Genomic DNA, 57,671 nt, shown 5'->3' with positions numbered 1-57,671 from the left:
CCTTCGGCCTGCTGTTCTTCACCGCCAACGGCCACCTCGCGCTGGTGTCGCTGCTGGTGGACAGCTACCGCTCGCTGCCGATCGGCACGGCGCTGCCCGACGTGCAGCAGGTGCTGGAGATCGCACCGATGCTGTTCACCCACATCCTGCGGGCCGCCGTCGGCCTGGCGCTGCCCGTCATGGTGGCGATGCTGGCGGTGAACCTCGCGTTCGGCGTGCTGGGCCGCGCCGCGCCAGCGCTGAATCCGATCCAGCTCGGCTTGCCCACGGCCCTGCTGCTGGGCCTGTTCCTGCTGGCGCTGCTGGCCGGCGAACTGGGGCCACCGGTGCAGCGCGTCTTCGACCTGTCGTTTGACGCAGCGCGGCAGATCACCGGCTGACGGAACGCGCGTCATCGACGTGAAAAGGTGTCGGAACGCACGTTTGACGGCGGGCCGATGGCTGGTTTCACATCTCATTTGCGTCGGCTGTTCCACAAAATGCACGAAGTTGTGCAGAATGGGGACGAGGGAGCTGCAACGTACGCAAGCGCATGGACTGGAAAGGATCCAGCCCCAGACAGCAGCGCTCCCCCGCGAAACGGAGATTGCCTGTGAGCCACAGCCCTACCCACAAGCGACGCACCAGCCAGGAAACGCGGGAGGCCGTGCTCGCCGCCGCACGCCGGCTCTTCTTCACCAAGGGATTCGACCAGACCACGCTGATGGACCTGGGCGAGGAAACCGGGCTCAGCGCGCGCGGCGTCATCCTGCATTTCGAGACCAAGGCCGACATCATCGCCACGCTGCTGATCCGCGACTACACGGCGCGCAAGGCGCCGATGGTCGAGCGTCCGCAGGGATCGACGCATGCGCAGCGCATCCTCGACTTCTACTTCTGGATGGCCCGCGAAGACGCGGCCAACTTCATCGCCTTCCCCGCGCTCTGGAGCGTGTCGGCGCGCTGGTCGCCGGCGGTGGAAACCGAAATGAACACCGCACTGCGCCGCATGCGCGAACCGGTCCGCCTGGAGCTGAGCCGCGGCATGGGTGCGGGCGAGTTCCGCGGCCTGGACATCCAGCATGCCGACGAGATGATCTGGCAGAGCTACCAGCATGGCCTGCGTGCCGTGTCGGTGAACGGCGGCACGCCGGCGATGGCGGTGCCGCAGGTGTTCAAGACGCTGGAAGCGCTGTCGGCCTGAGGCGGCGCCCACCGGGCGCGCATGCACCCCCTGCGGACGGCCTCCTTCGGGAGGCCGTTTGCGTTGTCGACCACCGCCTTCGATGTCCTCGCACGATGAGGTCTTCCGACAAAGCGGACGAGGGGTCTGCGTCCACCGCGAACGCGCGACGGCATCGCGCGGAACGTGCACGCCGCACGCGCCGTGCTCGCGCCAAGCGTGATCTCCATCACCCCGGAGATCACGCGACGCCCTACACTGCGCGGGCCTTCGCGGCGCTGTTCCGTCCGTTTACCCGATTCCCTTGAACACGCCACCCTCCGACCCCGAGCGTCCGCAACCGGCCCTCTCGATGAAGCCGAAACGCCGCGACTTCCGCCTGGACATCATCGTCCTGCTGGGCACCATCACGGCGGTGACGATCGCGTCGTTCGGCCTCTACCGCGGCTGGCAAGGTCAATGGGCGATGGCGGTGTTCGACCTGGGCGTCGTGCTCGCGGTGGCCTCGCCGGTCGCCTACGCCTGGCGGACCGGCGATGCCCGCGCCGGCAACGTGCTGGCGGTGCTCAATACCGCTGCTTCGTTCGGCGCCTGCGTGATGCTGGGCCACACCGCACTCGGTTGGACCTATCTGGTGCTGCTCACCAACTTCTTCATCGCCCATCGCTGGACGGCAGTGATCTGCAACCTGCTGCTGATCGTCGCCATGCAATTGCTGCCGGGGTTCTTCCACGACGGCGTGCATGCGCTGTCGATGGCGGTCAGCGCGGTGCTGGTGACGGTGTTCTCGCTGATCTTCGCCGCCCGCACGCAGGACGACCGTGTACAACTGGAGCGGTTGGCGGCCATCGATGCGCTGACCGGTGTACCCAACCGGCGCAGCATGGAGCGCGCACTGAGCGAAGCCGTGGACCGGTTCCAGCGCGGCGAGTGCTGTTTCGGGCTGGTCGTGCTGGACCTGGACCACTTCAAGGACGTCAACGACCAGTACGGCCATGCGGCGGGCGATGCCGCCATCGCCGACCTGGCCTCGATCCTGCGGTTCGAGATGCGCCGCAACGACCAGGTGTTCCGCTTCGGCGGCGAAGAGTTCGTGGCGCTGCTGGAACTGGACAGCCGCGACGCACTCGAGTCCGCCACCGAACGCATCCGCAAGTCGGTAAGGGGCTCCCTGCGCGGACCGGGCGGCCGCATCACCATCTCGCTGGGCGCGGCGCTGCTGCGCGAACAGGAAAAGACCTGGCACGACTGGTTCTCGCGCGCGGACGCCGCGCTGTACCGCGCGAAGATGGCCGGCCGCGACAGCTACGTCATCGCGGACGACCTGTTCTAGGCCCACGGGGCGTCGCCTCCATCTCCCGCCGTAGCGCCTCCGTCGTCCCGGCGAAAGCCGGGGCCCTTTTGCTCCTGATCCGGACACCTCGGCAGTCAGGGGCAATGGATTCCAGCGTTCGCTGGAATGACGGGACCAGGCGCTGTCGATCTCGGCCGTCGTCCCAGCGAAAGCTGGGACCCATTTGCTTCTGATCCGGACGTACCGGCAGTCACGGGCAATGGATTCCAGCCTTCGCTGGAATGACGGGACCCAGGCGATGTCGATCTCCGCTGTCGTCCCAGCGAAAGCTGGGACCCATCTGCTTCTGATCCGGACGTACCGGCAGTCACGGGCAATGGATTCCAGCGTTCGCTGGAATGACGGTATCGGGATCATCTGCCGGTAGAACGGACGTCCGTCGAAGACCCGCTTCTTGCCCACCACCACCGGTACAGCACCGGCAGCACCACCAGCGTCAGCAACGTCGACGAGACGATGCCGCCTATCACCACCGTCGCCAGCGGACGCTGCACCTCCGAGCCCGCACCGACGTTGAACGCCATCGGCAGGAAGCCGAGCGAGGCGACCAGTGCGGTCATCAGTACCGGGCGCAACCTACCGAGTGCTCCCTCGACGACCGCGTCGTCCAGGCGCATGCCCTGTTCGCGCAGTTTGCGGATGAAGGCGATCATCACCAGGCCATTGAGTACCGCCACGCCCGACAGCGCGATGAAGCCGACGCCGGCGGAGATCGACAGCGGAATGCCGCGCAGCGCCAAGGCGACCACGCCACCGGTCAACGCCAGCGGCACGCCGGTGAAGACGATGGTTGCGTCCTTCGCCGATCCGAATGCCCAGAACAGCAGTGCGAAGATCAGCACCAGCGTCGCCGGTACGACGACGGCGAGACGTTGGCTGGCGGAGATCAGCTGCTCGAAGGTGCCGCCGTAGTCGATCCAGTAACCGGCAGGAAGCTTGACTCCGCCTGCGACGCGATCCCGCAGATCGTCGACGAAGCCACCCAGGTCGCGGCCCCGCACGTTGGCCGTCACCACCACGCGGCGCTTGCCGTTCTCGCGGTTGACCTGGTTGGGGCCGAGCGCGGTCTCGATCTTCGCGACCTCGCGCAACGGCACCGTGCCCGGCGTTCCGGAACGCCAGCTGGCCGAGCGCGTCGACTCGTCCTCGTTGCCGGCGCCGCCCAATGGAATGGGGAGGTCGTGCAGCGCGGCGGGATCCTGCCGCATCGCTTCCGGCAGGCGCACGACGATGTCGAAACGGCGATCACCTTCGAACAGCTGCCCCGCCACCTCGCCACCGACCGCCGTCGCCACGGTGTCCTGCACGTCGCCCGGATTCAGGCCGTAACGGATCAGCGCCTGGCGATCCGGCGTGATGGTCAGCAACGGCAATCCGGTGGCCTGCTCCATGCGCACGTCCGCCGCACCGTCGACGGACTTGGCCACGGCTTCGATGCGTTCGCCCACCTCCACCAGCGTGTCGAGATCGTCCCCGTAGAGTTTGATCGCCACGTCCGCACGCACGCCGGAAATCAGCTCGTTCATGCGCATCTGGATGGGCTGGGTGAACTCGTAGTTGTTGCCGGGGATCTCGGCGACCGCCTGCTCGATCTCGGCCACCAGCATCGCCTTCGGCTTGCGCGGGTCAGCCCATTCGCTGCGTGGTTTCAGCATGACGAAGGTGTCGGCCACCGACGGCGGCATCGGATCGGTCGCCACTTCCGCCGTACCGAGTTTGCCGAATACGCGGTGCACTTCCGGGAACTGTTTGATCCGCGCCTCCAGCGTGGACTGCATGCGCACGGCCTGATCCAGGCTGGTGCCGGGAATGCGCATGGCGTGCATGGCGATATCGCCTTCATCCAGGCTGGGGACGAATTCCGTACCCAGCCGCGTGGCCAGCAGACCACACAGCACGACCAGCGCGAACGCGCCGCCGGCCACGACGAGCCGCGCACGCAACGCCCATGCCAGCACCGGCGCATAGGCGCGACGGGCCCAGACCATCACGCGCGTTTCCTTCTCCTGCACGCGGCCTCGCAGGAACAGCGCGATGGCGGCCGGCACGAAGGTGAGCGACAGCAGCATCGCGCCGGTCAGCGCCAGCACCACGGTGATCGCCATGGGATGGAACATCTTTCCCTCCACGCCGGTGAGCGCGAAGATCGGCAGGTACACGGCGGTGATGATGCCCAGGCCGAACAGGCTGGGCCGGATGACCTCCGCCGTCGCGGACGCCGTCGCATCCAGCCGTTCCTCGTCCGTCAGCAAGCGTCCGAGCCGATGCTGCAGTTCGCCGAAGCGGCGCAGGCAGTTCTCGATGATGATCACCGCACCGTCGACGATCAGGCCGAAGTCCAGTGCACCCAGGCTCATCAGGTTGCCCGACACGCCGCCGCGGACCATGCCGGTGAGCGTGAACAGCATCGACAACGGAATCACCGCGGCCGTGATCAGTGCCGCACGGATGTTGCCCAGCAGCAGGAACAGCACCACGATCACCAGGATCGCGCCTTCGACCAGGTTCTTGGCCACGGTGCGGATGGTGCGGTCGACCAGCGACGTGCGGTCGTACATCGGCTCGGCGCGCACACCGGATGGCAGGCTGCGGTTGGCCTCGGCGAGTCTTGCGGCGACCGCCTGCGATACCTCGCGGCTGTTGGCGCCGATCAGCATGAAGGTGGTGCCCAGCACGACTTCCTTGCCGTCCAGCGTCGCCGCGCCGGTGCGCAGTTCCGGTCCTTCGCCGACCTGCGCGACATCGCGCACGCGGATCGGCACGCCGTCGCGGCGGTCCAGCACGATGTCGCGGATGCCGTCGAGATCGGCGACCTGCCCGGGTGCACGCACGAGGAACTGCTGGCCATTGCGCTCGATGTAGCCCGCGCCGACGTTCTGGTTGTTGCGCGACACCGCCTGCACCACGTCGTGCAGGGTGAAGCCGAGCGCCACCAGCCGTGCCGGATCGGGCGTGATGTGGATCTGCCGTGCGAACCCACCGATGGTATTGACCTCGGTCACACCCGGCACGTTGCGCAGCTGCGGTCGTACCACCCAGTCCTGCAGCGTGCGCAGGTCGGTGGCGGTGTACGGCGTGCCGTCCTCCTTGCGCGCCTTCTCCTCCGCTTCCACCGTGTACATGAAGATCTCGCCCATGCCGGTGGCGATGGGACCCATCTCCGGCTCCAGGCCGGCGGGCAGTTGCGACTTCACCTGCTGGATGCGTTCGCCGACCTGCTGGCGGGCGAAGTAGACGTCGGTGCCGTCCTTGAACACCACCGTCACCTGCGACAGGCCGTAGCGCGAGATCGAACGCGTGTAGTCGAGGCCCGGCAGGCCGGCGAGCGCGGTCTCCAGGGTGAAGGTCACGCGCTGTTCTGCTTCCAGCGGCGAGTAGCCGGGCGCCTCGGTGTTGACCTGCACCTGCACGTTGGTGATGTCGGGGGTGACGTCGATCGGCAGCTTGCCGAAGCTCCACACGCCCACCGCGACCAGTAGCAGCGTCAAGGCCAGCATCAGCCAGCGGTGCGTGATGGCGAACCGCAGGATGCGCTCGAGCAGGCCGTTCGGTTGCAGGGTGCCTTGCTCAATGATCATGCGAAGCCCCCGATTTCTCGATGTCCGCCTTCACCAGATAGCTCTGCTCCACCACGACCTGGTCGCCCGCCTTCAGCCCGGACAGCACTTCGACCTGCTGCGCATCGCGCTTGCCCAGTTCGACCGGACGGATCTCGTAGGTATCGCCGACGCGCACGAACACCACGTCCCAATCGCGGAACGTCTGCAACGAGGCGAGTGGCACGACCATTGCCGCCGGCTGCTGTTCGACGGTGATGCGCGCCTTCACCGCGGAACCGGGGCGCCACAGACCATCTGCGTTCTCCAGCGTCGCCCGCGCCACCGTGCTCTGGCTGGCAGTGGCGGTGCCCGGCAGCACGCGCTCCAGCGTGGTCTGCGCGGTCGCGCCATCGCTCAGGCGCGTCACCGTCACCGGTACGCCCGGCACGATGTGCTGCGCGTCGGAGCCGAAGATGTGCAGATCGACCCACAGCGAGGACAGGTCGGCGACTTCGAACAGCGTGGCGCCCTCGCCCGCCACGCTGCCGACGCTGGCGTTGCGCGCGAGCACCACGCCGCTGATCGGCGAGGTGACGGAGTACGTGGTCAGGCTGAGGTTGCTTTCGACCGTCGCCAGCGTCTGGCCAGCCTGTACGCGGTCTCCGACGTTGACGGCGAGACGGCGGATCGGGCCCGGGAAGCGCGCGGCGACATTGGCCACGCGCCCTTCGACCGGCGTCAGCAGGCCCTGCACCTCGTGCTCGTCGGCGATCGTGCCGGCCCGCACCGGCGCGACGCGGATGCCTGAGTCTTCCGCGATTTTCGCGCCGATGGTGGTGCGGCCTTCATAGCTGTCGTAGGCCCAGCGCAGCGATTTTCCTTCCACCTTCGCAAGCACTTCGACATCGAAGGAATGCGGCTCGCCGACCACGCTTTTCGCCAGCAAGCTGCCATCGGGCTGTGGCTGCAGTACGTGGTTCTCGCGCACGTTGCCGAGGCGGACCACGCGGACCTCCACGCTGCCCGCCGTCGCCGGCAGCGGTTTGCCGTCGCGGTACAGCCAGGCCTGGTACGCGGGCGGCGTGCCGGACTCGGCGATGGCCAGTTCGACGCGATAGCCGTCCTGTTCCAGCAGGCGGCCGCCGTGTTCGCCGCGTACCGCTTCTTCTTCGCCGTGGCCGGCTTCGCTGCCGTGGTCGTCGGCGTGGTCGTCCTTGCCACCGCAGGCGGCCAGCATCAGCGAAAGCGCCAGCGCGCTCATCAGGGGACGCAATGTCATGGAATCATTCCTTCTTCTTGGGCGGCAGGCGCAGCGACGAACGCCTGCCCCGTGAGCCGCTGGAGTTCGATCAGGGCCGCCTGCGCATCGAGCGCGGCGTCCAGTTGCTGGCGACGCGTCGCCGTGGTCTCGGATTGCAGCTGGGCCCATTCCAGGTAGCTGATGGCGCCGCCGCGGTAGGCGCGCTCGGCGGCCTGCTCCGCGCGCAACAGGCGCGGCAGCACATCGTCGCGCGTGCGCTGGACCTCGAGCTGGGCGACGCGGTAGCGGCCGTGCGCATCGGTCAGCGTGGAGTACAGCGCGATATCGCGGGATTCGCGCTCGATCTCCAAAGCTGCCAGGTCCGCTTCGGCCGCGCGGATGTCGGGTGCGGCGCGACGGGCACCGCCCAGTGCCAGCGACACGCCGCCGACCAGGGCGGTGTCGCCGCTGTCCTGCATCCGACGGACGCCGACCTGCCAGTCGAGATCGGGCGTGGACGCGCTCCGTGCCAGCCGGACCCGCGCTTCCCGGATCCGGCGCTCGTCGGCGAACTGGGCCAGTTCGGGCGTGCCTTCGAGCAACGATGCCAGCACCTCCACGTCGTCGATCGCCGGCAATCCCAGCGGATCGCCGACGACCACCTCGAAACGCGGAGCACGCTCGCCCCACAGCGCGGCGAGATGCTGGCGCGCGGCGGCGTGCTGCTGGTCGGCACGCGCCAGGGCCAGTTCGGCGCGTGCCAGCGCCGCCTGCGCAGTCAGCACGACCGACTCGGGCGAAGCACCGGCCTGCAGACGCTGACGGGCGCCGGCAACGGTGCGCCTGCGCTGCGCGATGTCCTGCTCGGCGATGCGCTGCTGCGCCCGTGCGCCGGCGACGGCGACGTAGCGGCGGGCGACATCGGCCAGCAGGTCCAGGCGCTGCGTCTCGCGCTGCATGGCCAGGGCATCGATGCGCGATTGCGCCAGCGCGCGGCGCGCATCGAGCTTGCCGCCACGTTCGAGCACACCGGCGAGCGTCAGCGTGACTTCGGCCTGGCGGACGCCGCTGGCGTCGCCGGTGCCCAGCACGTTCTCGATGTCCAGACCGGCGCGCAGCGCGGGACGCAGCATCGCGACGTCCCGCTCGGCCAGCAGGATTCCGGTGCGCGCGCCGAACAGGCGCAGATCGGGATGGACGCGGGCGACGCGCGCGATGGCATCGTCCAGCGTCAGGGTTTCAGGGGGAACAGCAGGCGATGGCGCCTGTGCGTGCACGCACGGCGCGATCGCGAAGGCGGCCACTGCCGCCAGTCGCAACCACATGGGAAGTCTCCGGAATCGGTGATGGAACGCCGGCGCGACGCGAAGTCAGGCCGGCCGCGGCATCACGCGGAGATCGGAGGACGCAGCAGCGAAGCGCGGGGGGCGTAGGCCACCGGCACCGTCGCCATGACGGGGGCCGCGATGGGCAGGATCAACGCCGGCACGCGCATGGGCGCCGGCATGATGGCCGTCAGGTGGCCGCAGCAATGGCTGGCATGCATCAAGGCATGCAGCAGGTCGCCCGGATCCGCCTCGTCGTGATCGTGCTCATGACCGGCCGCATTGCCTTCGTGCTCGCCCACCACATGCAGATGGGCGGCGCCGCTGCCCAGCTCGTGCAGGTCTCCCAGCGAGGCGAACACCGGATTGGCCAGCACCGCCAGCAACAGCACCGCCAGCGCAGGCAGGCGCAGCAGCAAGCAACGGCGGTGGCGAAGCAGACGGAACATCGGGCGACATCGTAGCCGCGCCTCGCTGCGTTAGACAATTCCACGCCGTTTTCCCGTCCCGGACTGGAACGGGTCTTGCAGCGAGGCAACCGACCCCGTCGGAACCACGCCATGTCTGAGCAGGACGAAAGCGGCGAACGCACTGAATTACCCACCGAGAAACGACTTCGCGAAGCACGTGAACAGGGCAACATCCCGCGTTCGCGCGAGCTGGCGACGGCGGCGGTGTTCGGTGCGGGCGTGCTGGCGATCATCGCCATGGGGCCGGGGCTGGCGCGCAACGCGCTGGGCTGGATGAAGGTCGCCCTCACCCCGGACCCGCTGCTGATGCGCCAGCCCGACCAGCTGTTCGGCTACGTCGGCCTGATGATGCTGAAGCTGCTGGCCGCCATCGCCCCGGTCGCCGCGATCTGCGTGGTCGCCGGCCTGGCCGCGCCGGTGGCGATGAGCGGCCTGCGGTTCTCGCAGAAATCGCTGATGCCCGATTTCAAGCGGCTCAATCCCGCCTCCGGCCTCAAGCGCCTGTACGGCCCCGAGGGCCTGGCCGAACTGCTGAAATCCCTGCTACGCGTGGCCCTGATCGGCGGCGCGGCGACCATCTGCCTGAAGCTGGGCCTGAACCCCCTGCGTGAGCTGCTGACCATGCCGCTGGAACAGGCGGTGCGCAGCGGCCTGTCGTTCACCAGCACCCTGCTGCTGGCGACCACCGGTGGGCTGATCCTGCTGGCCGCCATCGACGCGCCGTACCAGAAGTGGAACTGGCTGCGGAAGCTGAAGATGACCCGCGAAGAGCTGCGCAAGGAGATGAAGGAGAGCGAGGGCAGCCCCGAGGTGAAGGGCCGCATCCGCCAGATGCAGCACCAGATGTCGCAGCGCCGGATGATGGAGGACGTGCCCACCGCCGACGTGATCGTGGTCAACCCGACCCACTACGCGGTGGCGCTGAAGTACCAGGCCGGCCAGATGGGCGCCCCCACGGTGGTGGCCAAGGGCGTGGACGAACTGGCCATGCGCATCCGCGAGGTCGCCGACGCCCACCGCATCGCCATCGTGTCGGCGCCGCCTTTGGCACGCGCCTTGTATCGCGAAGGTCAGCTTGGCCGGGAAATCCCCGTGAGAATGTACGCCGCCGTCGCCCAGATCCTCTCCTACGTCTATCAACTGCGTGCCTGGCGCGTGGGCGAAGCCCCCCTGCCCGACCTGCCCGCCGTCGACATCGACGAGCACGGAGGCAAGGCATGAGCGCACAACCGGCCGGCGGCCTGCGCTGGATGGAGATGTTGAAGAACGGCCTCGGCGCGCCGCTGGTCGTGCTGGCGCTGCTGGCCATGATCGTGGTGCCGCTGGCGGCGCCGGTGCTCGACGCGCTCTTCAGCTTCAACATCGCCATTTCGCTGGTGGTGCTGCTGGCGGTGATCTACGTGAAGCGGCCGCTGGACTTCACCATCTTCCCGATCATCCTGCTGATGACCACGATGCTGCGCCTGGCGCTGAACGTGGCGTCCACGCGCGTGATCCTGCTCAACGGCCAGAACGGCCACGACGCCGCCGGCAAGGTCATCGCCGCGTTCGGCGAGTTCGTGGTGGGCGGCAACTACGCGGTCGGCATCGTGGTGTTCGCCATCCTGACCATCATCAACTTCGTGGTCATCACCAAGGGCGCGGGCCGCATCGCCGAAGTGTCGGCGCGTTTCATCCTGGACGCGATGCCCGGCAAGCAGATGGCCATCGACGCCGACCTCAACGCCGGCATCCTGACCCGCGAGGAAGCCAAGGCCCGCCGCGAGGAAGTCCGCGCGGAAGCCGACTTCTACGGTTCCATGGACGGCGCCAACAAGTTCATCCGCGGCGACGCCATCGCCGGCATCCTGATCCTGTTCATCAACCTGCTGGGCGGGTTCGCCGTGGGCATGTTCCAGCACGGCATGCCGGCGGCAGAAGCCGCCTCGACCTATACGCTGCTGTCGATCGGCGACGGCCTGGTCGCCCAGCTGCCGGCGCTGCTGGTGTCGTCGGCCGTGGCCATGCTGGTTACCCGCGCCTCGCGCTCGGAAGACATGGGCCAGGCCGTGATGGGCCAGGCCTTCGGCCAGCACAAGGCGCTGGCGGTGGCCGCCGGCGTGCTGGGCCTGGTCGGGCTGGTGCCTGGCATGCCCAACGTCGCCTTTTTGACGCTGGCCGCCGGCATCGGCTACCTGGCCTGGAAAATGTGGAAGCGCACCCAGGAAGGACCCGAGGCCGCAACCGGCGACGTGCCCGCGCTGGCCGGACCGGGCGCCGCGCCCGACCGCAATGCCGAACTGACCTGGGACGAGCTGCGTCCGGTCGATCCGCTGGGCCTGGAGGTCGGCTACCGACTGATTCCGCTGGTCGACAAGAACCAGGGCGGCGAGCTGATGTCGCGCATCAAGGCGGTGCGCCGCAAGCTGACCCAGGACCTGGGCTTCCTGGTGCCGCCGGTGCATATCCGCGACAACCTGGAACTGCCGTCGAATGGCTACCGCCTGCTGGTGCACGGCGTGCCGGTGGCCTCGGCGGAAATCCATCCCGACCGCGAGCTGGCGCTCGACCCGGGTGGCGCCTTCGGCACCATCGACGGCATCCCCGGCAAGGATCCCGCCTTCGGGCTGGATGCGGTGTGGATCCAGTCGCACCAGAAGGCCACCGCCGAGTCACTGGGCTACACCGTGGTCGATCCGGCCACGGTGATGGCCACCCACCTCTCTCACCTGGTGCGCGAACACGCACCGGAACTGCTCGGCCACGAGGAAGTGCAGCAGTTGCTGGCCCAGCTGGGCCGCAGCGCGCCGAAGCTGGTCGAGGACCTCACTCCGAAGGCGCTGCCGCTGGCCACCGTGGTGCGCGTGCTGCAGAACCTGCTGATCGAGCGCGTGCCGATCCGCCAGCTGCGCCGCATCGCCGAGTCGCTGGTGGAGTTCGCCCCGCAGAACACTGACCCCGCCGCGCTCACCGCCGCCGTGCGCACCTCGCTGGGCCGTTTCATCGTGCAGGAGATCTCCGGGATGGCGCCGGAACTGCCCGTCTATACCTTGGCGCCGAATCTGGAACGCGTCTTGCAGGACAGCACCCAGGGAACCGGCGCGGCGCTGGAACCGGGACTGGCGGAACGCCTGCACCAGAGCCTCGCCGATGTGGTGACCAAGCAGGAAGCCCGCAGCGAGCCTGCGGTGGTGCTGGTACCGGGAACGGTCCGCGCCGCCCTCGCCCGCCTGGTCCGCCACAGCGTCCCCTCGCTGTCGGTGCTGGCCTACAGCGAGGTTCCCGAGGACAAGCGGTTGAAGCTGGTCGGGACGATCAGCTGAGGCCGGGAATGGGGAATAGGGAGTGGGGAATCGAAGGCGATGACCTACCCGGAGGAGGACCGATGAGAACGAACAAATCTGGCGAAGCGCACCGACGAAAGCTCTGCTCCACCCCTATTCCCCATTCCCTATTCCCTACTCCCGGCAGCCAGCCATGAAAATCAAACGCTTCGTCGCCCCCGACATGCGCACCGCCTTCGCGATGGTGCGGCAGGAACATGGCCCGGACGCGGTGATCCTGTCCAACCGGGTCACCGAGGACGGTGTCGAGATCGTCGCCGCCAGCAACTACGACGAAGCGCTGGTGCAGCGCACGCTGGACGCGATGCGCCCGGCCGCGCCCGCTGCGCCGCTGCATCCGCTGCTCGATCCGACGCCGCAGGCACCGGCCGCCAACGCGCCGACCCTGTCGCCGGCCGAAGCCGCGGCAAGCTATTTCTCCCGTCGCCAGCCCGCCGCATCGACCGCGCCGCGCGCCGAGGCGACGAAGCCCGCCCCCATCGCCCCTATCGCCGCGGCGCCTGCCCCGATTGCGCCGCCGCGCGCACCGGTGATCGCCGCGCCTGCGCAGGCCGCCGAGATTCCGGCACCGGTCGTGCGCGACATCGCGCCGCTGCTGATCGAACCCGAATCCTTCGCGGCCAAGCTTGCCGCCTGCCTGCCGGCCGCGCCCGCCATCGAACCCGCCGCGACCCCGCGCCGCCCTGCTGCCCCGCGCGGCGAGATCGACGACACGCTCGACCTCGATGCGCTGCTGCCGTCGATCGCACCGCCGCTGTCGCTGCCCGAACCGGAGCCGGCCCCGGTCGCGGCGCTGCACGCCACGCGCGTCACGGCCGCCGCCCCCACGCCGGCGCCCGCCGCCGTCACCGTGCCGACGCTGACGGTCGTCACCGACAACGCCGCCGATGCGCGCGAGAGCGACGAGCAGCTGGTGCAGATGCGCGGCGAGCTGTCCGCCATGCGCGAGATGATCGAGCGCGAAATGCACCGCCTCACCGACGAGCGCCTGCGCGGCTCGCCGGTGCGCATGCAGGCGATGGAACTGATGGAGGATTACGGCTTCGACGCCGGCATCACCCGCGACATCGCCCTGCAGATCCCCGCCGACACCGAACTGCACCGCGGCCGCGGCCTGATGCTGGGCCTGCTGTCGAAGAAGCTGCCGGTGCTCGACACCGACCTGCTGGAGACCGGCGGCGTCATCGCCCTGGTCGGCCCGACCGGCGCCGGCAAGACCACCACCATCGCCAAGCTGGCAGCGTGCTTCGCGCAGCGCCACAACGCCCGCGACGTGGCGCTGGTCACCACCGACACCGTGCGCGTCGGTGGCCGCGAACAGCTGCACGGCTACGGCCGCCAGCTCGGCATCGCCGTGCACGAGGCCGACAGCGCGCAGACCCTGGCGCTGGTGCTGGAACGCCTGCGCGACTACAAGCTGGTGCTGATCGACACCGCCGGCCTGGGCCAGCGCGACCGCAACCTGGTCGGCCAGCTCAACTGGCTGCGCGCGTCGGGCCAGGTCAAGACGCTGCTGTGCCTGCCGGCGAATTCGCACTTCTCCGACCTGGACGAAGTGGTCCGCCGCTTCAGCACCGTGCAGCCGCAAGGCGTGGTGCTGACCAAGCTGGACGAGACCGGTCGCCTGGGCAGCGCACTGAGCGTGGTCGTCGACCACCAGCTGCCGATGACCTGGGTGACCGACGGCCAGCGCGTCCCCGACGACCTCCACCGCGCCAACAGCGCCCACCTCGTGCTGCGGCTGGACCAGCTGCGCCGCGAAGCCGACGAACCCTGCTCCACCGAGGCCACCCATGTCGCCTGATCACCCGCTGCAGACCAACCCCCGCAGCACCCCGCCGTTGCCCGGCGCCTTCCATCCCGTGCGCGTCGTCGCCGTCACCGGCGGCAAGGGCGGCGTGGGCAAGACCAATGTGTCGGTCAACCTCGCCGTGTCGCTGGCCGAAATGGGCAAGCGCACGCTGCTGATGGACGCCGACCTCGGCCTGGCCAACGTGGACGTACTGCTCGGCCTGTCGCCGAAGTTCACCCTGGCCGACCTGATCGCCGGCCGTTGCGGCCTGGAGGACGTGCTGCTGGAAGGCCCCGAGGGCGTGCTGGTGGTGCCGGCTTCGTCGGGCTTCCGCCACATGGCCGAACTGACTCCGGCCGAGCATGTCGGCCTGGTCAACGTGTTCTCCGAACTGCAGCGCGCGCTCGATTTCATGGTGGTGGACACCGCCGCCGGCATCAGCGACAGCGTGCTGACGTTCTGCCAGGCCGCGCAGGACACCGTGGTGGTGGTCTGCGACGAGCCGGCCTCGATCACCGACGCCTACGCCCTGATCAAGGTACTGGCGCGCGAGCGCGGCCTGGACCGCGTGCACGTCATCGCCAACATGGTCCGCGACCCCAACGAGGGCCGGAAGCTGTACGAGAAGCTCGCCCGCGTCTGCGAACGCTTCCTCGGCGATGTCGCCCTGCATTACCTGGGTGCGGTGCCGCAGGACGACTGGCTGCGCCGCGCCGTGCAGCGCCAGCAGCCCGTCGTGAAGGCCTACCCTGGCAGCCCGTCCGCCCGCGCCATCACCGACATCGCGCGCACCACCGCGCGCTGGCAGCCGCCGGTGGGTGCGCGTGGCAACGTGGAGTTCTTCGTCGAACGCCTGATCCAGCGCGGGGTGGCCGCATGAACACCGCCGCCGCCCAGTACCGCGCCGTGCAACGCGCCAGCGCGAACGACTTCGTCACCCAGCACGCCGACCTCGTGCGCCGCATCGCCCACCACCTGGCGGCGCGCCTGCCGGCCAGCGTGGAAATCGACGACCTGGTGCAGGCCGGCATGATCGGCCTGCTGGAGGCCTCGCGCAGTTACGACGCCGAACAGGGCGCGTCGTTCGAGACCTATGCGTCCATCCGCATCCGCGGTTCGATGATCGACGAGATCCGCCGTGGCGACTGGGTGCCGCGCTCGGTGCACCGTCGCGCGCGCCAGGCTGCCGCCACCGTGCGCGAGATCGAACAGCGCACCGGCCGCGCCGCCATCGCCACCGAAGTCGCCAGCGCGATGGAGATGCCGCTGCCCGAATACCTGCGCCTGATGGAAGATGCCGCGCGCGGCCAGGTGCTGAGCCTGGAGTCGCACATCGACGACCACGGCGAACCGAACACCTCGCGTACCGGCGGCCCCTCGCCGCAGCAGAACCTCGAACGCAGCGAGTTCCGCCAGCAGCTGGTCAAGTGCATCGGCCAGCTGCCCGAGCGCGAGCAACTGGTGCTGTCGATGTACTACGAGCAGGAACTCAACCTGAAGGAGATCGGTGCGGTGCTCGGCGTCAGCGAGTCGCGCGTGTGCCAGATCCACGGCCAGGCGATGGTGCGCCTGCGCGGTCGCCTGCAGGTGTTCGAGAAGGCCGACGCCGGTCTCGAAGACGATGAGTGAAGAGGCGGGGAATCGGGAATGGGGAATGGGGAACGGAGCCCTGCGTCGTCTGCAGGTCAGCGTTGCTCCGGACGCGACAACACCGCCCACCTTCCCATTCCCTATTCCCTATTCCCGATTCCCCGCTCCCTAAACCTTTCCCGCCCCCGGCCGATATCCCCACCAGTCCCACCGTCCACGCAACACCGGAGCCTCCGTGACCAACAAGAACATGCGCATCCTGATCGTGGACGACTTCTCCACCATGCGCCGCATCATCAAGAACCTGCTCAACGACCTCGGCTACACCAACACCGCCGAGGCCGACGACGGCACCACCGCGCTGACCGCGCTGGGCCAGGGCAGTTTCGATTTCGTGGTCACCGACTGGAACATGCCCGGCATGACCGGCATCGAGCTGCTCAAGGCGATCCGCGCCGACGACCGCTTCAAGACGTTGCCGGTGCTGATGGTGACCGCCGAGGCCAAGCGCGAACAGATCATCGAGGCCGCGCAGAACGGCGTGAACGGCTACATCATCAAGCCGTTCACCGCGCAGACGCTGGAAGAGAAGCTGGGCAAGATCTTCGAACGCCTGGGAGCGGCCGCCTGATGAACGCCGTCGCCGACGCCACCAGTGCCCGCGCGGCGTTGGTGGAGAAACTTCAGAGCGCGCTCGACGCGCTGGAACACGGCGACGAAGCCGGCTGGCGCCGCGAACTGGATGCCATCGCCGCCTGGCGCACGCAGCCGATGATGCAGGGCCTGGGCCGCCTGGCCCGCGAACTGGCGCAGACGCTGGGCGAACTGCCGCCGCCGGAAGCCGGCGAGCTCGACGATGCCTGCGCGCGCCTGGACCATGTGGTCGAGATGACCGAGCAGGCCAGCCACAAGACCCTCGACCTGGCCGAACAATGCCGTGGCTATGCCACCGAGCTGAAAGGCACCGCGCTGTCGGCCGAACAGGCCGCGCTGGTGGACCGCATCGGCAAGGGGCTGTCCGAGATGGCGCTGGCGCAGAGTTACCAGGACCTGACCGGCCAGATCATCCGCCGCGTCGCCGGCATCGTGCGCCGCGTGCACGAGGGTTTCGGCGCGCTCGGCCTGCCGCCGCCGGAAAAAAACCGCGACAAGCCTTCAGAACTCGCCGGCCCGGCCGTTGCTGGTCTTGACCGCAACGCGTTCTCGCAGGACGACGCCGACGACCTGCTGTCCGGCCTGGGGTTGTAGCCCCGGGGGACGCGCGCTGCGGAACCGGAGACCTGCCATGCCCGCCGCCCGTCGTTCCCGCCACCCCGTCGTCCTGCTGTTCGTGGGATTGCTGCTGGTCTGCGATGTCGTGGTCGCGCGCTTCCTGCGCCGCCGCCACGGCAACGCGATGCCCCTGCTCGATTCCTCCCGCTGATCGTCCGCACCGGTAACCGCCCCGCCCATGTCCGCCGTCACGCCCGAAATCGCCGCCGACTTCCTGATCGAAGCACAGGAGATCCTCGACCGGCTGGGCGAACAGTTGGTGACGCTGGAACACGACCCTTCCGACAGCGGCCAGCTCAATGCGGTGTTCCGCGGCTTCCACACGCTGAAGGGCGGCGCCGGCTTCCTCGGCATCCAGGCCATGGTCAACCTCTGCCATGCCGCCGAGGAAACACTGGGGCTCGTGCGCGCGGGACAGGCGACGCTGGAAGCGCAACACTTCGACGCCGCCCAGCAATCGCTGGACTGGCTGCAGCAGATGTTGGACGCCGTCGGCGCCGGCGAGGAACCGCCGCACGCGCCGCAGGCGCTGATCGAGCAGTTCGACGTGCACGGCAGCACACCCGCACCGGCGCCGAAACCCGCGGCGGCAGCCGCACCGTCACCGCAGGCCGGCGGCGACCTGATCGGCGACGACGAGTTCGAGGCCCTGCTCGACCAGTTGCATGGCGGCGGCGCACCGACCAGCGTCGTGCCATCCGCACCCGTCGCGGCCGTCCCGGCGCCGGCGAAACCCGCGACGCCCAAGCCAGCGACCAAAGCCGGCGGCGAAGCCGAACAGACCATCCGCGTGGACACCAAGCGGCTGGATGCCATCGTCAATCTCGTGGGTGAGTTGGTGCTGTCGCGCAACCGCCTGAAGACCCTGCGCGCGCGCATCCGCGACGAGGAACTCGACCGCGCCGTCAGCAGCCTGGACATCGCCACCGCACGCCTGCAGACCGCGGTCATGCGCACGCGCATGCAACCGGTCGGCAAGGTGTTCTCGCGCTTTCCCAAGGTCGCGCGCGACGTCGCCCGCCAGTTGCAGAAGGAAGTCGACCTGGAACTGGTCGGCGCCGACACCGAGCTCGACCGCAACCTGGTGGAGGCGCTGGCCGATCCGCTGGTGCACCTGGTGCGTAACGCCATCGACCACGGCATCGAAGTGCCCTCGCTGCGCGAGGCCTGCGGCAAGCCGCGACAGGGCCACGTGCGCCTGTCGGCCCAGCAGGAAGGCGACTTCGTCACCATCGAGATCCGCGACGACGGCGCCGGCATCGACCCCGAACGCCTGCGCGCGAAGGCGCTGGAGAAGGGGCTGATCGACCCGGAGGCCGCCGCCCGCCTGACCCACGACGAATGCCTGCAACTGGTCTTCATGGCCGGCTTCTCGACCAAGGCCGTGGTCACCGACATCTCCGGCCGCGGCGTCGGCATGGACGTAGTGCAATCGCGCATCCGCGAACTCAGCGGGCAGATCACCATCCATTCCGACGTGGGTCGCGGCAGCCGCTTCGTCATCCGCGTGCCGTTGACGCTGGCCATCCTGCCCACGCTGCTGGTGCAGGCCGGCGACCCGGTCTACGCGCTGCCACTGGCGCGGGTGATGGAAGTGCTGCACGCGCCGTCCGAAAGCCTGCGCTGGTTCGACGGCCAGGCCGTACTCGACCGCCAGAGCCACACGCTGCCGCTGGTGGACCTGCGCCAATGGTTGCGCGTGGACCCGGTGATGGCGCCGCTGCTCACCATCGTGGTGCTGCAGATGGGCGAACAGCGCTTCGGCCTGATCGTCGACCAGGTGCGCGGGCGCGAGGAAGTCGTCATCAAGCCCCTGCCGCGCGCCGTGCGCGGCCTGCCCGGCTACGCCGGCGCCACCCTGATCGGCGACGGCCGCATGGCGCTGATCCTCGATGTAGACGGGCTGCGCGCGACGGCGTGACCCGCTGGCGGTCTGTGGAACCCGGGCTGTTGTGGGAGCGACGTAAGTCGCGAGCTCTTTCCTTCAGCCATCCAGACCCTGCTCCACGTCGTCTCGCGGCCATCGCGACTTACGTCGCTCCCACAGCAGAGATCCGGGTGTGATGCGGGTCGCGAGTCGCGTCGCCTCACACCCGCGCCACCTCAAGTCCACCTGAACCGGGCCGATAGATCGCTACATGGACATCTTCAGCCTCATCGGACTCCTGCTGGCGCTGGTCGCCCTGGTGGGCGGCAGCATCCTCAAGGGCGCGGGCCTGTCGTCGCTGTGGTCGTCGGCGGCATTCGTCATCGTCATCCTCGGCACCATCGCCGCGATCCTGGTGCACACGCCGCCGCCGGTGTTCAAGCGCGCCCTGGCGATCGTGCGCTGGATCATCCGTCCGCCCGGCACCGAAGGCGACGCGCTGGTCGCGCAGATCGTCGAATGGAGCAACATCGCCCGCAAGCAGGGCCTGCTGGGACTCGAGCCGGTCGTGAACCAGCTCGACGATCCGTTCCTCAAGAAGGGCCTCCAGATGCTGGTCGACGGCGTGGAGCCGGAGGCGATCCGCCACATGATGGAAATCGACCTCAACGGCCAGGAACACCAGGACCTGGCCGCCGCCAAGGTCTTCGAGGCGATGGGCGTGTATGCGCCCACGCTGGGCATCATCGGCGCGGTGTTCGGCCTGATCGCGGTGATGAAGAACCTGGCCGACCCCAGCAAGCTGGGCCACGGCATCGCCGCTGCGTTCACTGCGACCATCTACGGCATCGCCTCGGCCAACCTGTTCTTCCTGCCCATCGCCAGCAAGCTCAAGAGCGTGATCGGCGGCCGCAGCCGCGAGCAGGAAATGATCATCGAGGGCCTGATCGCCATCGCGCAGGGCGAGAACCCGCGCAACATCGAGGCCAAGCTGGCCGGCTTCCTGCACTGAGCCGGCGGGACGACGGCGATGGCACGCAGGAAGAAGCACGAAGAGCACGCCAACCACGAGGCCTGGGCGATTCCCTATGCCGACCTGATGACGCTGCTGCTGGCCTTCTTCGTGGTGATGTACGCCATCTCCACCGTCAACGAGGGCAAGTACCGGGTGGTGGCCGATTCGCTGACCGCCGCCTTCGGCGGTGCACCGCGCACGATCAATCCGGTGCAGGTGGGCAACCACCAGTTGCAGGGCGCGGACTACGACCGGCCGTCGCCGATCAAGTCCGGCGCCAAGAAGGGGCCGTCCGCGCCCTCGCCGTCGCCCAACGTCACCCTGCTGGCGGCGATGGCGTCGCAGATGAACATGTCGCTCGACGCCAAGGGCCTGCAGGCCGCACAGGGCGAACTCAAGCGCATCGCCGACGATCTCGAGCGCGCGCTGGCGCCGCTGATCGACGAGAAGCTGGTCACCATCAAGCGCTCGGCACTGTGGCTGGAAGTGCAGATCAACAGCGACATCCTGTTCGCCACCGGCTCCGCCGCGCTGGACCCCCAGGCCCAGCAGACCGTCGGCAAGCTCGCCGCGGTGCTCGGCAACGTGCCCAACTCGGTGCGGGTGGAGGGCTATACCGACGATCGCCCGATCCGCACCTCGCAGTTCCCTTCCAACTGGGAGCTGTCGTCCGCACGCGCGGCCAGCGTGGTGCACCTGTTCGTGCGCGACGGAATTCCGCCGGAGCGGCTGGCGATGATCGGCTACGGCGAGTTCCGCCCCATCGCCGACAACGCCACCCAGGAAGGCCGCAATGCCAACCGCCGCGTGCTGCTGATCATCCTGGCCAGTCCCACCGGTCCGGCACCGGACTTGCATGCACAGCAACAGGTCCCGCCGCCGTCGGTGATCTCGCTGCCGCCGCTGCCGGCCCACGCCGCGTCGCCCATGCCCGGAGCGCCGCCGGCGCCCCAGGTCCATGAAGGAGTCCAGTGATGCGCGTGTGGGCAATCGCCAACCAGAAAGGCGGCGTCGGCAAGACCACCACCACCCTCGCCCTCGGCCGCGGCCTGGCCATGCGCGGCCATCGCGTGCTGCTCGTCGACCTCGATCCGCATGCGTCGCTGACGCGCGCCTTCGGTGTCGCCACCGACCCGCAGCCGACCGGCGTGCTGGACCTGTTCGACGAACAGCCGCCGACGCTGGCCAGCGTGGCGCGCAGCACCGAGATCGAGAACCTCTCCTTCGTCGCCGCGCAGACGCCGCTGGCGACGCTGGAACGCCGCAGCGCGACCCAGCCGGGCCTCGGCCTGGCACTGTCCAATGCACTGGCGCGCGGCGGTCATGCCTGGGACCACGTGCTGTTCGACTGCCCGCCCACACTCGGCCTGCTGATGGTCAACGCGCTGGCCGCGGCCGACCACGTCATCATCCCGACACAGACCGAGCCGCTCGCGCTGCACGGCCTCAAGGGCATGTGCCGCACGGCGGAGATGATCCAGCGCTCGCGTCACCGCGAACTGCCGGTCTCGATCCTGCCCACCCTGTACGACAAGCGCACGCGCACCGGCGCCGACACGCTGAAGGCCATGCAGGACGAATACGGCGAACGCGTCTGGAACGACGCCATCCCCAACGACACCCGCATCTGCAGCGTCGACGTGCTGACGCGCTCCAGCCCCGCCGCGGCCTACCCGGGCCGTGGACTGTCGGCCTACCGGCGCGCGCTCGACTGGCTGCTGCTGACCGAAGCCCGCGACACGGAACAGGCCGCATGACCACCCCCGCCGTCCTCGACGACTACCTGCTCGACCTGCTCGGCGACGTCGCCGCGCCGCCGGCACAGGCCGCCGAGCCGGTGGCCGCTGCGCCTGCCGTCGATCCCGGACCGGTCGCTGCGCCCGCACTGGCCGTTGCACCGGTACGCGCCGGCAGCGAAGCCGACCTGATCACCGACGACGAATTCGAGGCCCTGCTCGACACCCTGCATGGCGACGCCGCACCGGGCGCGACGATCGCCGATCCGGCGCCGCCAGCCTCTGCGCCTGCTCCCGCGCCATCGCTCGCGGTCGCGCCCGTGCGCGCCGGCAGCGAAGCCGATCTGATCAGCGACGATGAGTTCGAAGCCCTGCTCGACGAACTGCATGGCGACGGTGTGCCGACGGCCGTCGTGGCCGCGCCCGTCGCAGCGGCGGCCACCGCTCCCGCGCTTGCCGTGACGCCGGTCCGCGCAGGCGCGGACATGATCGACGACGACGAGTTCGAAGCCCTGCTCGACGACCTGCACGGCGGCGCCGCGCCGACCTCGCGTGTCGCAGCACCGGCAGCGGTGTCTGCGCCGGCTCCATCGCCGGCCAGGCCCGCCGCACCCGTGCCCTATGCGGCCGTGCCGCTGCCGGCCAAGCCCTTCATGCAGACGCCGATCGACACCGGCGAGCGTCGCCGCGCGACCGAACGCAAGACCCGCTGGCTGCGGCTGCGCTGCGACCAGCAGCACTACGCGCTGGAACTGCTGAAGGTGCAGGAAGTCGTGCGTCCCGCCACCCTGCTGCCGCTGCGCGGCGCCGCCCCGCACATGCTGGGCGTGATGAACCTGCGCGGCCAGGTGGTGCCGGTGATCGACCTGGGCCTGTACCTGGGCCGGCGTGCGATCGAGCCCGACACCATCACCCGCATCGTGGTGCTGGAAGAACACGGCGAGACCCTGGGCCTGCGCGTGACTGCGGTCGAGGACGTCGCCAACCTCACCGACCAGCAGATCGAATCGCCCGACAACGCACGCGTCGGCCGCATGTCCAATCCGCTGTTCCGCGGCGTCGCACGGCTCAACGAGTGCGCGGTGATCCTGCTGGACGCCTCGCGGATACTGCAGTGAAGCGAGCAACGAGTGGAGAGGAGTGGGAAGTGAGGAAAAGCAGACGCCCAGCCCCTCCTCGCTCCTCTCCCTCATTCCCCGCTTTATCCAACTCCGTCACACATTCACACCCATCCCTCAAGAGCGGCTCTGCCGCGCCGATACCTCGTTAGAGCCGCCTTTCCGGAGACACGATGAGCGCTGTGCCATTGGGTGACGACCTCGGTATCGAGGCCGCCACCGACCTCAAGCAGCACCTGGCCCCGCACGTCGCGCAGCCGGAACCGCTGGCGCTGGACGCCGGCACCGTGCAGCGCGTGCATACCGCCAGCCTGCAGGTGCTGTGCAGCTTCGTGCGCCAGCGCGAGCAGGCCGGCCTGGCCACCGATTTCAGTGCGGTCAGCCAGAACTTCCGCGACGCCGCGCGCCTGCTCGGCCTCGCGCCCCAGCTCGGGCTGGCCAACGACAACGAACACAACACGCAACAAGTGGAGAACGCCGCATGAGCGCACGCATTCTGGTAGTGGACGATTCGGCCTCGATGCGACAGATGGTCGCCTTCGCCCTGAGCTCGGCGGGTTTCGCGGTGGATGAAGCCGAAGACGGCCAGGTGGCGCTGGGGCGCGCGCAGGGACAGAAATTCAATGCCGTCGTCACCGACGTCAACATGCCCAACATGGACGGCATCTCGCTGATCCGTGCGCTGCGCGGCCTGCCGGACTACAAGTTCACGCCGATGCTGATGCTGACCACCGAGTCGGCTGCCGACAAGAAGGCCGAAGGCAAGGCCGCCGGCGCCACCGGCTGGCTGGTCAAGCCGTTCAACCCGGAACAGCTGGTCGCCACCGTCCAGAAAGTCCTGGGCTGATCCCACCCTCCTCCGCTTCCCTTCCGACCGCACCAGGGCACCGTCGCAATGAACATGGACATGCAGCGCTTCCACGCCACGTTCTTCGAGGAAAGCCGCGAAGGACTGGAAGCCATGGAAGCCGGCCTGCTGTCGCTGGAACAGGGCAACCGCGACGGCGACCTGATCAACTCCATCTTCCGCGCCGCGCACTCCATCAAGGGCGGCTCGGCGACGTTCGGCTTCGATGCCATCGCCGGCATGACCCACGTGCTGGAAACGCTGCTGGATGAACTGCGTGCCGGCCAGCGTGCGGTCAGCCCGCCCGCCGTCGACGCCATGCTCGCCTCCGTCGACGTGCTGCGCACCCTGCTGGCCGAAGCCGAACACGGTACGCCGGCCGATCCCGCTGCCGTGCAGGCCATGAAGGACCGCCTCAACGCGGTGCTGTCCGGCCAGGATGCGCCAGCTGCCGCCGCCTCACCCGCCACCGCAGCGGTCGCCGATGCCGAACCCGACGGCTGGAAGATCGGCTTCACCCCGGCGCCGTCGCTGTTCATGAGCGGCAACGATCCGCTGCGCATCCTGCGCGAACTGGAACACCTCGGCCCGCTGGAGATCGCGTGCCGCATGGAACGCCTGCCCGGCTTCGAGCAGATCGATCCGCTGGAAGCCTACCTGGCGTGGGATCTCGGCCTGATCGGCAAGGTGCCGCGCAGCGCGGTGGATGACGTGTTCGCCTGGGTCGTCGACGACTGCGAACTCGACATCCAGCCGATGCAGCGCACCGCCGTGCCGGGCGAGGCCGTTGCCGTCGCCGCGCAACCGGTGACCGCCGTCGCCGCGAGTGGCGCACAGGCGCCTGCCGCAGCTGCCACGCCGGCCGCCAACGATGCCGCCGAAACCTCCATCCGCGTCAGCGTCGACAAGATCGACGGACTGATCAACCTGGTCGGCGAACTCGTCATCACCCAGGCCATGCTGAAGCAGGTCTCCGGCCTGCTCGACCAGGCCCAGTGCGAGCGCCTGTTCGCCGGCCTGGATCTGCTGGAACGCAACACCCGCGACCTGCAGGAAGCCGTCATCGGCGTGCGCATGCTGCCGGTGGACGCGGTGTTCCGCCGCTTCCCGCGCCTGGTCCGCGACCTGTCCGCGCGCCTCGGCAAACAGGTGCGTCTGCGCACCGTCGGCGAAGGCACCGAACTGGACAAGGGCCTGATCGAACGCATCGCCGATCCGCTGGTGCACCTGGTGCGCAACTCGATCGACCATGGTCTCGAGATGCCCGACGTGCGTGCGCAGGCGGGCAAGGACGAGACAGGCACCATCACGCTGGCAGCCTCGCACCAGGGCGGCCATATCGTCATCGAAGTCAGCGACGACGGCCGCGGCCTCAACCGCGACCGCATCCTCGCCAAGGCGGCCGAACGCGGCCTCGCCGTACCGGAGAACCCGACCGACGCGCAGGTCTGGGACCTGATCTTCCAGCCGGGGTTCTCCACTGCCGAAGCCGTCACCGACCTGTCCGGTCGTGGCGTCGGCATGGACGTGGTCCGCCGCAACATCCAGGCGCTCGGTGGCGAAGTGCAGCTCGAGAGCGCCGCCGGCCACGGCACCCGTGTGGTGATCCGCCTGCCGCTGACGCTGGCCATCCTCGACGGCATGGCCGTGTCGGTCGGCGACGAAACCCTGATCCTGCCCCTGACCTACGTGCTGGAAGCGCTCCAGCCCAAGGACGAAGACGTGCGCACGGTGGCCGGCGACGGACGCGTGCTGCGCGTGCGCGGCGAGTATCTGCCGATCGTCGCGTTGAACGAGTACTACCGCTACGGCGACCACCGCAACGCCGACCAACTGGTGGTGGTGGTGGAAGCCGATGGCCAGAAGCTGGCTCTGGAAGTCGACGAACTGATCGGCCAGCAGCAGGTCGTGGTGAAGAACCTCGAGAACAACTACCGCCGCATCGACGGTATCTCCGGCGCCACCATCCTCGGCGATGGCCGCGTCGCCCTGATCGTCGACGTCGGCGGCCTGGTGCGCACGCGCCGGATGCAGCAGGCCGCCTGAGCCCATTCCCCCGCGTTGCCTTCGCATGCGTCGCCCGCGCCGGGCGACGCCCGCTGGCGCACGCGCCTACACTATCGGTAACCGCATGAAGTACGCCCTCTCCATCCTCGCGCTCTCACTGCTGGCCGTACACGCCGGTGCGCTTGCCGACGACGGCAAGGCCAGCGCCAGCGCGTGGCCGCCGAAGATCACCTTCGCCGGCGGCACCGAGCTGAGCCTGGGCGGCAACCTGCAGTACGACCTCAACCGCTTCTCCGGCGAGGGCTACAACGGCGCCGCGCTGGACGACGACGACGCCTGGCGCCGTCAGGAGCTCGGCATCACCCTGCGCCGGAAGGGCGTGTACGACCTCGGCGTCACCTACGACTTCCACGCCAAGAGCTGGAACGACGTGGCGCTGCGGGTGGAGACCAAGGCATTGTTCGGCCGCGACGTCGGCAAGGTCCGCCTCGGCCAGATGAAGGTGCCGCTCGGCTTCGAAGGCAATACCGCCACGCGTGCAGTGAGCTTCCTGGAAGCGGCGCTGCCCACGCAGGCCTTCTACGAGAACCGCCGCAGCGGCATCGATTGGGCCTTCGAGCGCGAGCGCTACCTCGCCAACGCCGGTTACTTCTTCGAATCCGACCTGCTCGGCAACAACAAGGGCGACACCGCGGCGGTGCGCCTGGCATGGACGCCGCGCAAGGCCACCGGTGATGTACTGCACCTGGGCATCGCCGGGTCGCAGGAACGTCCGGACAGCGAGGTCAACGGACTCGGCGTGACCGTGCATCCCAGCGTGCGCTGGCGTGCGCGACCGGAGGCGGCACTCACCAGCGTGCGCCTGGTGGATTCGGGCACGCTCACCCGCGTGGACCGCATCGACCGCACCGGCCTGGAAGCGCTGTGGATCCACGGGCCATGGTCGCTGCAGGGCGAGTACCTGCGACAGAAGACCACGCGCGAGCTCGGCCTGCCGTCCTACTCGGCCGATGGCGGCTACGTGTTCGCCAGCTGGCTGGCGACCGGCGAGTCGCGTGGCTACAGCGGCGGCAATGTCGCCAACCCCAAGCCAAAGGGCACGTACGGCGCGCTGGAACTGTTGGCCCGCTACAGCCGCATCGACCTGGACAGCGACGGCATCGCCGGCGGGCGCGAGCACAACTGGACGCTGGGCGCCAACTGGTACCTGACGCCCTACTTCAAGTTCCAGGCCAACGTCGTGAAGACGGATGCCTCGCGCGGTGCGTTCTCCGCCGATCCGACCGTGTTCCAGCTGCGCGCCCAAATGCATTTCTGAGGCGTACGACACCGCGTCCCGCGCACCCGGTCACGGTCGGCGCGGGAAGCGGTGCACTTCCCCGCGTTCGCGCAGGCCACGCCGCCGAACGGTCGTAAAGAAGTGTCACATGAAGCCGTTACCCCGGGTGCAGACAGTGCGATACCGCGCTGCACCGGCGCGAGACCCCCTCTCTCCGACGCCCTTCGCAGCCCTGCCCTGTCGTGGATACCGGCCATTGGCTGGGCGTTGATGTTTTACCGGAGAGACTTCAGATGACCTGGTTCCAGAACCTGTCCATCGCCCGCAAGCTGGCGCTGGCCTTCACCATCACCACCGCGCTGACCCTGCTGCTCGGCGGCTTCTCATTGTGGCGGCTGAATGCCGGCGAGGCGCAGATCCGCGCGGTCAACGACAACTGGATGCCCGCCGTCCAGCATCTCGGCGAGATGCGCGCGCAGCTGGGCGAGTTCCGCACGTTCGAACAGGCGCAACTGACCAAGCAGGGCGATGCCGCCGAGCTCGCGGACTACGACAAGCGGCTGAAGGACACCCGCGCCAAGATCGACGCCGAAGAGGCCGGCTACAACGCGATCCCCGCCGAGTCCTCGCCGGAAGAACTGGCGCTGTACAAGAACGTCGAGGTTGCGCGTGCCGCCTACTTCGAGGCCCACGACCGCATCGCCGCCGCCATCGCGGCGGACGATTTCGAGACCGCCAAGGCGATTTCCGGCAGCGATTCGCGCAAGCTGCGTCGCGAGCTGTTCGACCACCTGAAGACGCTGTCGCAATACAACGTCGACAACCTGGCGAAGAACGTGGAAGCGTCGCGCAAGGCGCACGACCGCACCGTGTTGGCGCTGGTCGGCGGCCTGGTGCTGGTACTGGCGCTGGCGGGCCTGCTGGGCTGGAGCATCAGCCGCTCCATTTCGGGATCCGTCGGCGAGGCGCTGCGCACGGCCAACGACGTGGCCGCCGGCAAGCTCGACGGCAAGATCGACACCTCGCGCACCGACGAGGTCGGCCAGCTGCTGTCCGCCATGCAGCGCATGCAGCGCCAGGTCGTGGCGCTGATCGCGGCCCTGGCCGAGATGACGCGCCGCCACGACGAAGGGAACATCAGTTTCCGCATCGACGACAGCGACTTCCCCGGCGACTATGGCCGCATGGTGCGCGACACCAACACCCTGGTCGCCCAGCACATCGGCGTGAAGATGCGCGCCGTGGACGTGATGCGCCGCTATGCGGTGGGCGACCTGTCGATGGACATGGATCGCCTGCCTGGCGAGAAGGCCGTCATCACCGAGGCGATGGACATGTGCAAGGCCAACCTGTCGGCGATCAACGGCGACATCAAGCGTCTGGCCACCGCCGCATCCGCGGGCGACTTCAGCCAGCGCGGCGACGCCGGGAAGTACGAGTACGATTTCCGCGAAATGGTCGACGGCGTCAATCGCCTGATGGAGACCACCGACACCAATCTCGGCGAGGTCTCCGAGATACTGAAGGCGATCGCCCGCGGCGACCTGACCGCGCGCATGGAGGGCGACTTCCATGGCGTGTTCGCGACCATGCGCGACGATGCCAATGCCACCGTCGCCCAGCTGACCGACATCGTCGGCCGCATCCAGGACGCCTCCGGCTCCATCAACACCGCCGCCGGCGAGATCGCCTCCGGCAACAACGACCTCTCGCGTCGTACCGAACAGCAGGCCGCCAACCTGGAAGAGACCGCCGCCTCGATGGAGGAACTGACCTCCACCGTGCGCCAGAACGCCGAATCGGCGCGCCAGGCCAACCAGCTCGCCATCGGTGCCGCCAGCGTGGCCTCGCAGGGCGGTGATGTCGTGGGCAAGGTCGTCACCACCATGACCGACATCGAACAGTCGTCCAAGAAGATCGCCGAGATCATCTCGGTCATCGACGGCATCGCCTTCCAGACCAACATCCTGGCACTCAACGCCGCAGTGGAAGCGGCGCGTGCCGGCGAGCAGGGCCGTGGCTTCGCCGTCGTGGCGAGCGAAGTGCGTACCCTCGCCCAGCGCTCCGCCAATGCGGCCAAGGAGATCAAGGGCCTGATCGAGAATTCGGTGGAGAAGGTCTCCGATGGCTCGGCGCTGGTGAACCAGGCCGGTGCGACCATGGCCGAAATCGTGGCCAGCGTGCAGCGCGTGACCGACATCATGGCCGAGATCTCCGCCGCCTCCCAGGAACAGTCCGCCGGCATCGAGCAGGTCAACCAGACCATCACCCAGATGGACGAAGTGACCCAGCAGAACGCCGCGCTGGTGGAGGAAGCCACCGCCGCCGCCCGCTCGATGGAAGAGCAGGCGCAGGCGCTGACGGAGTCGGTCTCGGTGTTCAAGCTGCGGGGCGCGGTGACCGCTCCGGTACGCACGGTCATTGCGGCGGCAGCGGTCGTCGCCACGCCCAAGGCGAAGCCCGCCGCCAAGGCCGTCGCCCGCAAGCCCGCGCGCACGCCGGAACCTGCGCTGGCCGACGGAGACTGGCAGGAGTTCTGAGCTCGCCCCCAGGCCATCCAGCGTTCGCGTCAAGCACACGGCCCGGCATGTCCGGGCCGTGTGCGTTGAGCGGAGGACACCGCTCAACGTACACGCGTTTACCGTTCGTCGGGGAAACTCTGACGCAGCGCTCAATTTGGTGGGTGTAACGCCGATACCGGTCTGGATACCTCAACCACCTCCCTGCCCCATGACCCGACTCGCGCGTCTTTCCCTTGGCAGCAAACTCTCCCTCCAGGTCACCGTCGCCGTCGCGGTGGTACTCGCCCTGCTCGCGTTCGTGGTGCAGCGGCAGTCCAGCGGCGCCATCCAGGAGCGTGCGCTCGCCGACCTGGATGTGGCCGCGCAGGTCATGCTGGAATCCGTCGCGCTGTACGACAGCACGCTGACCGACGCCACGCAGCGGATGGCGCGCAGCTTCCGCGCGTCGCTGCCTTCGGGCGACGTGTCGGTGGACACGGCCGCCAGCGCGCCCATCGGCGATGTCGAGGTGCCCGCGCTGCGTTTCGGCGAACAGACGATGAACCTCGACTTCACCCACGTGGACCGGTTCACCGACGCCACCGGCGTGGTCGCCACGCTGTTCGTGCGCCAGGGCGACGACTTCATCCGCGCCACCACGTCGCTACGCAATACCGAGGACGAGCGCGTCATCGGTACCGCGCTCGACCATAAGCACCCGGCGTATGCGCTGATGCTGGAAGACAAGCCGTACACCGGACGCGCACGGCTGTTCGGCCGCGACTACATGACCCATTACCAGCCGCTGCAGGATGCCGGAGGCAGGACCGTCGGCATCCTGTTCGTCGGCCAGAACTACGGTGACGGACTGGCGGCGCTGAAGGACAAGCTGCGCACGACGCAACTCGGCAAGGCCGGCTACTTCTTCGTCGTCGATCTGGCCGAGGGCGACCACCAGGGCACGCTTGCGGCGCATCCTGCCAGCCAGGAATCCCCCTACACCGACGTGGTCGACGCCGGCTCCGTGCCGGCGATGAACGCGCTGCTCGACCAGGACAAGGGCCATGCGGTCCTCGACATCGCACCCAGGGCCGGCGAACCGGCCGTGCCCGCTCTGGTGGCGGTCCAGCGTTTCGCCCCGTGGAAATGGGCGCTGGTCGCCGTGGAGCCGCGCGACAACGTGCTGGCCGCCAGCCGCTCGCTGACGGTGGCGATCCTCGCGCTGTCGCTGCTCGCACTGGTCGTGATCGGCGTGCTCACGGCGGTCGGCGTGCGTCGCGTCGTCTCGCGTCCGCTGCGCTCGGCGGTCGCCATCGCCAAGGACGTCGCCGCCGGCCGGCTGGACGGCAGGATCGAGACCTCGCGTACCGACGAAGTCGGCCAGCTGATGTCCGCGATGCACGAGGTGCAGACCCAGGTGGTGTCGGTGATCGCCGCGCAGAGCGAGATGACGCACCGCCACGACGAAGGCAACATCAGTTTCCGCATCGACGACAGCGCGTTCCCGGGCGAGTACGGACGCATGGTGCGCGATACCAACGCGCTGGTCGCTGCGCACATCGCGGTGAAGATGCGTGCGGTCGGCATCATGCGACGCTATGCCGACGGCGACCTGTCGGAAGACATGGACCGCCTGCCAGGTGAAAAAGCGTTCATCACCGAAACGCTGGATGCCTGCAAGACCACACTTTCGGCCATCAACGGCGAGATCAAGCGCCTGGCCATGGCGGCTTCGGCCGGCGACTTCAGCCAGCGTGGAGAGGTCGAAAAATACCGGCACGACTTCCGCGACATGGTCGGCGGACTGAATCACCTGATGGAGACCACCGATGACAACCTGGCCGAGGTCTCCCGACTGCTGAAGGACATCGCCCGCGGCGACCTGACCACGCGGATGGAAGGCGACTTCCATGGCGTGTTCGCGACCATGCGCGACGATGCCAATGCCACCGTCGTCCAGCTGACCGACATCGTCGGCCGCATCCAGGATGCCTCCGGCTCCATCAACACCGCGGCCGGCGAGATCGCCAGCGGCAACAACGACCTCTCGCGCCGCACCGAGCAGCAGGCGGCGAACCTGGAAGAGACCGCCGCCTCCATGGAGGAACTGACCTCGACCGTGCGCCAGAACGCCGAGTCGGCGCGTCAGGCCAACCAGTTGGCCATCGGTGCGGCGTCGGTGGCCTCGCAGGGCGGTGACGTGGTCGGCAAGGTCGTCACGACCATGACCGACATCGAACAGTCGTCGAAGAAGATCGCCGAGATCATCTCGGTCATCGACGGCATCGCCTTCCAGACCAACATCCTGGCGCTCAACGCGGCCGTTGAAGCCGCACGTGCCGGTGAACAGGGCCGCGGCTTCGCCGTCGTGGCGAGCGAAGTGCGCACGCTGGCCCAGCGTTCTGCCAACGCCGCCAAGGAGATCAAGGGCCTGATCGAAACCTCGGTCGACAAGGTTACCGACGGTTCCGCGCTGGTGAACCAGGCCGGCGCGACGATGGCCGAGATCGTGGCCAGCGTGCAGCGCGTGACCGACATCATGGCCGAGATTTCGGCGGCGTCGCAGGAGCAGTCGTCGGGCATCGAGCAGGTCAACCAGACCATCGTGCAGATGGACGAGACCACCCAGCAGAACGCTGCGCTGGTGGAAGAAGCCACCGCCGCCGCGCGCTCGATGGAGCAGCAGGCACAGGCGCTCAGCACGTCCGTCGCGGTGTTCAAGCTGCATGCGGACGACCGCACTGTCCGCAGGACGTCCACGCACGTCCCACCCGCGGCGCGGCGCAGTGTCGAACAGAAGCAGGTCCGCGCCATCCCGGTGCGCGTGCCGGCGCCCGTACTCGCCGACGGCGACGACAACGGCGGGCGGGAGTTCTGACCCCAGGCCTCGCGCCCCGCCGCAGGCATCGCCTCCACGACGGCCCGGCATTGTCCGGGCCATCTGCTTTTTCGCGATTATGGCGTCGCCAGACGTTATGCAAGTTACTGATAAACAGGGAAATATGTGATTCAAGCGCCTGCCGGTCGGGCCGATAGCTACGGAGCCACCGGCCCGATGACGGACCGGATCCACCCGACCTGGTGACTTCCCATGCCGCACGCACACCGCTTCCTCCCCCTGATCCTGCTCGCCATCGCCGTCGCGATCGCCGATGCGCGGGCCGCCGAACCCATCGCCACCGACCGCCCCGACTTCGTCGAATCCAGCCAGACCGTGGGCGCGCATCGTGTCCAAGTCGAAACCAGCGTCGCATGGGAGCAGGACGGCGACGCGCGCACGTTCGCCACCCCCACGCTGCTGCGCCTCGGTGTTTCCGACCACTGGGAACTCCGCCTGGAGGGCGACGGCTGGCTGCGCAGCACGACGGACGGCGAGCGCGAAAGCGGCTTGGCCGATGTCTCGGTCGGTGCCAAGTACCACGTCGCCGGCTCCGGCGAACGCGGGCCGTCGCTGGCCTGGCTGGTGCACGCCGACCTGCCCAGCGGCGACCGCGCGTTCCGCGGGCACGGCGTTCGTCCGTCGGTGCGCTTCGTCGCCGAGTGGGAACTGGCCAACGACTATTCCCTCGGCGTGATGCCCGGCCTGGTACGCGAAAGCGACGACGAGGGCCGCCGCTACACCGCCGGCATCCTCGGCGTGGTCGTCGGCAAGGCGTGGACGGACCGGTTCCGCACGTTCGCCGAAGTCGCGCTCCCGCAGATCGCACGCGCGAACGACGGCGGCACCATCGCCACGCTGGACCTGGGCGGCGCTTGGCTGCTCAACGACGACGTGCAACTCGACCTGGCGTACAGCGCAGGCCTCAATCGCCGCACGCCCGACCACGCCGTGACCGTCGGCGTGTCGGCACGCTTCTGACCGTCACCGCCCCGACCGGACAACCACCATGAAGACCACCCACATGCTCGCCACGCTGATCGCCGCCGCCCTCCTGGGGCTGGTGGCGATGGGCGTGATCGGCCATCTCGGCCAGCGCGACCTGCTGGCGTCGCTGGAAGACCAGAGCGCCAGTGCGCTCTCGCTGCGCCATCACATGCAGGCCGACATGATACACGACGCGCTGCGCGGCGACGTGCTGGCCGCGATGCTCGCCGGAGGCAAGGACGACACCGCCGGCGTCGCGTCGGCACGGCAGGCCTGGCAGGAACACGCGGCCACGTTCCGCGAGGCGATCGCCGCCAATGCACAGGCGAAGCTGCACCTCGATGCCGCCACGGCCGGGACGATGCAGGAGATCGGCCCGGCGCTGGATGGCTACATCGGCCACGCCGGCACCGTGATCGGCCAGGTGGAGGAAGGCGCCGCCACCGTCGACCGGACCTATGCCGACTTCATCGCCAGTTTCGAGGATCTCGAAACGCGCATGGCGGCGATCAGCGACGGCATCACCGCCGCCGACCGCGTCGCGCATGCCGAGGCGGATACCCGCGCCGCCGGCGTCGCGCGCCGGCAATGGCTCAGCGCGGTGCTCGCCATCCTGGCGCTGTCGGCGCTGGGTGGCTGGATCGCACGTGCACTGCGCCGTCAACTCGGCGGCGAACCCGCCGACGTGGCGGATATCGCACGCCGCATCGCCGCCGGCGACTTCAGCCGGAGTGTCGCGCTGCGGGACGGCGATCGCGGCAGCCTGGCGCACAGCATGCAGCAGGTGCAGGAACAGGTGCAGGCGGTGATCGTGGCGCAGCGCCACATGGCGGAACGCCACGAGCAGGGCACGATCAGCTACCGGATGGACGAAGCCGCGTTCCCCGGCGACTACGGACGCATGGTGCACGACACCAATGCACTGGTGGCCGCGCACGTCGACATGAAGATGCGGCTGGTCGACCTGATGCAGCGCTACGCCGTCGGCGACCTCTCGGCCGACATGGATCGACTGCCCGGCGAGAAGGCGGTGATCACCGAAGCGATGGACATGTGCAAGGCCAACCTGTCGGCGATCAATGGCGACATCAAGCGCCTCGCCGCAGCCGCGGCCGAAGGCGACTTCTCCCAGCGCGGCGACGTGGCGCAGTACCGCCATGACTTCCGCGAGATGGTCGCCAGCGTCAATTCGCTGATGGAGAGCACCCACGGCAACCTGGGCGAGGTCTCGGCGCTGCTGCAGGCGATCGCCCGCGGCGACCTGACCGCACGGATGGAAGGCGACTTCCACGGCGTGTTCGCCACCATGCGCGACGACGCCAATGCCACCGTCGCCCAGCTGACCGACATCGTCGGCCGCATCCAGGACGCCTCCGGCTCCATCAATACCGCCGCCGGCGAGATCGCCTCCGGCAACCTGGATCTCTCCCGCCGTACCGAACAGCAGGCCGCGAATCTCGAAGAAACCGCGGCCTCGATGGAGGAACTGACCTCCACCGTGCGCCAGAACGCGGAGTCCGCGCGCGAGGCCAACCAGTTGGCGATGGGCGCCGCTTCGGTGGCCTCGCAGGGCGGCGATGTCGTCGGCAAGGTCGTCGCCACCATGTCCGACATCCAGCAATCGTCGCGACGGATCGCCGACATCATCTCGGTGATCGACGGCATCGCCTTCCAGACCAACATCCTGGCGCTGAATGCCGCCGTGGAAGCGGCACGCGCCGGCGAGCAGGGCCGCGGCTTCGCCGTCGTCGCCTCGGAAGTGCGCACGCTCGCCCAGCGCTCGGCCAATGCGGCCAAGGAGATCAAGGGCCTGATCGAAACCTCGGTGGACAAGGTGGCCGAAGGATCGACACTGGTCGACCAGGCCGGCACGACGATGAGCGAGATCGTGTCCTCGGTGCAACGCGTGACCGACATCATGGCCGAGATCTCCGCCGCGTCGCAGGAACAATCCGCCGGGATCGAGCAGGTCAACCAGACCATCACCCACATGGATGAAGCGACCCAGCAGAACGCCGCACTGGTGGAAGAAGCCTCGGCTGCCGCCACGTCGATGGCGGAACAGGCGCGCGCGCTCGCCGAGTCGGTCGCCGTGTTCACGCTGGACACCACCATCAGCGCACCGGTGCGTCACGCCATTGCAGCCGCCACCCATGGCAAGGACTCGCCCGCCGCGCCAGCCGCGAAACCCAGTGCCGCCGCCCGCAGGCCGGCACCCGGCAAGACCGATCCGACCTTCGCCAACGACAGCGAGTGGCAGGAGTTCTGATCGGCGGCCTTCCGTTCCACCCCACGGCCCGCTGCTCGCGGGCCGTGTGCGTTCGGGGATGAGGGCTACCTCCGCGCTACACGCCACGCCCGCGGCGGGTCACACCGGCCGCGACAGGTCGGCGGTGCTCAAGGCCCCGATGCCTCGAAAAGCAGATCGTGGTAGTCGTAGCTGAAGTCCGCCAACGGAGACACCGCCTTCATCGTGATGCGCCGCGCCCGCCCTTCGGCATCGAGCGAGAACGTCATGTAGGCCGGCTCGATCGATGCATCATCCCAGTCCACGCGGAACGTGTCGTACTGCCAATGACTCAGCGTGCCCGCCATGTTGGGCGTCTGCCGGAAGTCGACGCGCAGCTTGCCGGCATGCTCCGCGACGGTGATCGGGCCGTACCACGCGTCCCGGTAGTCGCCTGCGTAGCCGGCGGGCTTCAGCGAGGGCCGCGACGCGGCGTTGCGCGCGGCGCCCTTCATGCCCTGCAGCGCCTCCAATCCGCCGGCCAACCGCGCCTGGTTCCAGGTGGAGAACGCCCCGACCCAGTCGCGCGCCTCGAAGCCCAGATAGTGGTCGAGCAGTTCGTAACCCAGCCCGCGCATCACCTCGACGTCCTCCGAATTGATCTGCAGCGCGATGCCGAGATTGCGCTCGGGCACCATCACCACGAAGGCGAGCACGCCGAACACCGCACCGCCGTGCTGCACCACCTTGACGCCGCGGTAGTCCTGCACGTTCCAGCCATAGCCGTAACCGGAGAACTGCGGGGTCATATCGGTGATCGGTGCGGGATACGGGTGGATCGGAATCGTCACCTGCGGCGTCCACATGGCGCGCGCGGAGGCTTCGCTGTAGAGGCGTCCCTTGCCGTCGGGCAGCGCGCCGAGCGCAAGCTGCACCTGCATCCAGCGTGCGAAGTCCTTGGCGCTCCACGACAGGCCCCCGGCCGGCGCACCGACCTGCCCCAAACCTTCGCGCTCGGGCAACACCTGCTGCGGCCCCAGTCCGCGCAGGCGGGCGTCGAGCCGTGCGTGCGGCTGCACGCGGTTCGGGTTGGCGAAGCGGTCCTTCTCGTCGCTGACGGCGGTCGTCATGCCGAGCGGCTGGAAGATGCGCGTGCGCACGAAGTCTTCCCACCGTTGTCCGCTGACCTGGGTGACCAGCTCGCCGGCGACGATGTAGAGGATGTTGTCGTACGCGTAGCCGCTGCGGAAACTCGTGGCGGGCTTGATGTGCCGCAGCGCGCGCACGATGTCGGCGCGGCTGCGCGAGGTGCGCGGAATGAACAGCAGGTCGCCGGCCCCGAGGCCGAGGCCACTGCGATGGAGCAGCAGGTCGGCGACGGTCATCTCGCGCGTGACCCAGGCGTCGTACATGCGGAAATCTGGCAGGTGGTCGGCCACCTTGTCGTCCCAGGCCAGCTTGCCGTCGTCGATCAGGATGGCGAGCGCCGCTGCCGTCACCGCCTTGCCGGTCGAGCCGGTCGGGAAGATCGTATCCGCATCCACCGGCTCGCTGCCGCCCAGCCGGCGCACGCCATAGCCTTTCGCGTGCACAATCTGCCCGTCCTTGACGATGGAAATCGCCATCCCCGGTACGTCGCGCGAGCGCATCGCCTGCTCGACCCGGGCGTCGAATCCGGCAGGCACCTGGGCACGGACCGGTGACGCGACGCACAGCAACGCGACCACGGTGGATGCGAAGACGGTTTTCAGGGAGAGGTTCATCCACGATCTCCGGACAGGGTGGGCGCGGGCACGGCCAGCGCAGCAGGACCGCGCCACAGCCGCCAGACACCGACGGTCAGCAGCGGCAGGACATAGACCGCGAGGAACAGATAGGCCAGCCCGCGGTAGCCCTGGGCGATCAACGCCACCAGGCCGACGCGGTCGGCGATGAAGATCGAACCGACCAGCAGCACGCTGGCGATGGCCAGGCGCACGCGCTTGCCCATCCCGGCGCCCCGACGACTGCGCCAGGCATGCGCGATCCGCTCGTTGGCGGCATGCACGACGGCGGTGCCGCTTTCCAGCAGCGCGCTGAAGATCATCAGCTGGAACAGCACGTGGAAGACCGGCATGTCGAGCTGGCGCAGCATGAAGTCCGACGGCAACGCCTGGGCGCCGATCTGCGGATACCACGCCAGCATGCACAGGAAGAACAGCAGCCCCGGCAGCATCGCCAGAGGACCGGACAGCACGCCGGCGATCACCGCGTCGCGCCGGCCCAGAAAGTGGCGCACCAGCGGCAGCACGATCACCGCGCCGACGATGTTGTAGCCGGCATAGGTCAGGCCACCCTGCAGCCAGCCCGTCGTCGGCTGTGGCGCTGACAGCGTGGCCAGGGCCTGGTCGCCGAAGCCGGCCAGCACGACCAGCACGAACACCGCGTAGATGCCATAGAGGAACACGGACACCCACTTGAACAGCGCTTCGACGAGGTCGTTGCCGTACGCCGCGAACGCACCGATGCCCGCCATCAGCAGCAGCGTGCCGACCAGCTTCGGCCAACCCAGCATTGCGGCGAAGATCTCGCCGGCGGCCGCGCCGAACACGGCAAGGATCAGGACCATGAAGACCAGGTAGGCCAGTTCGAACACGAAGGCGAAGCGCCCGAGCAGCACGGCGAAGAAGCTGCGGTAGTCGACGCTGCGCGTGGCATGGGCCAGCACGAAGGTCAACGCGCAGACCAGGCTCCAGCACGCCATCGCCACCAGGATCGCCAGCATGCCGCCCTGCGGCCCACTGGGGATGAAGTATTCCGCCAGTTCCCGGCCGGTCGCGTAGCCGCCGCCGATCACCGCCGCCTTGAAGGCGAGCCCGGGCAGCACCCAGCGCTGGAACCGCGTCGAGGTCGTCGTCATCGGCTCAACGTACGCCACGCGCGAGGCAGGCGTCGACCAGCGCCGTGAAGGCGTCGCCGCCGCGGATTGGATCGGCGACGGGCAGGCCGAGCCGTTCGGCCGTCGCCGCCAGCACGCGCTGCGCGGTGTCGTGGTCGAGGCCGGCGGTGTTGACGCTGATGCCGGCGCACCGGATGGCAGGATTGGTGCGGGCACCCAGCGTCAGCGCAAGCGCGATCGTGTCCTCGATCGACGGCAGCGGATAGTGCGGATAACCGAGCACGCGGTCGCGACCGTATTCGTGGCAGACCACGATCACGTCCGGTTGGCTGCCGTGGAGCAACGCCAGCGAGACGCCCGCGTAGGCCGGGTGCGACAGCGAGCCCTGCCCTTCGATGACATCCCAGTGCGCGGCGTCCGCATCGGGCGACAGCGTCTCGGCGGCACCGGCGGCGAAGTCGGCCACCACCGCGTCCATCGGAATGCCGGCGCCGGCGATCAGGATCCCGGTCTGGCCGGTGGCGCGGAAATCGGCATCGATACCGCGGGCGCGGAACGCGCGCGTGAGTGCGAGCGCCGTGTACTTCTTGCCGAGCGCGCAATCGGTACCGACGGTCAGCAGGCGATTGCCGGTGCGTTTGGCACCGCTGGCAACGGGAATGTGGGGGGGCGGATCGCGCACGTCGATCAAGCGCCGGCCCAGCGCACGCGCGGCGTTTCGCAGCGGCTCGATGCCCGACAGCCGCATGTGCATGCCGCCGATCAGGTCCAGGCCCGACTCCAGCGCCTGGATCAGCAGCGGAATCCAGGCCGCCGGAATACGTCCGCCCGGATTGGCGACGCCGATCACCATCGCGCGTGCGCCCGCCTGCTGCGCCTGTGCGGGCGACAGGAACGGCAATCCTGTGGTGACCTGCGCGGTATCGCAGGCGAACTCGCCCACGCAGCGGTCGCGCGCCCAGTCGCGCAGGCCGAACGCGGTCTTCGCATAGCTGGGTTCGACCGTATCGCCGAGGAACAGCAGGTACGGCTGCGGAAGCATGTCGGCGTCGAGCGACGACGGAACGGCGGTCTGCATGCGCGGTGCCCGGATCCGGGAGAGGACGACGCCACCCGCTCGCGCGGATGGCGCACGGTCAGAAGCGGAAGTCGATTTCCAGCCCGAAGGTGCGCGGCTGGATCGGCACCCCGACCAGGTGCGAGCGCACGCCCGACAGCGCGCCGTCCATCGGCGCCAGCGTCGACCACGCCTTCTCGCCCGTGACGTTGTTGGCGTAGGCGCGCAGCTCCCAGTTGCCCTTGCCGATGCCGGCGTACAGGTCCAGCGCGCGGTAGCTGTCGAGCTCCAGCGGCACGCTGATGTCGTCCGGCAGCAGCAGCGTGTCCGGATCGTCCGGCGCGGTGACGCGCTGACGCTCGGTCGTGTCGTTGAGACGCTTGCCTACCCAGCGCAGTGCGGCGCCAACCTGGCCGTTGAGGCCGCCGGCGGTGGAGAAGGCGTACTCGGCGGTCGCGGTCCACGACAGCTTCGGCGAATACGGCATGCGGTCGCCGGCGAGGCCCGTCCACAGGATGACGTCATACAGCCGGTTTCCGTCCTCATCGGCCTGGGCGATCACCGTCGGCTCGAAATCGTTCTTGATGCTGGCGTCGGTGTACGCCGCACTCAGGCCCAGCATCAGGGCATCCGTGACGCGGAACTGCGAGGACAACTCGAGGCCCTCGCTGGTCGCTTCGCCGCCATTGACCAGACCGCCGACACCGTTGAACGACGAAGCCACCTGGATGTCCTCCCAGTCGATCCGGAACGCCGACACGTCCAGCGTGACGCGACGATCGGCGAACTGCGACTTCAGACCGATCTCGTAGCTGTCGAGCATCGACGAGTCGACCTGCGGCGGCATGCCGGCAAGGGCCACGTTCGGACCACCCGGCTGGTAACCCGTCGCCACGCGCGCATAGACCATGACGTCGTCCGAGAACCGATACTGCGGGCTGATGCTCCAGGTGAAGACGTCTTCGCTGGACTCGCCCGGCGTGTCGCCGATCGGCGCGAGGATGCCGGTGGGCACGTTCTGGCTGAACCACTGGTCGTTGCGCGCCTGCCGCAGGCCGGCATCGATCTTGAAGCGCTCACCGAAGCGCCACGAGCCGTTGGCGAACAGCGCGTATTCCTTGTAGGTGCTGGGCAGGTTGATGATCGCCAGCGTGCCGAACATGTCGTCGTACGGCGCCGGCAACGGCGTGCCATCGCGCTGTCCCAGCCATGCGAACTGGCTCTGCAGCGCGTCCTCCTTGGTGTAGAACGCGCCGACCATCCACTCGAAGGTACCGCCGCCCTTCGACTGCAGGCGGAACTCCTGTGTGATCTTGTCCATGTCGTAGCGGTAGCGCACGAACGAGCTGCCGGGTTCGGGCAGACCCAGTATCCCGTCCGCGACTTCGCCGAACTGCACGGTCGAATCGATCTGGTCGAGGGTGTCGCTCTGCGACCAGCCGGTCGCCGAAATGAAATTGCCCCAGCCCAGCTCCCAATCTAGGCCCAGCGAGACCAGGGTCAGCTCCTTCGAGAACGGGCGCGGCTGCCAAGCCAGGTCGTCGTCATCGCCGAACAGCGGCCGCTGGGTGTCCGGATCCAGCGCCACGCCGGCGCGGTCGTCGCTGCGGATGCGTTGGTGCAGCACGCCGAAGTCCATGTCGACGACATCGCCGTCCCACGACAGCGCCGTACGCGCGCCGAGCTGGCTGCCGCCGTTGATGTTCTCGCGGCCGTCGACCGCGTTGTCGGTGAACGCCGCGATCTCGTTGCGCGCGAAGCTCATCCGCAGGCCCAGCCGGTCGTCCTTCAACGGCACGCTGGCGCCGAAGCGCAGGTTCAGCGCCTGGTCGCCGCCCTGCACGCTGCGCACGCCGACACCGACGCGCGCCTCGGTCGTGGACAGGTCGGGCTCGCGGGTCACGTACTTGAGCAGGCCGCCGATAGCGCCGGCGCCGTACAGCGTGCCCTGCGGCCCGCGCAGCACCTCGACGCGGCTGATGTCGTAGGGCAGCAGGTCGAGCATCAGCGTGCTCGCCCCCTGGTAGATGCCGCTGGAGCCGACCGGCACTTCGTCGATGTAGGTGGAGACGGTGGCGCCGGAAGACAGTGCGGCGATGCCGCGCAGCGATACCCGGGTCAGGCCCGGTCCACCGTCGTTCTGCACCTGCAGGCCGGGAATGAAGGCGGCGTAGTCCGACAGCGACACGGCGCCGAGGTTCTCCAGCTGGCGTTCGCCGATCACGCTGATCGACGCGCCGACGTCGCGCACGTTCTCCACGCGCTTGTTGGCGGTGACGACGACGGTATCCAGGTTCGTCGCTTCGGCGCTTGCGCCATCAGGCTGGGTCACGACGGAATCCTGCGCGAGGGCCGGTGCGCCGGAACAGGCCAGTGCGCCGGCGATCGCCAGGAAGAGTTGCTTGCGGTACCACGGGCGTGCGGAATGGAACTGGGTCATGCCTGTTCTCCCGGGCGACATTGAAGGGCTGCGATGGTCGGGGCGCTGCCCGGCTCCGGCCGGATAGCAGCGACATCCTGATCAGGGATAATGATCCTAATCAGAGAATTGTCAACACAAACAGAGAATCACCGGCGGACGGCCTCGTCCGCCCTCCCCGTCCAGCCCGGCCCGCGCACCACGCGGCCCGGCGTCGCGCCGGTGTGCTCGCCCTCCCGCAGCACCTGCACGCCATTGACGAAGACCTCGCTGACGCCGGTCGCGTACTGCTGCGGTTTGTCGTAGGTCGCGCGGTCGGCGATAGTCGCCGGATCGAACACCACGATGTCCGCGTAGCAGCCGGCCTGCAGGCAGCCGCGATCCTTGAGCTTCCAGTTCGCGGCCGGCAGTCCGGTCAGGCGATGGATGCCCTCCTCCAAGGGCATCAGCCGGCGGTCGCGAACGTAGTGGCCGAGGAAGCGCGCGACGTTGCCGTAGGCGCGCGGATGCGTGCTCGACTTGAGGAACACGCCTTCCGGCGCCGACGACTCCGCATCCGAGCCCAGGCTGACCCAGGGCTGCTTCAGGCCGAGCTCGATGTTCTCCTCGCTCATCAGGAAGTAGGCGGTGCCGATGCGGTGGTCGTCCTCGATGATCAGGTCGATCGCCGTGTCTTCCGGAGACGTACCGCGTTCGCGTGCGATGGCCGCCAGTGTTTTGCCGCCGAGCGGCTTCAATGCGTCGCTCTTGAATTCGATCAGCAGCAGCCGCTCGTCCGAACCAGCAAGCAGGCGCAGGTTCTCCCACGACACGTCGGGATCGCGCATCTCGGCGATCACGCGTGCACGCGTGGCGGGATCCTTGAGGCGCCGGATCATCGCGTCGTGACCGCCGGCCTGCACCCAAGGCGGCAGGCTGGCGGTCAGGCCGGTGGCGCCCGCGGTATAGACGTACATGTCGGCACTGACCTGCAGGCCTGCCTCGCGCGCCGCGTTGATCCGGTCGATGGCCTGCTGCATCTTCGGCCAGTTCTTTTCGCCGGCGGCCTTCAAGTGATAGGCCTCGGCGCGCTGGCCGGTGGCGCGGGCGATCGAGATGGTTTCGTCGATGGCTTCCAGGAAACGGTCCGCCTCGCTGCGCATGTGCGAGATGTAGCCGCCGCCCGATTCGCCCGCCGCTTTCGCAAGCGCGATCAGCTCACCGGTCTCGGCGAAGGCCGCGGGCGGATAGATCAGCGAACTGCCGACGCCCAGCGCACCTTCACGCATCGCCTGCCGCACGACGTCCTGCATGCGCGCCAGTTGTTCGGGTGTCGGATCGACGTCGTCCTCGCCCAGTTCGTGGATGCGCACCGTGGTCGCGCCGACGAACGAGGCGACGTTGGGCGTGACGCCACGCTGTTCGAGGTGCTCGAGATACCCGCCGAGCGTGGTCCACGGAATGTCGTAGCGGATGTCGACCTGCTGTTTCAGCGCATCCGCCCTCATGCGCGGATTGACCGGTCCCATCGACCAGCCCTCGCCGAAGATCTCCAGTGTCACGCCCTGCTTCGTATCGCTGACGCCACGGCCATCGGCGATCAGCGACTCGGTCGCCCAGCTCAAGACGTTGATGAAGCCCGGCGCCACCGCCATGCCCTTCGCATCCAGTATCTCCTTGGCATCGGCTTTCTGCCCGGCCGGCAGCAGCGCCACGATGCGGTCGCCGCTCACGGCCACGTCGACGCGCTGCGGCGCACCGCCGCTGCCGTCGTAGACAACGCCGTTGCGGATCAGCAGGTCGTAACGTTCGGCGGGTGCCGCCATCGCCGGACTGCACGCACAGAGCGCGAGGAACAGCAGGGCTGGCTTGAGTTGCGGCATGGCGGATCTCCGTCGGGTCAGTGCAGTGAGCGGATGGGGCGGTCCAGCCGCCACAGCAGGATCGCGGCGACGATGGCCAGGCCCGCAAGCAACAGGAAGAAACCGGCGTGGCTGGTCTTCGACCACAGCGTGCCGACCAGACCAGCGAGCAGGCTGCCGCTGAAGACCGCAAGGAACCAGGACGCGACCGTCGTCGCGCCCAACCGCGGCGGCGCCAGTTTCGCGAACAGGCCCAGGCCCGTCGGCAGGATGTACAGCTCGCCCAGCGTCAGCACGACGAAGAACAGCACGACCCATCCCCAGCCGATGCGCGCATCGCCGGCCCACGCGCTCAGCGCCGCCAGCAGCACGTAGGCTGCGGCAACGATCAGTGCGCCGATCGCCATCTTCAGCGCAGGCGACGTGTCATGGCCCGCATCGGCGCGACGTCGCCAGTGCAGCAGCAACAGTGGCGTCATGCTGATCACCAGTAGCGGATTGAGCGACTGGAACCACGTCATCGGAAGGGTGAAGCCGGCGACCACCCGATCCACGCCGGTGTCGATCAGCAACGGCAACGTATTGCCGACCTGTTCGTAGGCGCCGCGGAAGATCGTGGCGGCGATGCCGACGCCGAGCAGCAGCCACCACACGGTGTAGGACGGCGTTGCGCGCGCACCGGTGAGTTCGGCGGCCGGAACCGCAAGTCGCGACGGCTCCGGCGGCAGGTACTTGCGACCGAAGACGTAGATCATCAGTCCCAGGAACATGCCGATGCCGGCCGCGCCGAAACCGTAGTGCCAGCCGTACAGCTCGCCCAGCGTGCCGCAGACCAGCGGCGCGAGGAAGCCGCCGATGTTGAGCCCGACGTAGTAGACGTTGTAGGCCCGGCCGCGGCGTGGATCGTCGGCGGCGTAGAGGTCGTTGATCTGGCTGGGCAGGCTGGGCAGGAACAGGCCGTTGCCGAGTGCGATGGTGGCCAGCGCCACGTAGAACATCGGCTCGAACGCCATCACGAAATGGCCGAACGCCATGATGGTGCCGCCGAGGATCACCGCGTTGCGCTTGCCGAGCCAGCGGTCGGCGATGGCACCGCCGATGATGGGCGTGAAGTACGCCATCGCGGTGTAGGTGCCGTAGATGAACGACGCCTTCTCCTGCGCGAACAGCAACTGCTTGGTCATGTAATAGACCAGCAGCGTGCGCATGCCGTAATAGGAGAACAGCTCCCACATGTTGGTCAGGAACAGGATGGTCAGCCCGCGCGGCTGGCCGAACCAGGTCTTGTCCGACATGCCGGCGACGGTACTCATGCGGCGACCCGCGGCCCCCAGACCTCGTCGCCGCAGCGGATGTAGCCGTCGTCGTAGTGGACGGAGGGACTGCGGTCCTGCACCAGGAACGTCGGACCGTCCAGGTCGACGATGTCGCAGAACTGCCCCAGCACGAACGCAGGTGCCGCCGCCAGGCTGGTGCCGCACATGTTGCCGACCATCACCTGCTTGCCGAGCTCCCGCGCGCGCCGCGCCATCATCAGGCCTTCGGTCAGGCCGCCGCATTTGTCGAGCTTGATGTTGATGACGTCGAAGCGATGGTGGCGTGCCTCGAGTTCGGCGAGATCGAGGATGCTCTCATCGGCCGCGAACGGCAGCGGACGCGCGATGCCGTCCAGGTCGCCCTCGTGGCCGCGCCGGCACGGCTGCTCCAGCAGCGACACGCGTGCGTCGACCAGCGCAGGCAGCAGCGCGGGCAGCGTCGTGGCGTCGTAGCCCTGGTTCGCGTCAACGCCGAGCCACGCGTCCGGGCAGCGCGCCCGCACCGCCCGGACGCGCGCCGCATCCAGCACGGCCTCGCCGGTCAGCTTGAGCTTCAGCGCGCGCGCCTGCGTGTACGCCGCCGCCTTGTCGGCCATCGTCTCCGGCGTGTCGGCGCCGACGGTGAACGTGGTCAGCAGGGGGTGGATGCCGTCGAGCCCCGCCAACTGCCACACCGGTGCGTCGGCGCGCTGCGCCTCGAGCTCCCACAACGCGCAGTCGAGCGCATTGCGCGCTCCGCCGGGCGGCAGCACGTCGCGCAGCGATGCGCGGTCGATACCGGCTTCGATGCGCGGACGCAGCGCTTCGAGGGTGGCGATCATCGTGTCCGGATGATCGTCGTTGTAATAGACACCCGCCGCTTCTCCACGACCGATGAGATCGCCGTCGCGCAGCGTCACCACGGTGGCCGGCATCGCCTCGAATACATGGCCTGCGATGCGGAAGGGCGCCGACATCGGCAAGGGTTCGTTGTGCAGTTCCAGTCGAAGGGACACGCCGGCCTCGTGCGGAAAGAAGGACGCAGGGGACGGCCGGCGATACGCATCGCCGGCCGTGGCGGATCAGTAGTTCGCGCCGAACCCGATGACGTGATGGGCGACGCCGATCCACAGCAGGAACAGGCAGGCCATCGCGAGCAGCAGCGCCCACAGCTTGGCCAGCCATTTGCGGCGGCCGCGCAGCACGTGCCACGCATTCCAGACGGCGATGCCGGCGCCGAGCGGCAGCGCGACGGTGGCGAACAGGCGCATCGCGATGATCAGGCCGTCGGTGCCCGGGCTGGTCATCTCCAGCCTGCTCAGCATGCCGACCACCAGGCCGAGCGCCGCCGACGTCGCCAGCAGCGACAGCAGCGCGCCGATGCGCACCAGGCGGTGGGCGCGCGCGTCGGCGCCGGTCAGCGCATACCGCACCCCGTAGTAGCGACGCACCAGCGCCGACACTGGCCAGGCGATGACGGTCAGCAGCACGACGACCAGGCTGGCGACCAGCAGCGGCATCGACAGCGCACGCCAGGTGGACAGCCGCTCGAACACCATGATCGGCGCGTACGGCTCCATGCTGAAACGCGTGACCTCGCCGTCCACCACGTCGGCGGCGAGACGATCGGTGCTGTCCGTGTCCTGCCACAGGTACGGGGCGACCTCGCGCCACTTCTTCGGCGCGCCGCCGGCGCCCATCGCCGCCGTCACGCTGATGGTGCCGTCTTCGTTGGCGACCACCTTGATCGGTCCCAGCAGGTTGGCCAGCGACACGAAGTTGCTGTCGGGGCGCCGGCTGCTCGTATAGGTGCCGGCGAGCTGCGCCGCGTGCTGCTTCGCGTCTTCCTTCGACACGCCTGCTGGCTTGGGCGGCGTACCCGGCAGGTAGCGGTCCGCGAAGCCGCGCGACAGCGCGTAGCGGATATGGCCGGTCGCACCGTCCCGGCCCGAGCTGTTCATGGACACGAACAGGCCGATGCCATCATCGAGGAACAGCTGCAGGTCGCTATGGAACCACTGGGTGTCGCCGCCGTGCGAGATCGCGCGATGGCCGTTCACCGAGGTCTCGTAGAACCCGAGCATCATGCGGTTCAGCGGACCCACCGACGCCTGCCCGGTGCTGTGCATCTTCTGCGCCGTGGCAGCATCCAGGATGCGGGCCTCGCCGAAGGCGCCATCCTGCAGGTGGGCGATCATGAACTTCGCCATGTCCGTGCCGGTGGCCGCCAGGCTGCCGGCGGGAGACAGGCTGATGAATTCGTAATCCTTGGCCTCGCCGTCGGAAGCCTTCGCATACCCCTTCGACATGCCGGCCAGCAGTGCCGGCGGCAGCGGCTGCCGGAAGCTGGCGTGCTCCATGCCGAGCGGCTTGAAGATGTGCGCATCGAGATAGTCGTCGAACGACTGCCCCGACACGCGCTCGACGATGTACCCCGCCAGCGCGGTGGCGTAGTTCGAGTACGCCGGCGTGGCGCCCGGCACGTGGATGCGCTCCGGCGTCCAGTGCTTCAGGGCGTCGCCGAGCGGGGTGATCTCGTCCTGCTTCGCGGTGATCAGGCCGCGGATCTGCTCTTCCATGCCGGTGGTGTGCGTCATGATCTGCCGCAGCGTGACCGGCTTGCCGTCGCGGGCAGGAAGCTTGAAGTCGATGTACTGGTTGACGTCGGCGTCGAGGTCCAGCTTGCCGGCCTGCACCAGTTGCATCACCGCGGTCCAGGTGAACAGCTTGGACACGGATCCCGGCCGGAACAGCGTGGCATCGGGCACGACCGGCGCGCGCGTGGCCAGGTCGGCATAGCCGTAGCCCTTCTGCACCAGCACCTGGCCGTCCTTCACCACCACCACCACGGCGCCGGCGATGTCGCCGTTGGCCAGAGCATAGGGCATGAACCCGTCGAGCCACGCACCCACGTCTTCCCGGGTGAGCACTGGCGTCCCTGCGGAAGCGTCGGTAGCGATGGGCGCGGCCACGGCCGGCAGGGTGGCCGTGGGCGCAGGCGGCATCGCCGTGGGCGGCACGGGGGCGTCCTGTGCCAGGAGCGGCAGGGTCGCCAGCGCGGCCAGCATGCTGCCGCACAGGACTTGATGAATCGCACGCATCGAACGATCTCCCGACGGGAACGAAGGAACGGAGGGCCGGCGCGACTTCATGGCGCGTTGGCGGATATATCCTGATTCGGCGATAATGATCCCAATCAGAGAATTGTCAACCCGTGCCGAAAGTCGTGCCCGAACCGCTTGCCCCTTCCCGCAACCCAGCCGGAAGGCGATCATGCCGCCGTACCGGATACGCCAGCAGAAGCATCGGGTCCCAGGAGATCCCGCAAGGATGACGTCACAACACCCCACCATCGGCGGCCTGCTGCGCTCCCTGCGCGCGCGCAAGGGATGGACGCTCAAGCAGATGAGCGAGCACGCCGGCATCCCGCTGTCGACACTGTCCAAGGTCGAGCACGACCGCCTAACGCTGACCTACGACAAGCTGCTGCAACTGGCGCAGCGCCTGCAGTTGCGGATGTCGGAACTGTTCGCCGAGGACGTGGAGGCCGTGGAGCCGCCGGTGACCGCACGCCGCAGCATCGGCCGGATCGAGGACGCGATCCGCGTCACCACGCCCAACTACGACTACTTCTACCTGTGCCCGGAACTGCGCCGCAAGCGCATGATCCCGGTACTGACCCGCGTGCGCGCGAAGACGATCGAGGAGTTCGGTGAGCTGGTCCACCACTCCGGCGAGGAATACATCCACGTCCTCGAAGGTCGCATGGAAGTCCATACGGAGTTCTACGACCCGATCGTGCTTGAGACCGGCCAGTCGGTCTACATCGACTCGAACATGGGGCACGCCTACATCGCGGCGGAGGGCTGCGACGAAGTCCTGCTGCTCGGCGTGTGCTCCAGCTCGGACGAGCAGCTGTTGGAGTCGCTGATGACGCTGCATGGGGAAGAGAGCGCGGCGCAGCAGCGCAAGGCGGCGGCGAGGCTGTCGCCACCCGTCGCCACGACGGCCAGGACGCCGCGCAAGAAGGCGGCGGCCAGGAAGAAATCCTGACGGGCTGACCTACCTGCCGCAGGCTGCCGGGCGATCGATCAGCGGCTACCGGGCCACAGCGATGCGTTTTCGCCACCAAGGTCGCGATGCGGCAGGCAGTCGGTGAAGGCGCGCAGCGCGGGCAGCGTGGAGCGGAAGCCACCGCTGCCGCGCGCGATGGAGGAACAGGCGCAGCTGCCCAGCACGTCGGTCTTGGTGTTCAAGCTGCACGCGAACAAGCGCACCACCGCACACAGGACGCCGGCGCCCGTTGCTCCCGCGCCGCGCCCCGTCGTCAGAACCGGCGCTGGCCACCGCCGTAGTTGCCGATGTCGCACTGGCCGGAGAACGTGGTGCCGCCCTCGATGTTGATGCGGCCGGAGCGGCGGTCGACGGTCAGGCGCGGCTTGTTCATGCCATTGAGGCGATAGGTGGCGGTGATGCGGTCCGTACCGACCTGCAGGTTCTCCAGGTCCCACCAGCCGTGATCGCCATGCGAGTTGATCGGCGGAATCAGCGGCGCACCCAGATGGATGCGGCCGTGGTCGCCGTACAGTTCGATCTGCACGTCGCTGTTGAAGCCCTCGGTAGTGGCGCGCACGGTATCGGCTTCGTGCCACTTGTTGCGCTTGTCGTCCCAGCTGTAGTTGGGCTCGCTGGTCACCGTCGGTCGGGTACCGGCGCCGTAGCAGACCAGCACGAGCGAATTGGGATCGCGCTCGCTTGAAGGATATGGGCGCGGCGATGCGCCACCCGTTCCACTCCCCGATGCACCGCAGTTTTCCGCCGGCACGGACTGGATCGAGGCGTAGCGGCCGTCCATGGTGGACACGGAGATGCACTGGTTCCGCTTCGCGTTCCACCAGAAGGTGAAGCGCTGGTCGCGCACGGTGTTGGAATCGCGCTGCTCGTAGCCGCGCGACTGCAGCTGGGTTTCGCCCCCTGCCCCGCGCGCACCGACGAGATCCTCCACATCGGGCGGCGTCTGCGCGGACGCGGCGAAGGAGGCGGCGAACAGTGTGACAAGGCAGGCGGAACCACGGCGGGCAAGACGCATGTTGACTCTCCTGGTGGGTTTCGACGACGGCTGTAGCGGGTTGGATCGACGATCGGATGTGCGGTGCATTCCCTGCCCGCGGTGGACTTCTGTCTGCTGCGGTTCACGCCACGTCCCGGCGCACTGCGGGGCGGAGCGTGTGATGGTCGCGCGCGGAGCATCCCCTCCTCGTCACCAAGATGGCGTGAAGAATGCCCTCCGATCACGCAGCTACAGGGCGGGAACATCCGCATTGAGCACCTGAAGCGCGGGTCCCGTGGTGTCGGGCAACACGTGCAGGTCGGTCTGCAGCAGCACCACGCCTGGCCGGAGCAGCGGTGAAACCGCTGCAGTGAATGCAGGCGGCACGACGACCCGTGCCACATCCCGTGCGGCGACATCCTGTCCAGCCTCGTCTTCGCGGCCGGGAATGCCGATCCGGCGCCACGCGGGCGGCTGCCCGGGCGTGGCGGCCGAGACCAGGTATGCATGTGTTCCTTGCGGCGCCGGACCATCCCGGAAATCCACGCGCGCCCGTCCGATCTCGATGCCATTCCGGAAGACGAACAGGCGCCGGTCCGCCGTACTCATCACCATCGACAGTGGACCGGTCGTCGATTTCTGCGGCTCCCAGCGGAAGGACTCGGCCGCGCCCAGTAGCGGGGCAGCATCCTCGGCCCCGGTCCTGGGATCGATGGGGCTGGCGACAGGCGGATGCACAAGATCTTCAGGGGCCATGCCCTCCTTCGCGATCACCACCACCATGCCCATGGTGGTGGCGTCGAACAACAGTCGCGCGAACTCGGTGGGCAAGTGCACGCAGCCGTGCGACTCGGGATAGCCAGGCAAGCCGCCGGCATGCAGCGCCACGCCATCCCAGGTCAGGCGCTCCTGATAGGGCATGGGGGCATCGTTGTACTTGCTCGAGTGGTGGTCCTTGTCCTTCTGCAGGATGGTGAACACCCCCGTCGGCGTTTCGTGCCCGGGCTTGCCGGTGCTGACGGTCGACACCGCGATCAGCAGGCCATTGCGGTACACGTAGGCGCGCTGCTCGGTCAGGCTGACCACCACCGCCATCGGCCCCATGTCCTTCGCATCACCACCCCACACCCATTCGCCGGGCTTGAGCCCGGCCGGCGGCGTACCGGCGGGGCTGGAGGTCTTCGCACCCCAGAAAGGCGCGGCCTGCGCAGCGAAGGAAAACAGCGCCAGTAGCAGCCATGCGAACCGTGTGGTCCGGATCATCGCGGTGTCCTTGTCGGGATGGCACGAGCACCAGGATCGTGTCACATATTGCACGGCCGCGTGCTTAAATGCCGCCGTTCGTCCCCGGAGTCGTCCATGCCCCCGACCGGTTCGCAGGATCGTCCCGACTTCCCCTTCTACGACAACCGGCCGATCGGACTGTCCGGACCGCAGTGGCTCCTGGTGCTGGCCGGCGTGGCGTTGGCGTTCTGGCTGCTGGTCGCCCCGTGGACGCGCCCTGCGCCCGCGTGGGGCATGTGGATCCCGGCGTTGCTGTTCTGCACGGTGCCCCTGGCCGCAATGGCGGTGGTGGCAGGACGACACTGGACCGCGCTGTTCCATCGGCTGCGGGGGCGCGACCTGTTGCTGATGGTCGGCATCGCCGCATTGAACCTGGTGATCACGCTGCTGATCGGGCTGCTGATGAACGGCCTGGACCATGGGTCGGCCAATCCCGCGTTCAAGTCGATCGCTGAAGCGGATACCGCCACCCGTGTCATGGCCTTCGCGGCGATGGTGCCGCAGCTGCTGGGCGAGGAACTGCTCACCATCCTGCCCTTGCTCGCCCTGCTGTGGTGGCTGCACACCCGGATGAAGCTGCGGAAACGCACTGCCGTGGTGCTGGCGTGGCTGCTGTCGGCCATCCCGTTCGCGCTGGCGCACCTGCCCACCTACCAGTGGGACCTGGTGCAGTGCCTGGCGATCATCGGCAGCGCCCGGCTGGTGCTGAGTCTGGCCTATCTGTTCTCGCGCAACCTGTGGGTCTCCACCGGAGCGCATGTACTCAACGACTGGACCCTGTTCGGCATCAGCCTGATGCTGGGTTCGCTGCCGCACTGAGTCGTTTGCCTCGCGCTCAACGACACGGACAGGAACGGAGCGGGCTTTCAGCGGTGTCGATTCACGTGCGGATGCCGCAGCGGACGCGATGGAGACGGTACGGCTGCGCCGCTTTCCGCGCGCACCAGCGCCGGCAACGGCGAACTCATCACGCGCGCCACCGGCCCCACGCGCACCAGGAAGCCCGTGGCCGTTGCCGCGATCACGTCGACCTGGTGCTGGCCCTGCGGCAGGCGGAAGCGTTCGCCCGGCCTGAGCATCGAGCCCTCGTTGGCGGAATACGTCGCCGGCGGCACATCGCTGTCCAGGCTCTGGGTGGTTCCGTACGCACGCAACGCATGGATGATGACCGCATCGCCGGCGAGGTTCGACTCGTAGGGCGTGGTACGCCGACGCGCCTCCACGATGTAGACGACCGTCGCGAACGGATCGGGTTGCGTCGGCAACGCCAGCACCAGCAACTGCACGCCGGAACCGACGGGTGCATCGACGACATCCAGCATGACGTCATGCGTGCCGATGTCCTCCGCCTGCACGGTGAGCCGGCCGGCCTGCGCCACCCATCCCAACCGCTCCCGCTGGTACGCGTTGATGTATTTGGGCAGCAGCCCGTACACCGGATCGCTGCCGGCATGGCGCCACGCATCGCTCATCAGGTCCCAAGGATTGTCGTAGGTGTCGGCGTCGCCGTCGCTGTTGTCCGAATGCGGCAGGCCGTAGCCATGCCCCATTTCATGGGCCAGCGCAGCCAGGTTCAAGAACGCCCAGGGCGGATTCCAGGTGGCACGCAGACAGCCGTAGGCGCCATCGAAACTCGCGCATGCGCCGCCACCCCAGGCATAGCCATCCAGTTCCTCGTTGAACATCAGGTTGACGCCCATGGCGCCGGTGAAGTCGACCTCCCCGTCCGCGGCCGCGACGCAATCGGCGAACAGCAGCGACAGATCGGCCTGCGCACCCGTGTAGGTGCTGCGCTGGCGCGGGAGCGCATACCAGCCATAGGCCTGGCTGCCGGCCAGGTCGATGGCGCCCTGCGACACCTGCGACCAGTAGTGGCCCAGCTGACCTGGCGCATCGCCGTACTGGGACTGGAAGAAATCGCGCGACTTCGGTTCGGCCGGCATATCGGCGAACCGGCACATCAGCGTGATCCAGCGCGTGCTGCCGTGAACGGGTGCCGCCAGCCGCGGGCGGCCGTCGTCACCCTCGACCTGAGCCCGTTGCGCCTCGTGATCCACAGGCACGATGGCGTCGATGACCGGACGTGACCCACGCTTGCCGGCGGCGGCGTGCGACACCGCCACACGGCGGTTGGCCAGCGCATAGAGGTCGCCTGCCGCGCGCGTGGCCTGGGCGACATCGAGCCGGCGGTGTGCACCCGGCCCTGCGTCCAGCCACGCCGTGAAGCGCGGGGGATGCCCGGCTTGCCCAGGCGCGGCAGGCCGCGCATCGCCCCAGCGCAGCAGCAGGACGCCCTGCTCGATCTCGCCCGCCCATGCCGTCGGCAACGCTGCCGCGCAGGCCCATGCCAGCCAGACGACATGGCGCCGCAGCGGCCCGCCGCGGCGCACGTTCGCATTCCCATACATGGCGCTCTCCTTCCCTGTGCCACGACAGCCCGAGCAACACGGCAACGTCGGTGGGCGCGGACCGCGTCAGGCATTCCGGTCGGCGGTTCCCGTCGCGCCGCTCATATCGCGGGCGCAGCCCGGCGCACGCCCCATGGCGGCGTAAGGGATCGAGGATGTCGGCGGCGGTGCATGCCACGCATGCCCGCGTCCGCCAGCAGCGCGGTCCCTCGCGCGTCCGGGAGTCGCCGCCATGCTGGCCACGCGCTCCCGGGATGTGACGGGCAGCGTGCGCCGGCATGTGTTGGACAAATGTGATTCGAGGGCGCCGTCCGTCTGCTACACGCATGTACCTGCAGGCAGTCGGCTTCATGCCAGGACACCCGCATCGGCGAATGCGCCGGTTAAAGAGTTTGTGACACCCGCCGATACAGCCTGTGACGCCTTCCCTGACCTGACGTTTCCGCTCCGCATGACCGAGTCCAGCGACGCCCCCCTGGCCGATCCCGTCGGGTACGACGACGAAGAAAAGTACCTGGTGCACGGCGAGTACGCGATCCGCCAGATCCTGCAGTCGCTGATCGACAAGCGGGCGCTGGTCAGCGGGTGCGCCATGCCGCGCAACCATACCTTTCCGACGTCCGTCATCGAGGTGCTGGAGGATGAGGACGGCGTGCTGATCGACGGCAGCGCCGCGGAGACGATCAACCGCAGCATCGAGGAAGCCAGCCACGTCACCTGCGTGTCGCGGCTGGAACGCATCCACGTGCAGTTCAAGCTGTACGACCTTCAACGCGTGCAGAAGGACGGCCAGGTCGCCTTCCGCGCGCCGTTGCCGGAAAGCGTCCTGCGCCTGCAGCGGCGCGAGTTCTACCGTCTACAGGTGCCGGTCACCCAGCCGATGGACTGCGAGATTCCCACCCGCCATCCCGACGGCGAGACGACCTACCGCACCTACCGCGTGCTGGACATCAGCGGCGGCGGCATCGCCCTGGCCGTGCAGGCCGAGGAACCGACGCTGCAGCCCTACAAGGAATTCACCGGCTGCCAGCTTCACCTGCCCGACAGCGGCCCGCTGAGCGTGCGCCTGATGGTCAAGAGCCTGCACCGCCAGCTCAACCAGAACGGCAGCGAAAGCTGGCGTGCCGGCTGCCAGTTCACCGACATGCCGCGCGGTGGCGACGCGCTGATCCAGCGCTACATCTTCCGCCTGGAGCGCCAGCGCAGCGCCCGCGAACGCGGCGCCGCGTGACCGGCATCGCTGTTTCCCGCACCACTCGTCGGGTACGGGCCGGCACGGACTCAATGAAGCCGCAGTGCCGCCGATAGGAGTCGTACCACGGCCGCGATACCGGACCGGTTCCACCCACCCCGGATCGCGGGCGTTGCGACGCCACACCTGTCAACGAGGTCTCCATGTCATCTGCTTCCACGCGCTTCTCCTCCCGCAGCATCGCCACGCGTGTGATGTACGGCACCGCCATCGTCGCCCTGCTCGCCTTCGGCGTCGCCGCGGCCGCCAGCTACCTCCGCAGCAGCCAGTCGCTGCTCGCCGGTGCGCGCACCACGATGGAGGGCTTGGCGAATCTGGAGGCGCAGCGCATCTCGGGCGAGCTGACCGGCGCGTTCGACACCAATGCCGCACTCGCGGGCGCACTGCTTGCACAGCGCAGCGGCGACGGCATCAGCCGCGCCGCCGCCAGCGCCATCTTCAAACGCCAGCTGGAAGCCCACCCGGAATGGGTGGGCGTGGGCACGTTGTGGGAGCCCGACGCCTTCGACGGCAAGGACGCGGACTACGTCTCCGCTCCCGGCCACGACGACACCGGCCGCTTCATGAGCTACTGGGCATGGAGCGACGGCGCACCGCTGGAAGAGGCCCTGCGCGACTACGAAGTCCCCGGTGCCGGCGACTGGTACCTGCGGCCGCGCGAACTGAAGCGCCAGGTCGTCGCCGAACCTTATGTCTACAAGATCGCGGGCAAGGACGTGCTGATGACGACCCTGTCCACGCCCGTGCTGGACGAAGGCAAGTACGTCGGCGTCATGACCGTCGATTTCGCCCTGCAGTCGCTGCAGGCGCGCATCGCCAAGCTCACGCCGATGGACGCGGGCTTCGTGCGGTTGCTGACGCCGGCCGGCGTGGTCATCGCCGACCAGGATGCCGCCTCGGTCGGCAAGCCGTTCGCCGGCGCACAGGCCGCGGAGGTGATGAAGCAGATCGCCGCCGGCGAGCCGGTGTTCCGCGAATCAACCAACGCAGGCGGTGAAGCGGTGATGGAAGCCTACGTGCCGCTGCAGATCGGCGACGCGCAGGAGCGCTTCGCACTCGGCGTGGTGGTGCCGCGCGCCGTGCTGATGCGGGAAGCCCGTGCCGTGCTGTGGACGGTGATCGCGGTTGGCGCGCTGGGCGCCGCCCTGCTCTGCGGCGCGGTGTTCTGGCTGTTGCGCCGCCAGGTCGCGAAGCCGCTGGCCGGTGCGGTGCGCGTCGCCGACGACATCGCGCGCGGCAAGCTGGACAGCGACATCGATGCCAGCGGCGACGACGAGATCGGCACGCTGATGAAGGCCATGCGCAGCATGCAGGCCAACCTGCGCGAACGGATCGAGCGCGACGCCGTGGTGGCGAAGGAAAGCCTGCGCATCCGTACCGCGCTGGAGGACGTGACCACCAACGTCATGATCGCCGACGCCGACCGCACCATCGTGTACGCCAACCGCCCGCTGATGAAGATGCTGGCCGATGTCGAACAGGACCTGCGTCGCGACCTGCCCGCGTTCGACGTGCGTACCGTGGTCGGCAGCAGCATCGACATCTTCCACGGGAAGCCCGAGCATCAGGCGCGCATGCTGGCGCAGCTGCAGGGCACCCATCGCGCCCAGATCACCGTCGGCGGCCGCATCATGCAGCTGATCATCAACCCGGTGACCGATGGCGACGGCCAGCGCATCGGCTACGTGGTCGAGTGGGCGGACCGTACCCATGAGGTCATGGTCGAACAGGAAGTCACCCGCATCGTGCAGGCCGCCGCACAGGGCGACCTGAGCGGACGCATCGCCGAGACCGGCAAGCAGGGCTTCCTGCTGATGCTGTCGCAGCAGGTCAACGGCCTGCTGTCCGCGATCGCCGGCAGCGTCGAGGCCGTCTCCGGCGTGCTGCAGTCGCTGTCCAAGGGCGACCTGACCGCGCGGATGGAAGGCGACTTCCATGGCGTGTTCGCGACCATGCGCGACGATGCCAACGCCACCGTTGCACAGCTGACCGACATCGTCGGCCGCATCCAGGACGCCTCCGGTTCCATCAACACCGCCGCCGGCGAGATCGCCTCCGGCAACAACGACCTCTCGCGCCGCACCGAGCAGCAGGCCGCCAACCTGGAAGAGACCGCCGCCTCGATGGAGGAACTGACCTCCACCGTGCGCCAGAACGCCGAATCGGCACGCCAAGCCAACCAGCTCGCCATCGGCGCGGCCTCGGTCGCCTCGCAGGGCGGTGATGTCGTCGGCAAGGTCGTCACCACGATGACCGACATCGAACAGTCGTCGAAGAAGATCGCCGAGATCATCTCGGTCATCGACGGCATCGCTTTCCAGACCAATATCCTGGCGCTCAACGCCGCGGTGGAAGCCGCGCGTGCCGGCGAGCAGGGTCGCGGCTTCGCCGTGGTCGCCTCGGAAGTGCGCACGCTGGCCCAGCGCTCGGCCAACGCCGCCAAGGAGATCAAGGGCCTGATCGAGACGTCGGTGGAGAAGGTGTCCGATGGCTCCGCGCTGGTGAACCAGGCTGGTGCGACCATGGCCGAAATCGTGGCCAGCGTGCAGCGCGTGACCGACATCATGGCCGAGATCTCCGCCGCCTCGCAGGAACAGTCCGCCGGCATCGAGCAGGTCAACCAGACCATCACCCAGATGGACGAAGTGACCCAGCAGA

44 protein-coding genes (1 of these 44 running past the window's edge) are annotated in these 57,671 nt (G+C 68.5%); 28 read left to right on the top strand and 16 right to left on the bottom strand.

The window, feature by feature from the left end:
* The 3 genes from fliR to CSC78_RS13935 form a co-directional block, all read left to right on the top strand.
* Positions 1 to 380 carry the end of a flagellar biosynthetic protein FliR gene (gene fliR, locus CSC78_RS13945; RefSeq protein WP_162338470.1) on the top strand. Its footprint begins 412 nt before the window's first position, so the window shows 380 of its 792 coding nt (coding positions 413-792); its start codon lies beyond the left edge, outside the window; the stop codon is at positions 378 to 380.
* A gap of 212 nt (positions 381 to 592) precedes the next feature.
* Positions 593 to 1,183, top strand: a complete 591-nt coding sequence (locus CSC78_RS13940; RefSeq protein ID WP_162338469.1) for a TetR/AcrR family transcriptional regulator — start codon at positions 593 to 595, stop codon at positions 1,181 to 1,183.
* Positions 1,184 to 1,514: 331 nt separating this feature from the next.
* Positions 1,515 to 2,495, top strand: a complete 981-nt coding sequence (locus tag CSC78_RS13935; protein ID WP_162338468.1) for a GGDEF domain-containing protein — start codon at positions 1,515 to 1,517, stop codon at positions 2,493 to 2,495.
* A gap of 374 nt (positions 2,496 to 2,869) precedes the next feature.
* Here the strand turns inward: CSC78_RS13935 and CSC78_RS13930 are convergent, their stop codons facing one another.
* The 4 genes from CSC78_RS13930 to CSC78_RS13915 form a co-directional block, all read right to left on the bottom strand.
* Complete coding sequence (locus CSC78_RS13930; protein WP_162338497.1) at positions 2,870 to 6,058, bottom strand: efflux RND transporter permease subunit; 3,189 nt, start codon at positions 6,056 to 6,058, stop codon at positions 2,870 to 2,872.
* Positions 6,059 to 6,083: 25 nt separating this feature from the next.
* Positions 6,084 to 7,334 carry an efflux RND transporter periplasmic adaptor subunit gene (locus CSC78_RS13925; protein ID WP_162338467.1) on the bottom strand — a complete coding sequence of 417 codons (1,251 nt, stop codon included), beginning with the start codon at positions 7,332 to 7,334 and terminating at the stop codon, positions 6,084 to 6,086.
* Entirely contained in the window at positions 7,331 to 8,620 is a 1,290-nt protein-coding gene (locus CSC78_RS13920) for a TolC family protein (RefSeq protein ID WP_162338466.1), read from the bottom strand. Before CSC78_RS13920 ends, CSC78_RS13925 begins: the two co-directional genes overlap by 4 nt.
* 62 nt (positions 8,621 to 8,682) lie before the next feature.
* Complete coding sequence (locus CSC78_RS13915; RefSeq protein WP_162338465.1) at positions 8,683 to 9,069, bottom strand: DUF2946 family protein; 387 nt, start codon at positions 9,067 to 9,069, stop codon at positions 8,683 to 8,685.
* A 111-nt stretch (positions 9,070 to 9,180) separates the two neighbouring features.
* On the opposite strand from CSC78_RS13915, the gene flhB reads away from it, so the two are divergent.
* From flhB to CSC78_RS13810, 21 genes are all read left to right on the top strand, one after another.
* Positions 9,181 to 10,311: a flagellar biosynthesis protein FlhB gene (flhB, locus tag CSC78_RS13910; protein ID WP_162338464.1), complete on the top strand. Its 1,131-nt coding sequence runs from the start codon at positions 9,181 to 9,183 to the stop codon at positions 10,309 to 10,311.
* Positions 10,308 to 12,392 carry a flagellar biosynthesis protein FlhA gene (gene flhA, locus CSC78_RS13905; protein ID WP_162338463.1) on the top strand — a complete coding sequence of 695 codons (2,085 nt, stop codon included), beginning with the start codon at positions 10,308 to 10,310 and terminating at the stop codon, positions 12,390 to 12,392. The genes flhB and flhA overlap by 4 nt, the downstream gene beginning before the upstream one ends.
* 154 nt (positions 12,393 to 12,546) lie before the next feature.
* Positions 12,547 to 14,217 (top strand): flagellar biosynthesis protein FlhF, encoded by a 1,671-nt coding sequence (gene flhF, locus CSC78_RS13900; RefSeq protein ID WP_162338462.1) that lies wholly within the window; start codon positions 12,547 to 12,549, stop codon positions 14,215 to 14,217.
* The gene (locus CSC78_RS13895) at positions 14,207 to 15,085 is read left to right on the top strand and encodes a MinD/ParA family protein (protein ID WP_162338461.1); all 879 of its coding nucleotides are present in this window, start codon (positions 14,207 to 14,209) and stop codon (positions 15,083 to 15,085) included. Before flhF ends, CSC78_RS13895 begins: the two co-directional genes overlap by 11 nt.
* A complete protein-coding gene (locus tag CSC78_RS13890; RefSeq protein ID WP_162338460.1) occupies positions 15,082 to 15,834 on the top strand; it encodes an RNA polymerase sigma factor FliA in 753 nt (250 codons plus the stop codon). The genes CSC78_RS13895 and CSC78_RS13890 overlap by 4 nt, the downstream gene beginning before the upstream one ends.
* A gap of 211 nt (positions 15,835 to 16,045) precedes the next feature.
* Positions 16,046 to 16,426 carry a chemotaxis response regulator CheY gene (locus tag CSC78_RS13885; RefSeq protein WP_162338496.1) on the top strand — a complete coding sequence of 127 codons (381 nt, stop codon included), beginning with the start codon at positions 16,046 to 16,048 and terminating at the stop codon, positions 16,424 to 16,426.
* The gene (locus CSC78_RS13880) at positions 16,426 to 17,043 is read left to right on the top strand and encodes a protein phosphatase CheZ (RefSeq protein WP_162338459.1); all 618 of its coding nucleotides are present in this window, start codon (positions 16,426 to 16,428) and stop codon (positions 17,041 to 17,043) included. The genes CSC78_RS13885 and CSC78_RS13880 overlap by 1 nt, the downstream gene beginning before the upstream one ends.
* A 37-nt stretch (positions 17,044 to 17,080) precedes the next feature.
* Entirely contained in the window at positions 17,081 to 17,218 is a 138-nt protein-coding gene (locus CSC78_RS13875) for a hypothetical protein (RefSeq protein WP_162338458.1), read from the top strand.
* A 27-nt stretch (positions 17,219 to 17,245) separates the two neighbouring features.
* Positions 17,246 to 18,988 (top strand): chemotaxis protein CheA, encoded by a 1,743-nt coding sequence (locus tag CSC78_RS13870; RefSeq protein WP_162338457.1) that lies wholly within the window; start codon positions 17,246 to 17,248, stop codon positions 18,986 to 18,988.
* A gap of 217 nt (positions 18,989 to 19,205) precedes the next feature.
* Positions 19,206 to 19,946, top strand: coding sequence for a flagellar motor protein (locus CSC78_RS13865; RefSeq protein WP_162338456.1), 741 nt, complete (start codon positions 19,206 to 19,208; stop codon positions 19,944 to 19,946).
* Between the two features lie 18 nt (positions 19,947 to 19,964).
* Positions 19,965 to 20,924 carry a flagellar motor protein MotD gene (gene motD / locus CSC78_RS13860; RefSeq protein WP_162338455.1) on the top strand — a complete coding sequence of 320 codons (960 nt, stop codon included), beginning with the start codon at positions 19,965 to 19,967 and terminating at the stop codon, positions 20,922 to 20,924.
* The gene (locus tag CSC78_RS13855) at positions 20,924 to 21,706 is read left to right on the top strand and encodes a ParA family protein (RefSeq protein WP_162338454.1); all 783 of its coding nucleotides are present in this window, start codon (positions 20,924 to 20,926) and stop codon (positions 21,704 to 21,706) included. Before motD ends, CSC78_RS13855 begins: the two co-directional genes overlap by 1 nt.
* Positions 21,703 to 22,803, top strand: a complete 1,101-nt coding sequence (locus CSC78_RS13850; RefSeq protein WP_162338453.1) for a chemotaxis protein CheW — start codon at positions 21,703 to 21,705, stop codon at positions 22,801 to 22,803. The genes CSC78_RS13855 and CSC78_RS13850 overlap by 4 nt, the downstream gene beginning before the upstream one ends.
* A gap of 173 nt (positions 22,804 to 22,976) precedes the next feature.
* Positions 22,977 to 23,288 (top strand): STAS domain-containing protein, encoded by a 312-nt coding sequence (locus CSC78_RS13845; RefSeq protein WP_162338452.1) that lies wholly within the window; start codon positions 22,977 to 22,979, stop codon positions 23,286 to 23,288.
* Positions 23,285 to 23,650, top strand: a complete 366-nt coding sequence (locus CSC78_RS13840; RefSeq protein ID WP_162338451.1) for a response regulator — start codon at positions 23,285 to 23,287, stop codon at positions 23,648 to 23,650. The genes CSC78_RS13845 and CSC78_RS13840 overlap by 4 nt, the downstream gene beginning before the upstream one ends.
* Positions 23,651 to 23,698: 48 nt before the next feature.
* On the top strand, positions 23,699 to 25,696 hold the full coding sequence (locus tag CSC78_RS13835) for a chemotaxis protein CheA (RefSeq protein ID WP_162338450.1): 1,998 nt from the start codon (positions 23,699 to 23,701) through the stop codon (positions 25,694 to 25,696).
* Positions 25,697 to 25,781: 85 nt separating this feature from the next.
* Positions 25,782 to 26,975 carry an OprO/OprP family phosphate-selective porin gene (locus CSC78_RS13830; RefSeq protein WP_162338449.1) on the top strand — a complete coding sequence of 398 codons (1,194 nt, stop codon included), beginning with the start codon at positions 25,782 to 25,784 and terminating at the stop codon, positions 26,973 to 26,975.
* Between the two features lie 254 nt (positions 26,976 to 27,229).
* Positions 27,230 to 29,476, top strand: a complete 2,247-nt coding sequence (locus tag CSC78_RS13825) for a methyl-accepting chemotaxis protein (RefSeq protein WP_162338448.1) — start codon at positions 27,230 to 27,232, stop codon at positions 29,474 to 29,476.
* 190 nt (positions 29,477 to 29,666) lie between these two features.
* Positions 29,667 to 32,315 carry a Cache 3/Cache 2 fusion domain-containing protein gene (locus CSC78_RS13820; RefSeq protein ID WP_162338447.1) on the top strand — a complete coding sequence of 883 codons (2,649 nt, stop codon included), beginning with the start codon at positions 29,667 to 29,669 and terminating at the stop codon, positions 32,313 to 32,315.
* A gap of 213 nt (positions 32,316 to 32,528) precedes the next feature.
* A complete protein-coding gene (locus CSC78_RS13815) occupies positions 32,529 to 33,296 on the top strand; it encodes a transporter (protein ID WP_162338446.1) in 768 nt (255 codons plus the stop codon).
* Between the two features lie 28 nt (positions 33,297 to 33,324).
* Positions 33,325 to 35,571, top strand: a complete 2,247-nt coding sequence (locus CSC78_RS13810) for a methyl-accepting chemotaxis protein (RefSeq protein WP_274379365.1) — start codon at positions 33,325 to 33,327, stop codon at positions 35,569 to 35,571.
* A gap of 128 nt (positions 35,572 to 35,699) precedes the next feature.
* Here the strand turns inward: CSC78_RS13810 and CSC78_RS13805 are convergent, their stop codons facing one another.
* From CSC78_RS13805 to CSC78_RS13770, 8 genes are all read right to left on the bottom strand, one after another.
* Complete coding sequence (locus tag CSC78_RS13805; RefSeq protein ID WP_162338445.1) at positions 35,700 to 37,292, bottom strand: serine hydrolase; 1,593 nt, start codon at positions 37,290 to 37,292, stop codon at positions 35,700 to 35,702.
* Positions 37,289 to 38,428 carry a YkvI family membrane protein gene (locus CSC78_RS13800; RefSeq protein WP_162338444.1) on the bottom strand — a complete coding sequence of 380 codons (1,140 nt, stop codon included), beginning with the start codon at positions 38,426 to 38,428 and terminating at the stop codon, positions 37,289 to 37,291. The genes CSC78_RS13805 and CSC78_RS13800 overlap by 4 nt, the downstream gene beginning before the upstream one ends.
* A 4-nt stretch (positions 38,429 to 38,432) precedes the next feature.
* On the bottom strand, positions 38,433 to 39,485 hold the full coding sequence (locus CSC78_RS13795) for a DUF1611 domain-containing protein (protein ID WP_162338443.1): 1,053 nt from the start codon (positions 39,483 to 39,485) through the stop codon (positions 38,433 to 38,435).
* Between the two features lie 58 nt (positions 39,486 to 39,543).
* Entirely contained in the window at positions 39,544 to 41,904 is a 2,361-nt protein-coding gene (locus CSC78_RS13790) for a TonB-dependent receptor (protein ID WP_162338442.1), read from the bottom strand.
* 128 nt (positions 41,905 to 42,032) lie between these two features.
* Positions 42,033 to 43,745, bottom strand: a complete 1,713-nt coding sequence (locus tag CSC78_RS13785; protein ID WP_162338441.1) for an N-acyl-D-amino-acid deacylase family protein — start codon at positions 43,743 to 43,745, stop codon at positions 42,033 to 42,035.
* A gap of 17 nt (positions 43,746 to 43,762) precedes the next feature.
* Positions 43,763 to 45,037: a peptide MFS transporter gene (locus tag CSC78_RS13780; RefSeq protein WP_162338440.1), complete on the bottom strand. Its 1,275-nt coding sequence runs from the start codon at positions 45,035 to 45,037 to the stop codon at positions 43,763 to 43,765.
* Positions 45,034 to 46,035 carry a dipeptide epimerase gene (locus tag CSC78_RS13775; protein ID WP_238391284.1) on the bottom strand — a complete coding sequence of 334 codons (1,002 nt, stop codon included), beginning with the start codon at positions 46,033 to 46,035 and terminating at the stop codon, positions 45,034 to 45,036. Before CSC78_RS13775 ends, CSC78_RS13780 begins: the two co-directional genes overlap by 4 nt.
* A gap of 66 nt (positions 46,036 to 46,101) precedes the next feature.
* Positions 46,102 to 48,120 carry a serine hydrolase domain-containing protein gene (locus CSC78_RS13770; RefSeq protein WP_162338439.1) on the bottom strand — a complete coding sequence of 673 codons (2,019 nt, stop codon included), beginning with the start codon at positions 48,118 to 48,120 and terminating at the stop codon, positions 46,102 to 46,104.
* A 229-nt stretch (positions 48,121 to 48,349) separates the two neighbouring features.
* Here CSC78_RS13770 and CSC78_RS13765 point away from each other — a divergent pair, with 229 nt between their 5' ends.
* Positions 48,350 to 49,072 carry a helix-turn-helix domain-containing protein gene (locus tag CSC78_RS13765; RefSeq protein ID WP_162338438.1) on the top strand — a complete coding sequence of 241 codons (723 nt, stop codon included), beginning with the start codon at positions 48,350 to 48,352 and terminating at the stop codon, positions 49,070 to 49,072.
* 38 nt (positions 49,073 to 49,110) lie between these two features.
* Here the strand turns inward: CSC78_RS13765 and CSC78_RS13760 are convergent, their stop codons facing one another.
* From CSC78_RS13760 to CSC78_RS13750, 3 genes are all read right to left on the bottom strand, one after another.
* Entirely contained in the window at positions 49,111 to 49,275 is a 165-nt protein-coding gene (locus tag CSC78_RS13760; RefSeq protein ID WP_162338437.1) for a hypothetical protein, read from the bottom strand.
* 71 nt (positions 49,276 to 49,346) lie between these two features.
* A complete protein-coding gene (locus CSC78_RS13755) occupies positions 49,347 to 50,108 on the bottom strand; it encodes a hypothetical protein (RefSeq protein WP_162338436.1) in 762 nt (253 codons plus the stop codon).
* Positions 50,109 to 50,318: 210 nt separating this feature from the next.
* A complete protein-coding gene (locus CSC78_RS13750) occupies positions 50,319 to 51,332 on the bottom strand; it encodes a L,D-transpeptidase (RefSeq protein ID WP_162338435.1) in 1,014 nt (337 codons plus the stop codon).
* 96 nt (positions 51,333 to 51,428) lie between these two features.
* Here CSC78_RS13750 and CSC78_RS13745 point away from each other — a divergent pair, with 96 nt between their 5' ends.
* Positions 51,429 to 52,172 carry a CPBP family intramembrane glutamic endopeptidase gene (locus tag CSC78_RS13745; protein ID WP_162338434.1) on the top strand — a complete coding sequence of 248 codons (744 nt, stop codon included), beginning with the start codon at positions 51,429 to 51,431 and terminating at the stop codon, positions 52,170 to 52,172.
* Between the two features lie 47 nt (positions 52,173 to 52,219).
* Here CSC78_RS13745 and CSC78_RS13740 read toward each other — a convergent pair whose 3' ends face one another.
* Entirely contained in the window at positions 52,220 to 53,761 is a 1,542-nt protein-coding gene (locus tag CSC78_RS13740) for a metallopeptidase domain-containing protein (RefSeq protein ID WP_162338433.1), read from the bottom strand.
* 451 nt (positions 53,762 to 54,212) lie between these two features.
* Here CSC78_RS13740 and CSC78_RS13735 point away from each other — a divergent pair, with 451 nt between their 5' ends.
* Together CSC78_RS13735 and CSC78_RS19215 are read left to right on the top strand one after the other, a co-directional pair.
* Positions 54,213 to 54,992, top strand: coding sequence for a flagellar brake protein (locus CSC78_RS13735; protein WP_162338432.1), 780 nt, complete (start codon positions 54,213 to 54,215; stop codon positions 54,990 to 54,992).
* A gap of 164 nt (positions 54,993 to 55,156) precedes the next feature.
* On the top strand, positions 55,157 to 57,671 hold a 2,515-nt coding region (locus CSC78_RS19215; protein ID WP_162338431.1), incomplete at its 3' end, for a methyl-accepting chemotaxis protein.

Origin of the sequence: Pseudoxanthomonas japonensis (assembly GCF_010093445.1) — a bacterium.
Taxonomy (GTDB): Bacteria; Pseudomonadota; Gammaproteobacteria; order Xanthomonadales; family Xanthomonadaceae; genus Pseudoxanthomonas_A; species Pseudoxanthomonas_A japonensis.
The sequence above is the reverse complement of the archived record's forward strand: the minus strand, read 5'-3'. Positions and strand labels throughout refer to the sequence as shown.

Coding starts and splice junctions, on each gene's coding strand:
- flhB (WP_162338464.1), top strand. CDS start 9,181: ATGTCTGAGCAGGACGAAAGCGGCGAACGCACTGAATTACCCACCGAG.
- CSC78_RS13835 (WP_162338450.1), top strand. CDS start 23,699: ATGAACATGGACATGCAGCGCTTCCACGCCACGTTCTTCGAGGAAAGC.
- CSC78_RS13825 (WP_162338448.1), top strand. CDS start 27,230: ATGACCTGGTTCCAGAACCTGTCCATCGCCCGCAAGCTGGCGCTGGCC.
- CSC78_RS13815 (WP_162338446.1), top strand. CDS start 32,529: ATGCCGCACGCACACCGCTTCCTCCCCCTGATCCTGCTCGCCATCGCC.
- CSC78_RS13920 (WP_162338466.1), bottom strand. CDS start 8,620: ATGTGGTTGCGACTGGCGGCAGTGGCCGCCTTCGCGATCGCGCCGTGC.
- CSC78_RS13845 (WP_162338452.1), top strand. CDS start 22,977: ATGAGCGCTGTGCCATTGGGTGACGACCTCGGTATCGAGGCCGCCACC.
- CSC78_RS13780 (WP_162338440.1), bottom strand. CDS start 45,037: ATGAGTACCGTCGCCGGCATGTCGGACAAGACCTGGTTCGGCCAGCCG.
- CSC78_RS13790 (WP_162338442.1), bottom strand. CDS start 41,904: ATGACCCAGTTCCATTCCGCACGCCCGTGGTACCGCAAGCAACTCTTC.
- CSC78_RS13765 (WP_162338438.1), top strand. CDS start 48,350: ATGACGTCACAACACCCCACCATCGGCGGCCTGCTGCGCTCCCTGCGC.
- CSC78_RS13840 (WP_162338451.1), top strand. CDS start 23,285: ATGAGCGCACGCATTCTGGTAGTGGACGATTCGGCCTCGATGCGACAG.
- CSC78_RS13745 (WP_162338434.1), top strand. CDS start 51,429: ATGCCCCCGACCGGTTCGCAGGATCGTCCCGACTTCCCCTTCTACGAC.
- CSC78_RS13865 (WP_162338456.1), top strand. CDS start 19,206: ATGGACATCTTCAGCCTCATCGGACTCCTGCTGGCGCTGGTCGCCCTG.
- CSC78_RS13875 (WP_162338458.1), top strand. CDS start 17,081: ATGCCCGCCGCCCGTCGTTCCCGCCACCCCGTCGTCCTGCTGTTCGTG.
- CSC78_RS13925 (WP_162338467.1), bottom strand. CDS start 7,334: ATGACATTGCGTCCCCTGATGAGCGCGCTGGCGCTTTCGCTGATGCTG.
- CSC78_RS13750 (WP_162338435.1), bottom strand. CDS start 51,332: ATGATCCGGACCACACGGTTCGCATGGCTGCTACTGGCGCTGTTTTCC.
- CSC78_RS13830 (WP_162338449.1), top strand. CDS start 25,782: ATGAAGTACGCCCTCTCCATCCTCGCGCTCTCACTGCTGGCCGTACAC.
- CSC78_RS13805 (WP_162338445.1), bottom strand. CDS start 37,292: ATGAACCTCTCCCTGAAAACCGTCTTCGCATCCACCGTGGTCGCGTTG.
- CSC78_RS13850 (WP_162338453.1), top strand. CDS start 21,703: ATGACCACCCCCGCCGTCCTCGACGACTACCTGCTCGACCTGCTCGGC.
- CSC78_RS13785 (WP_162338441.1), bottom strand. CDS start 43,745: ATGCCGCAACTCAAGCCAGCCCTGCTGTTCCTCGCGCTCTGTGCGTGC.
- CSC78_RS13895 (WP_162338461.1), top strand. CDS start 14,207: ATGTCGCCTGATCACCCGCTGCAGACCAACCCCCGCAGCACCCCGCCG.
- CSC78_RS13795 (WP_162338443.1), bottom strand. CDS start 39,485: ATGCAGACCGCCGTTCCGTCGTCGCTCGACGCCGACATGCTTCCGCAG.
- motD (WP_162338455.1), top strand. CDS start 19,965: ATGGCACGCAGGAAGAAGCACGAAGAGCACGCCAACCACGAGGCCTGG.
- CSC78_RS13885 (WP_162338496.1), top strand. CDS start 16,046: ATGCGCATCCTGATCGTGGACGACTTCTCCACCATGCGCCGCATCATC.
- CSC78_RS13855 (WP_162338454.1), top strand. CDS start 20,924: ATGCGCGTGTGGGCAATCGCCAACCAGAAAGGCGGCGTCGGCAAGACC.
- CSC78_RS13935 (WP_162338468.1), top strand. CDS start 1,515: ATGAAGCCGAAACGCCGCGACTTCCGCCTGGACATCATCGTCCTGCTG.
- CSC78_RS13740 (WP_162338433.1), bottom strand. CDS start 53,761: ATGTATGGGAATGCGAACGTGCGCCGCGGCGGGCCGCTGCGGCGCCAT.
- CSC78_RS13820 (WP_162338447.1), top strand. CDS start 29,667: ATGACCCGACTCGCGCGTCTTTCCCTTGGCAGCAAACTCTCCCTCCAG.
- CSC78_RS13870 (WP_162338457.1), top strand. CDS start 17,246: ATGTCCGCCGTCACGCCCGAAATCGCCGCCGACTTCCTGATCGAAGCA.
- CSC78_RS13800 (WP_162338444.1), bottom strand. CDS start 38,428: ATGACGACGACCTCGACGCGGTTCCAGCGCTGGGTGCTGCCCGGGCTC.
- flhA (WP_162338463.1), top strand. CDS start 10,308: ATGAGCGCACAACCGGCCGGCGGCCTGCGCTGGATGGAGATGTTGAAG.
- CSC78_RS13755 (WP_162338436.1), bottom strand. CDS start 50,108: ATGCGTCTTGCCCGCCGTGGTTCCGCCTGCCTTGTCACACTGTTCGCC.
- CSC78_RS13890 (WP_162338460.1), top strand. CDS start 15,082: ATGAACACCGCCGCCGCCCAGTACCGCGCCGTGCAACGCGCCAGCGCG.
- flhF (WP_162338462.1), top strand. CDS start 12,547: ATGAAAATCAAACGCTTCGTCGCCCCCGACATGCGCACCGCCTTCGCG.
- CSC78_RS13915 (WP_162338465.1), bottom strand. CDS start 9,069: ATGTTCCGTCTGCTTCGCCACCGCCGTTGCTTGCTGCTGCGCCTGCCT.
- CSC78_RS13880 (WP_162338459.1), top strand. CDS start 16,426: ATGAACGCCGTCGCCGACGCCACCAGTGCCCGCGCGGCGTTGGTGGAG.
- CSC78_RS13735 (WP_162338432.1), top strand. CDS start 54,213: ATGACCGAGTCCAGCGACGCCCCCCTGGCCGATCCCGTCGGGTACGAC.
- CSC78_RS13770 (WP_162338439.1), bottom strand. CDS start 48,120: ATGCGTGCGATTCATCAAGTCCTGTGCGGCAGCATGCTGGCCGCGCTG.
- CSC78_RS13810 (WP_274379365.1), top strand. CDS start 33,325: ATGAAGACCACCCACATGCTCGCCACGCTGATCGCCGCCGCCCTCCTG.